45 protein-coding genes and 3 pseudogenes (2 of these 48 cut by a window edge) are annotated in these 57,671 nt (G+C 60.4%); 17 read left to right on the top strand and 31 right to left on the bottom strand.

Annotated elements, in window-relative coordinates:
- From ACYZUA_RS00445 to ACYZUA_RS00415, 7 genes are all read left to right on the top strand, one after another.
- Positions 1-229: the end of a pilus assembly protein PilP gene (locus ACYZUA_RS00445; protein WP_461961661.1), read on the top strand. Its footprint begins 299 nt before the window's first position; the window shows 229 of its 528 coding nt (coding positions 300-528); the start codon falls outside the window, past its left edge; it ends in the stop codon at positions 227-229.
- Positions 230-242: 13 nt separating this feature from the next.
- Positions 243-2,333 (top strand): type IV pilus secretin PilQ, encoded by a 2,091-nt coding sequence (gene pilQ / locus ACYZUA_RS00440; protein WP_461961660.1) that lies wholly within the window; start codon positions 243-245, stop codon positions 2,331-2,333.
- A gap of 4 nt (positions 2,334-2,337) precedes the next feature.
- Complete coding sequence (gene aroK, locus ACYZUA_RS00435) at positions 2,338-2,856, top strand: shikimate kinase AroK (RefSeq protein WP_010464421.1); 519 nt, start codon at positions 2,338-2,340, stop codon at positions 2,854-2,856.
- Between the two features lie 150 nt (positions 2,857-3,006).
- Positions 3,007-4,107: a 3-dehydroquinate synthase gene (aroB, locus tag ACYZUA_RS00430; RefSeq protein ID WP_461961659.1), complete on the top strand. Its 1,101-nt coding sequence runs from the start codon at positions 3,007-3,009 to the stop codon at positions 4,105-4,107.
- A 10-nt stretch (positions 4,108-4,117) separates the two neighbouring features.
- The gene (locus ACYZUA_RS00425) at positions 4,118-5,716 is read left to right on the top strand and encodes an AAA family ATPase (protein ID WP_461961658.1); all 1,599 of its coding nucleotides are present in this window, start codon (positions 4,118-4,120) and stop codon (positions 5,714-5,716) included.
- Positions 5,717-6,066: 350 nt separating this feature from the next.
- Entirely contained in the window at positions 6,067-10,512 is a 4,446-nt protein-coding gene (gltB, locus tag ACYZUA_RS00420; protein ID WP_461961657.1) for a glutamate synthase large subunit, read from the top strand.
- Between the two features lie 33 nt (positions 10,513-10,545).
- Positions 10,546-11,964: an FAD-dependent oxidoreductase gene (locus ACYZUA_RS00415; protein ID WP_008149580.1), complete on the top strand. Its 1,419-nt coding sequence runs from the start codon at positions 10,546-10,548 to the stop codon at positions 11,962-11,964.
- A gap of 82 nt (positions 11,965-12,046) precedes the next feature.
- Here the strand turns inward: ACYZUA_RS00415 and ACYZUA_RS00410 are convergent, their stop codons facing one another.
- Together ACYZUA_RS00410 and ACYZUA_RS00405 are read right to left on the bottom strand one after the other, a co-directional pair.
- Positions 12,047-15,136 (bottom strand): multidrug efflux RND transporter permease subunit, encoded by a 3,090-nt coding sequence (locus ACYZUA_RS00410; RefSeq protein WP_461961656.1) that lies wholly within the window; start codon positions 15,134-15,136, stop codon positions 12,047-12,049.
- A 15-nt stretch (positions 15,137-15,151) separates the two neighbouring features.
- Positions 15,152-16,306, bottom strand: a complete 1,155-nt coding sequence (locus ACYZUA_RS00405) for an efflux RND transporter periplasmic adaptor subunit (RefSeq protein ID WP_309674470.1) — start codon at positions 16,304-16,306, stop codon at positions 15,152-15,154.
- 258 nt (positions 16,307-16,564) lie between these two features.
- Between ACYZUA_RS00405 and hemE the strand changes: the two genes are divergently transcribed.
- Complete coding sequence (gene hemE, locus ACYZUA_RS00400; protein WP_056741195.1) at positions 16,565-17,632, top strand: uroporphyrinogen decarboxylase; 1,068 nt, start codon at positions 16,565-16,567, stop codon at positions 17,630-17,632.
- Positions 17,633-17,782: 150 nt separating this feature from the next.
- Here hemE and ACYZUA_RS00395 read toward each other — a convergent pair whose 3' ends face one another.
- Entirely contained in the window at positions 17,783-19,057 is a 1,275-nt protein-coding gene (locus tag ACYZUA_RS00395; RefSeq protein WP_461961655.1) for an MFS transporter, read from the bottom strand.
- A 118-nt stretch (positions 19,058-19,175) separates the two neighbouring features.
- On the opposite strand from ACYZUA_RS00395, the gene ACYZUA_RS00390 reads away from it, so the two are divergent.
- Both ACYZUA_RS00390 and ACYZUA_RS00385 read left to right on the top strand, forming a co-directional pair.
- The gene (locus ACYZUA_RS00390) at positions 19,176-20,078 is read left to right on the top strand and encodes a LysR family transcriptional regulator (RefSeq protein ID WP_461961654.1); all 903 of its coding nucleotides are present in this window, start codon (positions 19,176-19,178) and stop codon (positions 20,076-20,078) included.
- A gap of 509 nt (positions 20,079-20,587) precedes the next feature.
- Entirely contained in the window at positions 20,588-20,851 is a 264-nt protein-coding gene (locus tag ACYZUA_RS00385) for a DUF6124 family protein (RefSeq protein ID WP_461961653.1), read from the top strand.
- Between the two features lie 299 nt (positions 20,852-21,150).
- On the opposite strand, the gene ACYZUA_RS00380 is transcribed toward ACYZUA_RS00385, so the two are convergent.
- The 20 genes from ACYZUA_RS00380 to ACYZUA_RS00285 all read right to left on the bottom strand — a co-directional run bounded on the left by ACYZUA_RS00380 (position 21,151) and on the right by ACYZUA_RS00285 (position 39,376).
- Positions 21,151-22,377, bottom strand: a complete 1,227-nt coding sequence (locus ACYZUA_RS00380; protein WP_461961652.1) for a beta-ketoacyl-ACP synthase — start codon at positions 22,375-22,377, stop codon at positions 21,151-21,153.
- Positions 22,377-23,105 (bottom strand): 3-oxoacyl-ACP reductase FabG, encoded by a 729-nt coding sequence (gene fabG / locus ACYZUA_RS00375; RefSeq protein ID WP_461961651.1) that lies wholly within the window; start codon positions 23,103-23,105, stop codon positions 22,377-22,379. Before fabG ends, ACYZUA_RS00380 begins: the two co-directional genes overlap by 1 nt.
- The gene (locus ACYZUA_RS00370; protein ID WP_461961650.1) at positions 23,102-23,563 is read right to left on the bottom strand and encodes a hotdog family protein; all 462 of its coding nucleotides are present in this window, start codon (positions 23,561-23,563) and stop codon (positions 23,102-23,104) included. Before ACYZUA_RS00370 ends, fabG begins: the two co-directional genes overlap by 4 nt.
- Complete coding sequence (locus ACYZUA_RS00365) at positions 23,560-24,756, bottom strand: beta-ketoacyl-[acyl-carrier-protein] synthase family protein (RefSeq protein ID WP_461961649.1); 1,197 nt, start codon at positions 24,754-24,756, stop codon at positions 23,560-23,562. The genes ACYZUA_RS00370 and ACYZUA_RS00365 overlap by 4 nt, the downstream gene beginning before the upstream one ends.
- A complete protein-coding gene (locus tag ACYZUA_RS00360) occupies positions 24,753-25,358 on the bottom strand; it encodes a hypothetical protein (RefSeq protein ID WP_461961648.1) in 606 nt (201 codons plus the stop codon). Before ACYZUA_RS00360 ends, ACYZUA_RS00365 begins: the two co-directional genes overlap by 4 nt.
- Entirely contained in the window at positions 25,358-26,083 is a 726-nt protein-coding gene (locus ACYZUA_RS00355; RefSeq protein WP_461961647.1) for a class I SAM-dependent methyltransferase, read from the bottom strand. The genes ACYZUA_RS00360 and ACYZUA_RS00355 overlap by 1 nt, the downstream gene beginning before the upstream one ends.
- On the bottom strand, positions 26,080-27,327 hold the full coding sequence (locus ACYZUA_RS00350; protein WP_461961646.1) for an NAD(P)/FAD-dependent oxidoreductase: 1,248 nt from the start codon (positions 27,325-27,327) through the stop codon (positions 26,080-26,082). The genes ACYZUA_RS00355 and ACYZUA_RS00350 overlap by 4 nt, the downstream gene beginning before the upstream one ends.
- Positions 27,314-28,474 carry a cation:proton antiporter gene (locus ACYZUA_RS00345; protein WP_461961645.1) on the bottom strand — a complete coding sequence of 387 codons (1,161 nt, stop codon included), beginning with the start codon at positions 28,472-28,474 and terminating at the stop codon, positions 27,314-27,316. The genes ACYZUA_RS00350 and ACYZUA_RS00345 overlap by 14 nt, the downstream gene beginning before the upstream one ends.
- Positions 28,471-30,810, bottom strand: coding sequence for an MMPL family transporter (locus tag ACYZUA_RS00340; RefSeq protein WP_461961644.1), 2,340 nt, complete (start codon positions 30,808-30,810; stop codon positions 28,471-28,473). The genes ACYZUA_RS00345 and ACYZUA_RS00340 overlap by 4 nt, the downstream gene beginning before the upstream one ends.
- Complete coding sequence (locus tag ACYZUA_RS00335; RefSeq protein ID WP_461961643.1) at positions 30,794-31,396, bottom strand: outer membrane lipoprotein carrier protein LolA; 603 nt, start codon at positions 31,394-31,396, stop codon at positions 30,794-30,796. The genes ACYZUA_RS00340 and ACYZUA_RS00335 overlap by 17 nt, the downstream gene beginning before the upstream one ends.
- The gene (locus tag ACYZUA_RS00330; RefSeq protein ID WP_056741216.1) at positions 31,393-31,818 is read right to left on the bottom strand and encodes an acyl-CoA thioesterase; all 426 of its coding nucleotides are present in this window, start codon (positions 31,816-31,818) and stop codon (positions 31,393-31,395) included. Before ACYZUA_RS00330 ends, ACYZUA_RS00335 begins: the two co-directional genes overlap by 4 nt.
- Positions 31,811-33,355: an HAL/PAL/TAL family ammonia-lyase gene (locus ACYZUA_RS00325; RefSeq protein WP_461961642.1), complete on the bottom strand. Its 1,545-nt coding sequence runs from the start codon at positions 33,353-33,355 to the stop codon at positions 31,811-31,813. The genes ACYZUA_RS00330 and ACYZUA_RS00325 overlap by 8 nt, the downstream gene beginning before the upstream one ends.
- Positions 33,336-34,277, bottom strand: coding sequence for an LpxL/LpxP family acyltransferase (locus ACYZUA_RS00320; RefSeq protein ID WP_461961641.1), 942 nt, complete (start codon positions 34,275-34,277; stop codon positions 33,336-33,338). The genes ACYZUA_RS00325 and ACYZUA_RS00320 overlap by 20 nt, the downstream gene beginning before the upstream one ends.
- Complete coding sequence (locus tag ACYZUA_RS00315; RefSeq protein ID WP_461961640.1) at positions 34,274-35,008, bottom strand: glycosyltransferase family 2 protein; 735 nt, start codon at positions 35,006-35,008, stop codon at positions 34,274-34,276. Before ACYZUA_RS00315 ends, ACYZUA_RS00320 begins: the two co-directional genes overlap by 4 nt.
- Before the next feature lie 131 nt (positions 35,009-35,139).
- Positions 35,140-36,822 carry an AMP-binding protein gene (locus ACYZUA_RS00310; protein ID WP_461961639.1) on the bottom strand — a complete coding sequence of 561 codons (1,683 nt, stop codon included), beginning with the start codon at positions 36,820-36,822 and terminating at the stop codon, positions 35,140-35,142.
- Complete coding sequence (locus ACYZUA_RS00305; RefSeq protein ID WP_461961638.1) at positions 36,819-37,364, bottom strand: COG4648 family protein; 546 nt, start codon at positions 37,362-37,364, stop codon at positions 36,819-36,821. Before ACYZUA_RS00305 ends, ACYZUA_RS00310 begins: the two co-directional genes overlap by 4 nt.
- Positions 37,361-37,615 carry an acyl carrier protein gene (locus tag ACYZUA_RS00300; protein WP_007992314.1) on the bottom strand — a complete coding sequence of 85 codons (255 nt, stop codon included), beginning with the start codon at positions 37,613-37,615 and terminating at the stop codon, positions 37,361-37,363. Before ACYZUA_RS00300 ends, ACYZUA_RS00305 begins: the two co-directional genes overlap by 4 nt.
- A 9-nt stretch (positions 37,616-37,624) precedes the next feature.
- The gene (locus ACYZUA_RS00295; RefSeq protein ID WP_008149626.1) at positions 37,625-37,885 is read right to left on the bottom strand and encodes a phosphopantetheine-binding protein; all 261 of its coding nucleotides are present in this window, start codon (positions 37,883-37,885) and stop codon (positions 37,625-37,627) included.
- On the bottom strand, positions 37,866-38,675 hold the full coding sequence (locus tag ACYZUA_RS00290; protein WP_461961637.1) for a lysophospholipid acyltransferase family protein: 810 nt from the start codon (positions 38,673-38,675) through the stop codon (positions 37,866-37,868). Before ACYZUA_RS00290 ends, ACYZUA_RS00295 begins: the two co-directional genes overlap by 20 nt.
- On the bottom strand, positions 38,651-39,376 hold the full coding sequence (locus ACYZUA_RS00285) for a beta-ketoacyl synthase chain length factor (protein ID WP_461961636.1): 726 nt from the start codon (positions 39,374-39,376) through the stop codon (positions 38,651-38,653). The genes ACYZUA_RS00290 and ACYZUA_RS00285 overlap by 25 nt, the downstream gene beginning before the upstream one ends.
- A 332-nt stretch (positions 39,377-39,708) precedes the next feature.
- Between ACYZUA_RS00285 and ACYZUA_RS00280 the strand changes: the two genes are divergently transcribed.
- Positions 39,709-40,479, top strand: a complete 771-nt coding sequence (locus tag ACYZUA_RS00280; RefSeq protein ID WP_223431087.1) for a ParA family protein — start codon at positions 39,709-39,711, stop codon at positions 40,477-40,479.
- A 131-nt stretch (positions 40,480-40,610) separates the two neighbouring features.
- Here the strand turns inward: ACYZUA_RS00280 and trxC are convergent, their stop codons facing one another.
- Positions 40,611-41,045: a thioredoxin TrxC gene (trxC, locus tag ACYZUA_RS00275; RefSeq protein ID WP_056741233.1), complete on the bottom strand. Its 435-nt coding sequence runs from the start codon at positions 41,043-41,045 to the stop codon at positions 40,611-40,613.
- A 195-nt stretch (positions 41,046-41,240) separates the two neighbouring features.
- On the opposite strand from trxC, the gene ACYZUA_RS00270 reads away from it, so the two are divergent.
- Positions 41,241-41,537: a type II toxin-antitoxin system HigB family toxin gene (locus tag ACYZUA_RS00270; protein ID WP_461961635.1), complete on the top strand. Its 297-nt coding sequence runs from the start codon at positions 41,241-41,243 to the stop codon at positions 41,535-41,537.
- Positions 41,534-41,935 carry a helix-turn-helix domain-containing protein gene (locus tag ACYZUA_RS00265; RefSeq protein ID WP_461961634.1) on the top strand — a complete coding sequence of 134 codons (402 nt, stop codon included), beginning with the start codon at positions 41,534-41,536 and terminating at the stop codon, positions 41,933-41,935. The genes ACYZUA_RS00270 and ACYZUA_RS00265 overlap by 4 nt, the downstream gene beginning before the upstream one ends.
- Before the next feature lie 6 nt (positions 41,936-41,941).
- On the opposite strand, the gene selO is transcribed toward ACYZUA_RS00265, so the two are convergent.
- The 5 genes and pseudogenes from selO to ACYZUA_RS00240 all read right to left on the bottom strand — a co-directional run.
- Complete coding sequence (gene selO / locus ACYZUA_RS00260; RefSeq protein WP_461961633.1) at positions 41,942-43,405, bottom strand: protein adenylyltransferase SelO; 1,464 nt, start codon at positions 43,403-43,405, stop codon at positions 41,942-41,944.
- A gap of 48 nt (positions 43,406-43,453) precedes the next feature.
- Complete coding sequence (gene mscK / locus ACYZUA_RS00255) at positions 43,454-46,804, bottom strand: mechanosensitive channel MscK (RefSeq protein WP_461961632.1); 3,351 nt, start codon at positions 46,802-46,804, stop codon at positions 43,454-43,456.
- A gap of 34 nt (positions 46,805-46,838) precedes the next feature.
- Positions 46,839-48,581 (bottom strand): potassium/proton antiporter, encoded by a 1,743-nt coding sequence (locus tag ACYZUA_RS00250; protein WP_461961631.1) that lies wholly within the window; start codon positions 48,579-48,581, stop codon positions 46,839-46,841.
- Positions 48,582-49,376: 795 nt separating this feature from the next.
- Positions 49,377-49,976: pseudogene (locus ACYZUA_RS00245) on the bottom strand (methyl-accepting chemotaxis protein); the annotation flags it as partial.
- A 303-nt stretch (positions 49,977-50,279) separates the two neighbouring features.
- Positions 50,280-50,936: pseudogene (locus tag ACYZUA_RS00240) on the bottom strand (MCP four helix bundle domain-containing protein); the annotation flags it as partial.
- A gap of 341 nt (positions 50,937-51,277) precedes the next feature.
- Here ACYZUA_RS00240 and ACYZUA_RS00235 point away from each other — a divergent pair.
- From ACYZUA_RS00235 to ACYZUA_RS00220, 4 genes and pseudogenes are all read left to right on the top strand, one after another.
- A complete protein-coding gene (locus ACYZUA_RS00235) occupies positions 51,278-51,508 on the top strand; it encodes a hypothetical protein (RefSeq protein ID WP_282379813.1) in 231 nt (76 codons plus the stop codon).
- Positions 51,505-51,807, top strand: coding sequence for a cell division protein ZapA (locus tag ACYZUA_RS00230; protein ID WP_129439108.1), 303 nt, complete (start codon positions 51,505-51,507; stop codon positions 51,805-51,807). The genes ACYZUA_RS00235 and ACYZUA_RS00230 overlap by 4 nt, the downstream gene beginning before the upstream one ends.
- Positions 51,808-51,907: 100 nt before the next feature.
- A pseudogene (locus ACYZUA_RS00225) lies at positions 51,908-52,930 on the top strand (cache domain-containing protein); the annotation flags it as partial.
- A 69-nt stretch (positions 52,931-52,999) separates the two neighbouring features.
- A complete protein-coding gene (locus ACYZUA_RS00220; protein ID WP_461964158.1) occupies positions 53,000-53,845 on the top strand; it encodes a methyl-accepting chemotaxis protein in 846 nt (281 codons plus the stop codon).
- Positions 53,846-53,970: 125 nt separating this feature from the next.
- On the opposite strand, the gene ACYZUA_RS00215 is transcribed toward ACYZUA_RS00220, so the two are convergent.
- Positions 53,971-55,773 carry an acyl-CoA dehydrogenase gene (locus ACYZUA_RS00215; RefSeq protein WP_461961630.1) on the bottom strand — a complete coding sequence of 601 codons (1,803 nt, stop codon included), beginning with the start codon at positions 55,771-55,773 and terminating at the stop codon, positions 53,971-53,973.
- A gap of 260 nt (positions 55,774-56,033) precedes the next feature.
- Positions 56,034-57,671, bottom strand: the 3' portion of a protein-coding gene (gene putA, locus ACYZUA_RS00210; protein WP_461961629.1) for a trifunctional transcriptional regulator/proline dehydrogenase/L-glutamate gamma-semialdehyde dehydrogenase. It continues 2,316 nt past the right edge of the window; 1,638 of the gene's 3,954 nt are visible here — the last part of the coding sequence; the start codon falls outside the window, past its right edge; it ends in the stop codon at positions 56,034-56,036.

Raw genomic sequence — 57,671 nt, 5'->3', positions numbered from 1 at the left:
CGAGCAGTTTGAAATGGTCGGAACGATCGCCAATGCGACCGGCTCCTTTGCGCTGCTGCGCGGGGCGGGCGGGGTGCATCGGTTGAAAGTCGGCGATTACCTGGGGCGCAACGATGGGCGGATCGTCGCCATCACTGGCTCGCAGGTCGATGTGGTCGAAATCGTTCCCGACGGCGAAGGCGCCTGGCTGGAGCGGCCGCGGACCATCCCTTTGAAAGAGCACTCATAGTGGAACTCGAATAATGAACAGGATTTTCTCAACCTTCGGAATTTCGCTATGGATAGCGTTGCTGTCGCCGATGGTACTAGCGGCCAACCTCAACGCGCTGGATGTCGCCGCGCTGCCGGGGGACCGGGTCGAGTTGAAGTTGTCGTTCGATGGGCCGCCACCGCCGCCCCACGGTTACACCACTGAATCGCCTGCACGAATTGCGCTGGATCTGCCTGGCGTCGTCAGTCAGCTAAAAAGCAAAAATCGTGACCTGGGCGGTGGAAATGCCCGCAGCGCCACGGTGGTGCAAGCCAAGGACCGTGCGCGGCTGATCATCAATCTGACCCAGTTGACGCCGTATAACGCACGGGTCGAAGGCAATACGCTGTTCGTGGTGGTCGGCCAGGGCGCCAACAAAACGGCCTCCAGCCCGGCGTCCAAAACGCCGCGCGCAGCGACTGCAACGCCAGCCCCGACGAAAGCCTATGCGCCGGTAGGCAAGGCCATTCGGGGCGTGGATTTCCAGCGCGGTACTCAGGGCGAAGGCAACGTGGTCATCGATCTGTCTGATCCCTCCATCGCTCCGGACATTCAGGAGCGCGACGGCAAGATCATCCTCGGTTTCGCCAAGACCCAATTACCTGAGCGGTTGCGTGTCCGTCTGGACGTCAAGGATTTCGCCACGCCGGTGCAGTTCGTCAACGCCAGCGCCACGGGTGATCGGGCCACGATCAGCATTGAGCCCGGCGGCACCTTCGATTATTCGACTTACCAGACCGACAACAAGCTGACCGTCAGCATTCGGCCGATGACCGTCGATGACTTGCAGAAACGCAACACCGAGCGTTTTGCCTACACCGGTGAAAAGCTCTCGCTGAATTTCCAGGACATCGATGTGCGTTCGGTGCTGCAACTGATCGCCGACTTCACCAATCTCAATCTGGTGGCCAGCGACACAGTGCAAGGCGGCATCACGCTACGTTTGCAGAACGTACCGTGGGATCAGGCGCTGGATCTGGTGTTGAAAACCAAGGGCCTGGACAAACGCAAGATCGGTAACGTTTTGCTGGTCGCGCCGGCCGATGAAATCTCTGCCCGCGAGCGTCAGGAGCTGGAATCGCAGAAGCAAATCGCCGACCTGGCGCCCCTGCGTCGCGAGCTGTTGCAGGTCAATTACGCCAAAGCTGCCGATATCGCCAAGCTGTTCCAGTCGGTGACCAGTGCCGAAGCAAAAGCCGACGAGCGGGGCTCGATCACGGTGGATGAGCGGACCAACAACATCATCGCCTACCAGACCCAGGACCGTCTCGACGAGCTGCGCCGCATCGTCACGCAACTTGATATCCCGGTGCGTCAGGTGATGATCGAGGCGCGCATCGTCGAAGCCAACGTCGACTATGACAAAAGCCTCGGCGTGCGCTGGGGCGGTTCGTTGCAGAACAAGGGCAACTGGAACACCTCGGGCGTCAGCAATAATGGGGCTAATGCTTCATCGACCATCGGTACGCCTGGCAGCACCAGCACCAACTCGCCTTTTGTCGACCTGGGCACCGCCGCCAACACCTCGGGGCTCGGCATCGCCTTCATCACCGACAATGTGCTGCTGGATCTTGAGCTGACGGCCATGGAGAAGACCGGTAACGGCGAAATCGTCTCGCAACCCAAGGTGGTCACCTCGGACAAGGAGACCGCGAAAATCCTCAAGGGCACGGAAATTCCCTATCAGGAAGCCAGCTCCAGCGGCGCTACCTCGGTGTCGTTCAAGGAGGCTTCGCTGTCTCTGGAAGTGACGCCCCAGATTACTCCGGACAACCGGATCATCATGGAGGTCAAGGTCACCAAGGACGAACCGGATTACCTGAACAAGGTGCAGGATGTTCCGCCGATCAAGAAAAACGAGGTCAATGCCAAGGTCCTGGTCAACGACGGCGAGACCATCGTGATTGGTGGGGTTTTCTCAAATACTCAAAGCAAGGTTGTAGATAAGGTGCCATTTCTCGGTGATGTGCCGTATCTTGGCCGCCTTTTCCGGCGTGACGTGGTTTCGGAGAAAAAATCCGAGCTGCTGGTATTTCTCACTCCGCGTATCATGAATAACCAGGCGATTGCTGTGAGTCATTGATTCTGTGCGAAATTTGATTCTTGTTGGACCGATGGGGGCTGGAAAAAGCACCATCGGCCGGTTGCTGGCCAAAGAGCTGCGCCTGCCGTTCAAAGATTCCGATAAGGAAATTGAATTGCGCACGGGTGCCAATATCCCGTGGATTTTCGATAAGGAAGGCGAACCGGGCTTTCGTGACCGCGAGCAGGCGATGATTGCCGAGCTGTGCGGGTGCGACGGCGTGGTGCTGGCAACCGGTGGCGGCGCGGTGATGCGCGAGGCCAATCGCCGGGCGCTGCACGCCGGCGGGCGGGTGGTCTATCTGCATGCGTCTGTCGAGCAGCAGGTCGGCCGCACTTCCCGCGATCGCAATCGACCCCTGTTGCGTACTGCCGATCCGGCCAAGACCCTTCGGGATCTGCTGGCGATCCGCGATCCGCTGTATCGGGAAATCGCCGATCTGGTGGTGGAAACCGATGAGCGGCCGCCGCGAATGGTGGTGCTCGATATTCTCGAACGCTTGCAGCAGCTACCTCCCCGTTAAAGCGCAGCGCGAAATGCGCTATCCTCGGCGTCCTGTCATGGCCGCTCAAGGTTGTGGCGGATGGCTACCGAACGGCGTCACACCAGCAGACGCCGGGACATTCGTTAACTCAAGGCAGGACGCCTGATTCCATCTTCACTGTGGGGACACATGCAGACACTCAAGGTCGATCTAGGCGAGCGCAGCTACCCGATTCATATTGGCGAAGGTTTGTTGGATCAGCCTGAGCTGCTGGCCCCGCATATTCGCGGACGGCAAGTGGCGATCATCTCCAACGAGACCGTTGCGCCGCTCTATCTTGAGCGTCTGACCCGTAGCCTCGCGCAGTTTTCGGTAGTTTCCGTGGTGCTGCCGGACGGCGAAGCGTTCAAGACCTGGGAAACCCTGCAACTGATTTTCGACGGTCTGCTGACCGCACGGCACGACCGTCGTACCACGGTCATCGCCCTCGGTGGCGGTGTGATTGGTGACATGGCCGGTTTTGCGGCCGCCTGCTACCAGCGGGGTGTCGATTTCATCCAGATCCCGACCACGCTGTTGTCGCAAGTCGACTCTTCGGTGGGCGGCAAGACCGGGATCAACCATCCGCTGGGCAAGAACATGGTCGGCGCTTTCTATCAACCGAATGTGGTGCTGATTGATACCGCTACCCTCAATACCCTGCCGGCCCGCGAACTGTCCGCCGGGCTTGCCGAGGTCATCAAATACGGGCTGATCTGCGACGAGCCGTTCCTGACCTGGCTCGAAGAAAACGTCGATCGCCTGCGCGCCCTGGATCAGATCGCCCTGACCTACGCCATCGAGCGCTCTTGCGCGGCCAAGGCTGCGGTAGTGGGTGCCGACGAACGGGAAACCGGTGTTCGCGCCACGCTCAACCTGGGTCACACCTTCGGCCATGCCATCGAAACCCACATGGGCTATGGTGTCTGGCTACATGGTGAGGCGGTCGCTGCTGGCACCGTAATGGCCTTGGAAATGTCCGCGCGCCTGGGCTGGATCAGCGAGCAAGAGCGCGATCGCGGCATTCGTCTGTTCCAGCTTGCCGGCCTGCCGGTTATCCCGCCTGAAGAGATGACTGAAGCCGATTTTCTCGAACACATGGCAATTGACAAGAAAGTGATCGACGGTCGTTTGCGCCTGGTGCTGCTGCGCCACATGGGCGAAGCGGTGGTGACCGACGATTATCCGAAAGAGGTTTTACAGGCCACGCTGGGAGCGGATTACCGCGCTCTGGCTCAGCTTAAAGGTTAATAAGATCCCGATGACTAGTTTGCACGCCGACGAGGCTTTCCTCGGCCATTACCAGTTGAGTCATGACCCTTTTTCTCCACGGGTGCCTGGCTTCAAATTCTTCCCGGCCCAGCGCAAACCGGTGCTGGGGCAACTGCATCACTTGGCACGCTACAGTCAGTTGCTGCTGGTCGTCACCGGCCCGCAAGGCAGTGGCAAGACACTGTTGCGTCAGGCCCTGGTGGCCAGCACCAACAAACAGTCGGTGCAAAGCGTTGTGGTTTCCGCCCGTGGCGCCGGTGATGCGGCCGGCGTGCTGCGTCAGGTGGCTCAGGCGCTGAACGTTGCCCAGGCCGAAATCGGCGCGATTCTGGCTCAAGTGGTGCAGCTTGCACTGACGGGGCAGGAAGTCTATTTGCTGGTGGATGACGCCGAGCAACTCGACGAGTCCGCGCTGGAAGCCTTGCTGGCCCTGGCTGCCGGTGCACCGGAAGGTCGCCCGCATGTGTTCCTGTTCGGTGAATCGTCGCTGATAGCTCAACTGGACGCGCTGAGCCTCGAGGAAGAGCGTTTCCACGTCATCGAGTTGCAGCCTTACACCGAAGAAGAAACCCGCGAGTATCTGGAGCAGCGGCTCGAAGGCGCCGGCCGGGGTATCGAACTTTTCACCGCAGATCAGATCTCTGATATTCACGAAAGCTCCGACGGTTGGCCTGGCACCATCAACCAGGTTGCCCGCGATGCAATGATCGAAGCCATGATTGCCAGCCGCTCAGCGGTGAAGCGTCCAAGTATGGGGTTCAACATGCCGAAGAAACACGTATTGGCGATTTCCGCCGTGGTCGTGGTCGCGGTAGCCGCCGCCTGGTTGATGCCGGGTCGCAGCAAAGCACCGACCACTGGCGCACCTGCCAACGAACAGGCGCAACTGCCGCTCGGCCAGGGTACGCCACAACCTGACAGCGGCGGCGCGCCTGCCGTCGAATTCGCCGGTAACTCGCAACCGATGCCATTGCCGCTGGTCGGTAACTCGCAACCGGTCATGCGCGGTCCGCTGGCTGAGGCCGCCGGTGGTATCACCGAAGGCGATGACGGCGTGCCGGTGGAAGGCTCGAGTGCTACGCCGCCGACCGTGACCACCACCGCGCCGCCTGCGGGCATCCAGCCTGGCCCGGCGCCGGCGCCGGCACCTGCCGCCAAGCCTGTGCCTGCGCCGACTCAGGTTGCGACTGCCAAGCCAGTCCCGGTAGCGCCTGCCGTGAAGCCAGCTCCAGCGCCAGCCAAACCAGCCGCCACCGCTGCCAAGCCTGCCGAGAAACCAGTCACCGTGGCCAAAGCTGCCGGCGGCACCTGGTACGCAGGGCAAGCGCCGGGTAACTACGTGGTACAGATCCTCGGCACCAGCTCTGAAACGGCTGCGCAATCCTTCGTCAAGGAGCAGGGCGGCGAGTACCGTTATTTCAAGAAAGTCCTCAACGGCAAGCCGCTTTACGTCATCACTTACGGTAACTTCGCCAACCGCGATGCAGCCGTTACCGCCATCAAGGCCTTGCCAGCGAAGGTTCAGGCTGGTAAACCTTGGCCTCGCACTGTCGCCAGCGTCCAACAGGAACTGGCAACAACTCGCTGAAGATTCGGCGGCCTTACCCAGGCCGCCTCTCCAAGCACCTCAAAATTTCTGCAAGCGCATGCCGTCTCTCAAGACCGCGTGCCTTGTGGTGTCTGCGTTACAGTAGTCTTTGAGTCGTTGCGGTCAAAATTAAAAAAGTTTTGACTAGCACAGCAGATCGCTTTAAACCTTTCACAAATGCGACATAGATTTGCGACAGTTCGTCGTCAAATTTGTGAGCCTCTGTGTCGCTGTGTACAATGACCACCCTTTTGCCCCCGCTAAGCCGGCGTACGTTCGGCGCGGATGGTAAGTGGTTGAATTGAAAAGAAATTTGCCTCGAAAAGAGGCAGCCTGGTGAGAAAGTGTCTATGAAAGCAGGTCTGTACCAACCAGATGAATTCAAGGATAACTGCGGTTTCGGCCTGATAGCCCATATGCAGGGCGAGCCCAGTCATACCCTTTTGCAAACGGCCATCGAGGCCCTGACCTGCATGACCCACCGCGGTGGGATCAACGCCGACGGCAAGACCGGTGACGGTTGCGGTCTGCTGATTCAAAAGCCGGATGTGTTCCTGCGTGCCATCGCCCAGGAAACCTTCGGCGTCGAACTGCCCAAGCAATATGCGGTGGGCATGGTCTTCTTCAACCAGGACCCGGTCAAAGCCGAAGCCGCTCGCGAGAACATGAACCGCGAGATCCTCGCTGCCGGCCTGACCCTCGTCGGCTGGCGCAAAGTGCCAATCGACACCAGCGTCCTTGGTCGACTGGCCCTTGAGCGCCTGCCGCAGATCGAGCAAGTGTTCATCGCCGGTGATGGCCTGAGCGATCAGGACATGGCCGTCAAGCTGTTCACCTCCCGTCGTCGCTCGTCCGTGGCCAACGCGGCCGACGCCGATCACTACGTCTGCAGCTTTTCGCACAAGACCATCATTTATAAAGGCCTGATGATGCCGGCGGATCTCACCGCCTTCTATCCAGACCTCAGCGACCAGCGCCTGCAAACCTCGATTTGCGTGTTCCACCAGCGCTTTTCCACCAACACCCTGCCGAAATGGCCGCTGGCTCAGCCGTTCCGCTTCCTCGCCCACAACGGCGAGATCAACACCATCACCGGTAACCGCAACTGGGCCGTGGCCCGTCGCACCAAGTTCACCAATGACCTGATGGACCTGGAAGAACTCGGCCCGCTGGTCAACCGTGTCGGTTCCGACTCCTCGAGCATGGACAACATGCTTGAGTTGATGGTCACCGGTGGTATCGACCTGTTCCGTGGCGTGCGGATGATCATTCCGCCTGCGTGGCAGAACGTCGAAACCATGGACCCGGATCTGCGTGCGTTCTACGAATACAACTCGATGCACATGGAACCGTGGGACGGCCCGGCCGGCGTGGTAATGACCGACGGTCGCTACGCGGTGTGCCTGCTCGACCGTAACGGTCTGCGTCCGGCGCGTTGGGTCACCACCAAAAATGGTTTCATCACCCTGGCCTCGGAAATCGGTGTCTGGAACTACCAGCCTGAAGACGTGATCGCCAAGGGGCGCGTTGGCCCGGGTCAGATCTTCGCCGTGGACACCGAAACCGGCCAGATCCTCGACACCGATGCGATCGACAACCGCTTGAAGTCGCGTCATCCGTACAAGCAATGGCTGCGCAAGAATGCCTTGCGCATTCAGGCGACCATGGAAGATAACGACCACGGTTCGGCGTTCTACGACGTAGACCAACTCAAGCAGTACATGAAGATGTACCAGGTCACTTTCGAAGAACGTGATCAGGTGCTGCGTCCGCTCGGCGAGCAAGGCTACGAAGCCGTCGGCTCGATGGGCGACGATACGCCGATGGCCGTGCTGTCCCAGCGCGTGCGCACGCCGTACGACTATTTCCGCCAGCAGTTCGCGCAGGTTACCAACCCGCCGATTGACCCGCTGCGCGAAGCCATCGTCATGTCGCTGGAGATCTGCCTCGGTGCCGAGCGCAACATCTTCCAGGAGTCGCCGGAACACGCCTCGCGCGTGATCCTCAGCTCGCCGGTCATTTCCCCGGCCAAGTGGCGCTCGCTGATGAACCTCGATCGTCCGGGCTTCGAGCGCGCGATCATCGACCTCAACTACGACGAAAGCGTCGGCCTCGAAGCGGCGATCCGCAACGTTGCCGATCAGGCTGAAGAAGCTGTGCGCTCCGGTCGTACCCAGGTCGTGCTGAGTGACCGTCACATTGCCCCGGGCAAATTGCCGATCCACGCTTCCCTGGCCACCGGCGCGGTGCACCACCGTCTGACCGAAAAAGGCCTGCGTTGCGACTCCAACATCCTCGTGGAAACCGCGACGGCTCGCGATCCGCACCACTTTGCCGTGTTGATCGGTTTCGGCGCCTCGGCGGTCTATCCGTTCCTGGCCTACGAAGTGCTGGGCGACCTGATCCGCACCGGTGAAGTGCTGGGCGACCTCTACGAGGTGTTCAAGAACTACCGCAAAGGCATCACCAAAGGCCTGCTGAAGATCCTGTCGAAGATGGGTATTTCGACCATCACGTCGTACCGCGGTGCCCAGTTGTTCGAAGCCATCGGCCTGTCTGAAGAAGTCTGCGACCTGAGCTTCCGTGGCGTTCCAAGCCGCATCAAAGGTGCGCGTTTCGTCGACATCGAAGCCGAGCAGAAAGCCCTGGCCGCCGAAGCCTGGAGCCCGCGCAAGCCAATCCAGCAGGGCGGTTTGCTGAAGTTCGTCCACGGTGGCGAATATCACGCGTACAACCCGGATGTGGTCAGCACCCTGCAAGCCGCTGTGCAGCAGGGCGACTACAGCAAGTTCAAGGAATACACGGCGCTGGTGGACAACCGTCCGGTGTCGATGATCCGGGACATGTTCAAGGTCAAGACCCTGGACACGCCGCTGGACATCAGCGAGATCGAACCGCTGGAATCGGTGCTCAAGCGCTTCGACTCCGCGGGCATCTCCCTCGGCGCCTTGTCGCCGGAAGCTCACGAAGCCCTGGCCGAAGCCATGAACCGCCTCGGTGCGCGTTCCAACTCCGGCGAAGGCGGCGAAGACCCGGCGCGCTACGGCACCATCAAGAGCTCGAAAATCAAGCAAGTGGCGACTGGCCGTTTCGGTGTGACCCCGGAATACCTGGTCAACGCTGAAGTGCTGCAGATCAAAGTCGCTCAGGGCGCCAAGCCCGGCGAAGGTGGTCAACTGCCAGGCGGCAAGGTCAACGGTCTGATCGCCAAGCTGCGTTACGCAGTGCCGGGCGTGACCCTGATCTCGCCGCCGCCGCACCACGACATCTATTCGATCGAAGACTTGTCGCAGCTGATTTTCGACCTGAAACAAGTCAACCCGAAAGCGCTGGTCTCGGTGAAGCTGGTGGCAGAAGCCGGCGTCGGCACCATCGCCGCCGGTGTGGCCAAGGCCTACGCTGACTTGATCACCATCTCCGGCTACGACGGCGGCACCGGTGCATCGCCGCTGACCTCGATCAAATACGCGGGCGCTCCGTGGGAGCTCGGCCTGGCCGAAACCCACCAGACCCTGCGCGGCAATGACCTGCGCGGCAAAGTGCGGGTACAAACCGACGGCGGCCTGAAAACCGGCCTCGACGTGATCAAGGCGGCCATCCTCGGCGCTGAAAGCTTCGGCTTCGGCACCGCGCCAATGATCGCCCTGGGCTGCAAATACCTGCGTATTTGCCATCTGAACAACTGCGCAACCGGCGTCGCGACTCAGAACGAGAAGCTGCGCAAGGATCACTACATCGGTACCGTCGACATGGTGGTGAATTTCTTCACCTACGTCGCCGAAGAAACCCGTGAGTGGCTGGCCAAGCTGGGCGTGCGCTCCCTCGAAGAGCTGATCGGTCGTACCGATCTGCTGGACATCCTCGAAGGCCAGACCGCCAAGCAGCAACACCTGGACCTGACGCCATTGCTGGGCAGCGATCATATCCCGGCAGACAAACCTCAGTTCTGCCAGGTCGACCGCAACCCACCGTTCGACAAAGGCCTGCTGGCCGAGAAAATGGTCGACCTGGCCACGTCGGCCATCAACGACATGAGCGGCGCCGATTTCGCGCTGGATATCTGCAACTGCGACCGTTCGATCGGCGCGCGGATCTCCGGTGAAATCGCTCGCAAACACGGCAACCAAGGCATGGCGAATGCGCCGATCACCTTCCGCTTCAAAGGGACGGCCGGTCAGAGCTTCGGTGTGTGGAACGCTGGCGGCCTGAACATGTACCTGGAAGGCGACGCCAACGACTACGTCGGCAAAGGCATGACCGGCGGCAAACTGGTCATCGTTCCGCCGAAGGGCAGCGTCTACAAGACTCAGGACAGTGCCATCATCGGCAACACCTGCCTGTACGGCGCCACGGGCGGCAAGTTGTTCGCCGCCGGTACCGCGGGCGAGCGTTTCGCCGTGCGTAACTCCGGTGCTCACACGGTTGTGGAAGGCACGGGCGATCACTGCTGCGAGTACATGACCGGTGGTTTCGTCTGCGTATTGGGCAAGACCGGTTACAACTTCGGCTCAGGCATGACCGGCGGTTTCGCCTACGTGCTCGACCAGGACAACACCTTCGTTGACCGGGTCAACCACGAACTGGTGGAAATCCAGCGGATCAGCGGTGAGGCGATGGAAGCCTATCGCAGCCACCTGCAACGCGTGCTGAACGAATACGTCGAGGAAACCGACAGTGAGTGGGGTCGTAACCTCGCTGAAAACCTCGATGACTATCTGCGTCGTTTCTGGCTGGTCAAGCCCAAGGCTGCCAACCTGAAATCGTTGCTTTCCAGCACCCGTGCCAACCCGCAGTGATATGCGCCTGAAGAGTTTGATGAGGTTTTAACAATGGCTGAACGTCTGAATAACGACTTCCAGTTCATCGATGTCGGGCGCAAAGATCCGAAGAAGAAACTGTTGCGTCAACGCAAGAAAGAGTTCGTGGAGATCTACGAACCCTTCAAACCCCAGCATTCGGCCGATCAGGCCCACCGCTGCCTGGGTTGCGGTAACCCGTATTGCGAATGGAAGTGCCCGGTGCACAACTTCATTCCCAACTGGCTGAAGCTGGTGGCCGAGGGCAACATCCTCCAGGCCGCCGAGCTGTCGCACCAGACCAACACCCTGCCGGAAGTGTGCGGCCGGGTGTGTCCGCAGGATCGTCTGTGCGAGGGTGCCTGCACCCTCAACGACGGCTTCGGCGCGGTGACCATCGGTTCGGTCGAGAAGTACATCACCGATACCGCGTTCGCCATGGGCTGGCGCCCGGACATGTCCAAGGTCATACCGACCGGCAAGCGTGTTGCGGTGATCGGCGCAGGCCCGGCAGGCCTGGGCTGTGCCGACGTGCTGGTACGTGGCGGCGTGACCCCGGTGGTGTTCGACAAGAACCCGGAAATCGGCGGTCTGCTGACCTTCGGCATCCCTGAGTTCAAGCTGGAAAAGACCGTGCTGAGCAATCGCCGCGAAGTTTTCACCGGCATGGGCATCGAGTTCCGTCTGAACACCGAAGTGGGCAAGGACGTGACCGTCGAGCAACTGCTCGAAGAGTACGATGCCGTGTTCATGGGCATGGGCACCTACACCTACATGAAGGGCGGCTTTGCCGGTGAGGATTTGCCGGGCGTGCATGACGCGTTGGACTTTCTGATCGCCAACGTCAACCGCAACCTGGGCTTTGAAAAGTCGCCGGAAGATTTCGTCGACATGAAAGGCAAGAAGGTGGTGGTACTGGGTGGCGGCGACACGGCGATGGACTGCAACCGTACGTCGATTCGCCAGGGCGCCAAGTCGGTGACCTGTGCTTATCGTCGTGACGAAGCGAACATGCCGGGCTCGCGCAAAGAGGTGAAGAATGCCAAGGAAGAAGGCGTGAAATTCCTCTACAACCGCCAGCCAATCGCGATCGTCGGTGAAGACCGCGTCGAAGGCGTGAAGGTAGTCGAGACCCGTCTCGGCGAACCGGACGCCCGCGGCCGTCGCAGCCCCGAGCCGATCCCGGGTTCCGAAGAGATCATCCCGGCTGATGCCGTGGTCATCGCGTTCGGTTTCCGTCCGAGCCCGGCGTCGTGGTTCGAACAGCACAGCATCCAGACCGACAGCCAAGGCCGCGTTGTGGCCCCGGAGCAAGGTCAGTACAAGCACCAGACCAGCAACCCGAAAATCTTCGCCGGTGGCGACATGGTTCGTGGTTCTGACCTGGTGGTGACGGCGATCTTCGAAGGCCGCAATGCGGCTGAAGGGATCCTGGATTACCTGGGCGTTTAACGCCCGGCACTGATCTGCGGTAGGGTCAATGTGTGGCAGCGGGTTTGTTCTTTGCGAACATACCCGCTGCTGCAATTGCCCATCAGCGCCGCCGGGTTTTCACCCGTTGCATTACCACTACAAAAAACACCGGTACAAACACCACCGCCAGCGTTGCGGTGATCATCCCGCCGATCACGCCTGTGCCGATCGCCTGCTGGCTCGCCGAACTGGCGCCCGTGGCAATCGCCAGCGGCACCACACCCAGAATGAATGCCAGCGATGTCATCACAATCGGCCGCAATCGCAAACGCGCGGCTTGCAGGGTGGCGTCGATCAAATCGTGACCTTCGTCATAAAGGCTTTTGGCAAATTCGATGATCAGGATCGCGTTCTTCGCCGACAGGCCAATGATGGTGATCAATCCGACCTTGAAGAAGACGTCGTTGGGCATCTCGCGCAGTGTCACCGCCAGCACCGCGCCGAGCACGCCGAGCGGCACCACCAGCAACACTGACGTCGGAATCGACCAACTCTCGTACAACGCCGCCAGACACAAAAACACCACCAGCAGCGACAAGCCGAGCAGGATCGGCGCCTGATTGCCGGACAAGCGTTCCTGCAACGACAGCCCAGTCCATTCCTGGCCCAGCCCGGCCGGTCCTTGCGCCACCAGACGTTCGATTTCCGCCATGGCTTCACCGGTGCTGTAGCCAGGAGCCGGCTCACCGGAAATGCTGATCGACGGGTAACCGTTGTAACGGTTCAATTGCGCCGGTCCTTGAATCCACTTGGCCTGGACGAAGGCTGACAGCGGCACCATTTTTCCCTCGTTGTTGCGCACGTGCATCTTCAGCAGATCATCGACCTGATTGCGCTGCTCGCCCTCAGCCTGGACCACCACCCGTTGCATACGCCCCTGGTTGGGGAAGTCATTGATATAGGCCGAACCGATGCCCGTGGACACCACGTTGCCAATATCGGCGAAAGACACGCCCAGCGCATTGGCGTGCCGGCGGTCGATATCGAGTTTTACCTGTGGCGCCTCGGCAAGGGCGCTTTCGCGGACGTTGATCAGGATCGGGCTGGCTTGTGCGGCTTCCAGCAAATCGCTGCGCGCCTTCATCAGCGTGGCATAGCCGAGGCCGCCACGGTCTTGCAAGCGGAATTCGAAACCGCTGGACGTGCCGAGACCGTCAATCGGCGGCGGCAAAACAACGAACACTTCTGCCCCTTTGATCTGGCTCACCACCGCGTTCGCGCGATCGGCGATGGCCGCCGCCGTGTCATTGCTGCCCCGCTGCGACCAATCCCTGAGCACGGTGTAACCCAGCCCGGCGTTCTGTCCGCTGCCGGAAAAACTGAAGCCGAGCACGAAGGTGCTGTTGTCCACACCCGGCTCGGTGGCGTTATGCGCTTCGATCTGCTTGATCACCTCGACCGTGCGATTCTGGCTCGCGCCGGGGGGCAATTGAATGTCGGTGATCGTGTAGCCCATGTCTTCGACCGGAAGAAACGAGGACGGCAGGCGACTGAACGTTACCACCAGCACAATCAGCAGCCCGCCATAGATGAACAGATAACGCCCGCTGCGTTTCAATGCATACGCGACCCCATCCTGATAGCGGTCGGTCAGTTGTTCGAAGCGACGGTTGAACCAACCGAAGAACCCGCGAGCAGCGTGGTCACCCGGTTCAACAGGCTTCAGCAACGTCGCACACAGCGCCGGGGTCAGGGTCAGGGCGAGGAATGCCGAGAACAGAATGGACGTGGCCATGGTCAGGGAGAACTGCTGATAAATCACCCCGACCGAGCCTTGCATGAACGCCATCGGGATAAACACGGCAACCAGTACCACGGTAATACCGACGATGGCGCCGCTGATTTGCTTCATTGCCTTGCGCGTTGCTTCCTTGGGCGAGAGCCGCTCCTGAAGCATGATTCGTTCAACGTTCTCCACCACCACGATGGCGTCGTCCACCAGGATGCCGATCGACAGCACCATGCCGAACATGGTCAGCACATTGATGGAGAATCCCAGCACCTGCATGATCGCAAAAGTGCCCATCAACGCCACCGGCACCACCAGCGTCGGAATCAACGTATAGCGGATGTTTTGCAGGAACAGGTACATCACCGCAAACACCAGCACCATCGCTTCGAGCAATGTGTAGACCACTTTGGTGATCGAGACTTTGACGAAGGGCGAGGTGTCATACGCGATCTGGTACTTCATGTCCGCCGGGAAATAACGGGTCAACTCATCCATCTTCGCGCGCACCAGCGTCGCCGTGCTCAACGCGTTGCCACCGGGCGTCAGTTGCACGCCCAGTTCGCTGGAAGGCTGGCCATTCAGGCGCGTGCCGAACTGGTATTCCTGGCTGCCGATTTCGACCCGGGCGACATCGCCCAAACGTACGACGGCGCCATTGGTCTCGGCGCGCAGCACGATGTCGGCGAACGCTTCGGGGCTCGACAATTGTCCTTCAACGAGGACCGTCGCGGTGATTTCCTGACTGCCGCTGACCGGTAATTCGCCGAGGCTACCGGCCGCTATCAGCGCGTTCTGAGCGAGTATCGCAGCGTTGACGTCCGCCGGCGTCAGGTTGAAAGCGATCAGTTTTTGCGGGTCGACCCAAATGCGCATGGCCCGCTCGGAGCCGAACATCTGGACCTTGCCGACGCCCTCCAGGCGCTTGATTTCGTTGACCACATTGCGCGCCAGATAATCGCTGAGGGCAACGTTGTCGACATCCGCGCTGGTGCCGATCAGCGAGATGAACAACAGGAAACCTGTTGAGACTTTCTCCACGCGCAACCCTTGTTCTATCACCGCTTGGGGAAGGCGCGACTCGATGACTTTCAAGCGATTGAGTACGTCGACCTGCGCAAGCTCGGGATTGGTGCCGGGTTTGAAGGTCGAGGTGATCGTGGCGGAACCCTGGCTGCTGCGCGATTCAAAATACAGAAGATGATCAGCGCCGCTGAGCTCTTCCTCGATCAGGCTGACGACGCTTTGATCCATTGCCTGCGCCGAAGCTCCAGGATAGGTGGCGACAACTTCGATTTTCGGCGGGGCAATGTTGGGGTACTGCGCCACTGGCAACTGCGGTATCGCCAGTGCGCCGGCGAGCAGGATGAACAGCGCAATCACCCAGGCGAACACTGGGCGATCGATAAAGAACTGCGGCATAAAAAAGCGTCCTGCTTACTGACCAGTCGCCTGGGCAAGGGGAAGAGGGGAGTTGTCGATCTCGACTTTTTCGCCGGGACGAGCATGTTGCAGACCTTCGACGACGATGCGATCACCCGATTTGAGGCCATCAGTGACCACCCATCGATGCTGATTTACCGCGCCCAGTTGCACCGTTTTCAGGCTCACGCGCTGTTCGTCATCGACCAGCAGTACTTGGGGCAATCCCGCGCTGTTGCGCACGATGGCGCGCTGCGGGACGCTGATGCCGCGTTGATCGATGGCCTGCTCCAGCCGGACCCGCACGAAGCTGCCGGGCAGCAAGTCGAGATCCGGATTGGGAAACTCGCTGCGCAGGATGATCTGGCCAGTGCCGGGGTCGACGGTGATGTCGCTGAAAAGCAGCTTGCCGGGCAACGAATAGAGGCTGCCGTCGTCCTGAATCAGCGTGGCTTTGGCCTGATCCTGACCAAGCTGTTGCAACTGGCCGGAGCGCAAAGAGCGGCGTAGTTCGTTGAGCTCACGGGTCGATTGAGTCAGGTCGACGTGAATCGGGTCCAGTTGCTGAATTAGCGCCAGCGGTGTTGATTCGTTCTGTCCGACCAGAGCGCCTTCGGTCACCAATGCGCGACCGATGCGCCCGGAGATGGGAGCGGTAACAGTGGAATAACTCAAATTCAGACGCGCGCGTTGCACCATCGCCTGGTTGGCCGCGACGTCAGCCTCGGCCTGCTGAGCCGCCGCGCGCGTGTTGTCATATTCCTGGGCGCTGATCGCATTGCCCGAGATCAATCGGCGGTAGCGCTGTTCTTGCAGGCGCGCGCGCGTCGCATCGGCCTGCGCTCTTTTCAGTCCGGCCACGGCACTGTCCAGATCGGCTTGAAGGGGCGCAGGGTCGATGTAAAACAGAACGTCACCCTGTTTCACTTCACTGCCTTGCTCGAACACGCTTTTGTGCACCACCCCAGCCACTCGGGCGCGTACCTGGGCAATGCGTGGTGCCGCAACCCGGCCACTCAATTCGCTGGTGACGGAAAGGGGCCTGGCTTCCAGGGTTTCGATGCTGACCTTTACAGGGGCGGATTCCGGCGTGTCGGATGCCTGTGAACAGCCACTGACAATAATGGCCAGTACCAATGAACCTGACGCGAAATGCAGTTTTCTATACATCGACACCCCTCCATAAGAGGCGCGGATGCTAGGAAGGGACGGTTAATTTGTTGTTAAGCGGGTCTTGGAAGAGTGCGAGTAGATGTGACGTCGCCCTCACGAACACGCCCGTTTGCGCCTCCGGCAAAGGTTCAGGAGGCGTGGCGCCGCGTTTGACTGGCGCGACAAATTGACCCGATAGACAAAAGGCTGACCTGCAACCGTGCCTTTTGCGCCGCGCTCTGAGAAAATGCCCGCACTTTTTTTCCGGATGCCGACATGACTGCCCTGAAGAACGACCGTTTCCTTCGCGCCCTGCTCAAGCAACCCGTAGACGTCACGCCTGTCTGGATGATGCGTCAGGCCGGTCGCTACCTGCCGGAATACCGCGCCAGCCGTGCCAAGGCCGGCGACTTCATGAGCCTGTGCATGAACCCGGAGTTCGCTTGCGAAGTCACGATGCAGCCGCTCGACCGCTACCCACAACTGGACGCGGCGATCCTGTTCTCCGACATCCTGACCATCCCCGATGCCATGGGCCAAGGCTTGTACTTCGAAACCGGTGAAGGTCCGCGCTTCAAGAAAGTCGTCAGCACCCTGGCTGATATCGAAGCGCTGCCGATTCCTGATCCGCACAAAGACCTCGGCTACGTCATGGACGCGGTCAGCACCATCCGCCGCGAACTGAACGGCCGCGTGCCGCTGATCGGCTTCGCCGGCAGCCCATGGACCCTGGCCACTTACATGGTCGAAGGCGGCTCGTCGAAAGACTACCGCAAGACCAAAACCATGCTCTACGACAACCCGCAAGCCTTGCACCTGCTGCTGGACAAGCTCGCGCAGACGGTCACCAGCTACCTCAACGGCCAGATCATGGCCGGGGCGCAAGCGGTGCAGATCTTCGATAGTTGGGGCGGCAGCCTCTCGGCGGCGGCGTACCAGGAGTTCTCCCTGGCCTACATGCGCAAAATCGTCAGCGGCCTGATCCGTGAACACGAAGGCCGCAAAGTGCCGGTCATCCTGTTCACCAAGAACGGCGGCCTGTGGCTTGAAAGCATTGCCGACGCTGGCGCTGATGCGCTCGGCCTGGACTGGACCTGCGACATTGGCAGCGCCCGTGATCGCGTCGGCAGCAAAGTCGCCCTGCAAGGCAACATGGACCCAACCGTGCTCTACGCCAAGCCAGAAGCCATTCGCACCGAAGTCGGCCGCATCCTCGCCAGCTACGGCAAGGGCAGCGGCCACGTGTTCAACCTCGGCCATGGCATCACCCCTGAAGTCGACCCGGAACACGCTGGCGCCTTCCTGCGCGCGGTGCATGAACTGTCGGCGCAGTATCACGAGTGATCGTCGCGGGTTAACAGACACCCGGCTTTTCTGTGGGAGCGAGCCTGCTCGCGATGAGGCCATAACATTCAACATCCAAGTTGGCTGTTATGCCGCCATCGCGAGCAGGCTCGCTCCCACAGTTGTTTATGGATGACTGGATATTTGTGTTTAAGCCTTTACACCACCCAGCGGCGGCAACTTCGCCAGTTTCAACGCCACCAGCAGCGCAATCACCAGCAACCCGCCAATGAACAACCCGATCCCGTTCCACCCGCCCATGTGCCAGAACACCCCGCCCGCCGTCCCGGCGATGCTCGATCCGGCGTAATAGCTGAACAGATAAAGCGACGACGCCTGCCCCTTGGCCTTGATCGCACGACGGCCAATCCAGCTACTCGCCACCGAATGGGCGCCGAAGAAGCCGAAGGTGAAGATCAGCATGCCGATGATCACCACCGGCAGCGGCGTGAGCATGGTCAGGGCGAGGCCGGCGATCATCAGCACGATGGTGGCCCAGAGCACTTTGCGACGGCCGAGTTGGTCGGCCAGGGCGCCGATTTTCGCTGAACTGTAGATACCCGACAGGTACACCACCGACAGCAGCCCGACGAAGGCCTGATCCATGTGGTACGGCTCGGCCAGCAGGCGATAGCCGATGTAGTTGAAGAGGGTGACGAACGCGCCCATCAGCACGAAGGCTTCAAGGAACAGCAGCGGCAGGCCGGCGTCGCGAAAGTGCATGGTGAAGCCGTCAATCAAGCTTCGCGGGTGCAATGAGCGGGCGCGGAAGTTGCGCGATTCGGGAAGGATTTTCCAGAACACCGCCGCCGCGATCATGGCCAGGCCGCCGATCACCAGCATCGCCGTGTGCCAGCTGACGAAGTCGATCAACACGCCGGTGATCAAGCGTCCGCACATCCCGCCAATCGCGTTGCCGGCAATGTACAAACCCATGGCCAGGCCGATGTGTTGCGGGTGGATCTCTTCGCTCAGGTAAGTCATGGCGACTGCTGCCAGACCGCTTAATGACAACCCTATCAGCGCCCGCATTACCAACACGCCGTGCCAGCTCGGCATCATTGAACTGGCGATAGTGCAGAGCGCGGCGGCGAACAGCGCGGCGACCATCACCGGTTTGCGGCCGATGCGATCAGAGATCGGGCCGGTGATCAGCAGGCCGATGGCGAGCATGCCGGTGGCGACCGACAGGATCAGACTGCTCTGCGCTGCATTGATGGAGTACTCATGGGACAGCAACGGCATCATGGGCTGCACGCAATACAGCAGAGCGAAGGTCGCGAAGCCGCCGGAGAACAGCGCCAGCACCGTGCGCATGAACATCGGCGTGCCCTTTTCGATATAGATCTCTTTCAGTTCAGAGACAGCATCGTCCAGCGCTGCGGGCGGGACTTCATGGGCAAGTGGAGCGACAGCAGTTTTCACTTCGGACCTCGGAGAGCGCAGCCGGTCAGGCAATGAAAAAAGCATATAGCTGCCTAATGATTCAATCCAATATATTGTTCGACCTGTTTGATAGGTTTAACGACCTAATGGAGTTTTCATGGAATTGCGTCACCTGCGCTACTTCATCGCTGTCGCCGAAGAGCTGCACTTCGGCCGCGCCGCCCAGGTGCTGGGCATCTCGCAACCGCCGCTGAGTCAGCAGATTCAGGCGCTGGAGCAAGAGGTGGGTGCGCGGTTATTCGAGCGCACCAATCGTCGGGTCGAGCTCAGTGAAGCCGGCCGGCTATTTCTGGAAGAGGCGCGGCTGGTGCTCGCTCAAGTCGATAAGGCGGCGGATGTTGCACGGCGGGCGCAGTTGGGTGAGTTGGGTGAACTGAAGATTGGCTTCACCTCGTCGGCGCCGTTCAACTCGACCATCCCCCAGGCGATTTTTTCGTTTCGCCAGCGATTTCCGGCGGTGCACCTCCACCTGCGGGAGATGAGCAGCACCCAGGTCGCCGATGCGTTGGTGGATGAGTCGATTGAAGTCGGGATCATGCGGCCGCTTGGTTTGCCGGACTCGCTCAGCGTGGTGGAGTTGATGCGTGAGCCGCTGGTGGCGGTGCTCAGTTCGAAACATCCGTTGGTGACCGATAGTGAAGAAGGTTTGTTTCTGTCAGCGCTGGCCCTTGAGCCCTTCGTATTTTTCCCACGCAGTTATGGCAGTGGCCTGTACGCACAATTGCTCAGCCTGGCGCGGGATGCCGGTTTCAGTCCGCACTTCGCCCAGGAGGCGGGCGAGGCGATGACGATTATCGGCTTAGTGGCGGCGGGGTTGGGTGTGTCCGTGCTGCCGGCGTCTTATCAGCGGATGCGCATCGAAGGGGTGGTGTATCGGCCGTTGCTTGATCCAGAGGCGGTGTCGGCGGTGTGGCTGGTGCAGCGCAAGGATCAGAAGTCGCCGATGGCCAAGGCGTTTGTGGAGTTGTTGACGCGTAAGGTTGAACCATTGAGGGCGTGACTGCTTTGCAGTCAATCGCGAGCAGGCTCGCTCCCACAGGGTTTTGCGGTGTGAATACGATTTCTGCTCTACCACCTATCCACTGTGGGAGCGAGCCTGCTCGCGAAAGCGTCCGCAATCTCACCAAAAATGGTGCAGTTGCCTATGCCAAAGCGGACGCTTCGCTGAAGGGCGTAGGACATTTCCGAACTGCCTTGAACAGGCTACAGCGCCTTGCGGCATTGCCTACAACTACTCCAGAATCCGCCGGCTTGTGCGCTTTGGGGGCCATCGGTAACTTCGTTCGCATCACTGATTTCCAGTGATCGGGTTTAGTAGCCCGTGGTTTTGCGAAGCGTATTTGCGTTCCATACAGTCAGGTATTTCGATACCTGCGCTTGATGGCAGCAGTGCGCAGGGCGCCTTCGGGCGCGCCGGCTTCGCGCTTCCCCGGTCTACTAACCTGCGCACAGCTGCCACCCTTTTGATTAGTAGCAACTCGGTGGCTCCTCTTTCAAGGAAGCCGAAATATGACTAAAACAACAAATCCACCGGACACAGATCCGGACGCTCCACGCCAACCAAGCAAAATCTTCCTCATCGCCCCCGATATCGACAACCACACCCTGCTGGAATACGCCTGTGAATCCCTGGCATCAGCGAACGTCATGGCGAGCGATTTCGCGAGGTATCTGGAAGGATCGCAAAGCAACACACTGCTGGGGATTCAACAGTCGATCATGTTGGGAGAGTTGGCGGTGAACCGGGTATTGGATAACCTCGATCCACCCTGAGCGACCAACCGATCATTCCCACGCTCCGCGTGGGAATGCCTCAACGGACGCTCTGCGTTCGGCTCTGGATGGGACGCAGAGCGTCCCGGGCTGCATTCCCACGCAGAGCGTGGGAACGATCAAAACGCAGCATCACCGTACTTCTTGGGTACCAATACTATCCGCGTACCCGAAAGGGGCTTGTGAGACTCTGAGGATCCTGGGTAACCAGCCATCGCAGAGCCAGACAGGTACAGGGCGATGACAAGCCGACCTGTTTGTGAAGGGGCGCCGAAAGGCGCCCTTTGTCGTTTCAGGCGTTACGACCAGCGCCGAAAGATCAGCGAAGTATTAACCCCACCAAACGCAAAGTTGTTGTTCATCACGTACTGGTTGCTCATCTGCCGGAACTCGCCGCGCAGGTAATCGAGTTTGCCGCAGTGCGGGTCGACGTCGTCGAGGTTGAGGGTGTGGACGTACACGTCGCGGTTCATCATTTCGATGCTGAACCAGGATTCCAGCGCACCGCAGGCTCCAAGGGTGTGCCCGAGGAAACTCTTCTGCGAGCTGATCGGCATGTGCTCGCCGAACAACGCGCTCGTTGCCAGTGTTTCGGCAATGTCGCCCTGTTCAGTCGCGGTGCCGTGACCATTCACGTAGCCGATGTCTGAAGGTTGCAGCCCGGCGTCTTCCAGGGCCAGTTCCATGGCCCGGCGCATGGTGACCTGCTCTGGGCGGGTGGCGTGCTGGCCGTCGGCGTTGCTGCCGAAGCCGACGAGTTCAGCGTGGATGTGCGCACCGCGAGCCAAGGCGTGTTCGAGTTCTTCGAGCACCAGCATGCCGCTGCCTTCACCGATCACCAGGCCATCGCGGCCGCTGTCGTACGGGCGTGGGGAAGTCTGCGGCGCATCGTTTTTCAGGCTGGTGGCGTAGAGCGCGTCGAAGACCATGGCTTCGGTCGGGCACAGTTCTTCGGCACCGCCGGCGAGCATCAATGGCAGGCGACCGAATTTGACCGACTCGTAGGCATAACCGATGCCCTGACTGCCGCTGGTGCAAGCGCTGGAGGTCGGGATCAGGCGACCGGTGAGGCCGAAGAAGATGCTGATATTCGCCGCTGTGGTGTGCGGCATCATGCGCACATAGGAGTTGGCATTCAGGCCCTCGGCCACCGAGTTGAGCAGCATGTTGCCGAACGCCTTGATCTCGTCGGTGCTGCCGGTGGATGAGCCGCAGGAAACGCCCATGCGCCCGTCCTTGATCGACGGGTCACCCAACAGACCGGCATCGGCCAATGCCTGTTCCGCCGCGCCGACCGCCAGGCGCGAGACGCGGCCCATGCTGCGCAATTGCTTGCGGGTCCAGTGGCTCGGCACCTTGAAGTCGTCGATCGGCCCCGCCAGGCGCGTGTTGAGTTCGGTGAAGCGATCCCACTCATCCATCCGGCGGATACCGCTGCGGTTGGCCGCGAAGTTAGCGACGATGGTGTCCCAATCGCTGCCCAGTGAGGTGATGCCGGCCATGCCGGTGACGACGACGCGCTTCATCAGCACAGGCCTCCGTTAACGGCCAGAACCTGCCGGGTGATGTACGACGCTTCCGCCGACATCAGGAAATTCACCGCGCTGGCCACCTCTTCCGGGGTGCCCATGCGTTGTGCGGGGATCATTTTCATCATTTCTTCCACCGGCACGTTTTCATCGAGCATCGCGGTGTCGATCAAGCCGGGTGCGACACAGTTAACGGTAATTTTGCGCTTGCCCAACTCGATCGCCAACGCCTTCGCCGCGCCGATCAAACCGGCCTTGGAGGCGCTGTAGTTGACCTGCCCACGGTTGCCGATCAACCCGGAAACCGAGGTGATGCAAACAATCCGCCCGGCCGCGCGACGACGAATCATCGGCATCATCACCGGGTGCAGCACGTTGTAGAAACCGTCGAGGTTGGTGCGCATCACCACATCCCAATCATCTTCGCTCAGGGCTGGAAAAGCACCGTCGCGCGTCAGGCCGGCGTTCAGCACCACACCGTAATAGGCGCCGTGGGTTTCCACGTCGGCTTCGAGAACGGCTTTGCAGCTGGCGCGCTCGGACACGTCGAATTGCAGAATGCGCACGTTGCGCCCCAAGGCTTCGATTTCGGCCTTCACGGCTTCAGCGTCCGTAAGGCCGCTGCGGCAATGCAGCACGATGTCATGCCCGGCCTGGGCCAGACGCAAAGCGATAGCGCGGCCGATGCCACGGCTGGAACCGGTGATCAGTACGGATTCAGTCATGGCTGGGTTCCTTGGGTTTCATGAAGATATTGAGCAGCCTGAGGCGGACGGAACACGTTCAGACGAGCGGTGGCGTGAATGCCGCGGGCGGTGATGTGGCATTCGAACACGCCCATGCCGTTGTCGTCTTCCAGCGAGCGGATGCCGTGGATGGTCAGCTCCGTGCCGGCGGGGAAGTGCTCGACGTTGCATTCGAATTTGCGGGTGCCGAGCAGAAACCCCAGCTCCACCGCATCGCCACGTTGACGTGCATGGCAACCGGCGTAGGCGGCGACGCTCTGGGCCATCAGTTCGATGCCGACCCAGGCTGGCAGGCTGCCGTCCGGGCGGTTGAACAGGCCATCGGGTCTGACCGTGAGACGGGTGTAAATCTGCTCGTCATCGAACGACAGGACCTGCTCGATGAAGATCATGTCGCCAGCGTGCGGCAGCAGTTCGGCGATCGGCCAGTCAATCATGGGGCGTCTCCGATAATCAGGCTGACGTTGTTACCACCGAAGGCAAAGGAATTGCTCATCAGATAGCGAGGTGCAATGGACGTCAGGCGATCGGCCGGGGTCACCCATTTCAGGGCTGGCAAATCGGGGTCCGGTTGGCTGTCCCAGGCGTGGGGCGGCAGGGCGTGCTCGCGGTTGCCTGCACTCAGGCTCAACCAGCAGAACGCCGCCTCCAGCGCGCCGGCAGCCCCGAGGGTGTGGCCGGTCATGGGTTTGGTCGACGAACACGGCACACCCGCCGGGAACAACGTCGCCACCGCCAGGCTTTCCATGGCGTCGTTGTGTTGGGTGGCGGTGCCGTGCAGGTTCAGGTAATCGATCTGTTGCGGTTGCAGTTGTGCTCGGCTCAAGGCTTTGCGCATCGCTTGCAGGGCGCCACGGCCGGTCGGTTCCGGCGCAGAAATGTGATGTGCATCGGAACTGGCACCACTGCCGAGCAGGGCAATCGGCTGGCTGTTGCCGACATTTTTGCTCATCAAAAACAGCACCGCCGCTTCGCCAATGTTGATGCCGTTACGGTTCACCGAAAACGGGTTGCAGCGTTGTTCAGACACCGCTTCCAGCGCCGAGAACCCATTGAGGGTCAGCTTGCACAAACTGTCGACGCCGCCGCACAGCACCGCATCGCAAATGCCCAGGTCCAGCAGTCGCTGAGCACTCATCAGCGCCCGGGCGCTGGAGGTGCAGGCCGTGGAAATCACATAGGCCGGGCCGCTCAATTGCAGCCAGTCGGCGAGGAAGTTCGCCGGAGCGCCGAGTTCCTGTTGCTGGTAGTCGTAATCGGCCGGGAACTGATGCTCGCGGATGTAATGGGCCAGGCCGCTGCTGGCTTCGTCGATACCCGAGGTGCTGGTGCCCAGAACGATACCGATGCGGTCGCGGCCGTAGGTCTGGATCGCCTGGTCGATGTCTTCGCGAATTTGCAGCGCGGCTTCCAGCAGCAATTGATTATTACGGGTGTCTTGCGGCGCAAGCTCAGCCGGGATCGGCGCCAGTTCGCCGCGAACCGCGGCCACGGGCAACGACCGTTCCGCCACCCAGCCGGTCTCATTGCGCATGCCCGAACAGTCGCCGGCAAACAGGTTGCGGGTGACTTCGGACTTGTCGCGGCCCAGGGCGCAGATCACCCCGAGGGCATTCAGGTAGGCCGTCATGGCGCGTCCCCGCTGAGTGGCGTGACTTGATATTTCGGGCCTTTGGGCAGGTTCAATTCAAAGCTCATGGGTTGTGAGTAGCGGACTTCCCAGTGCGCTGGCAAGGATCGTTGCGAGCCATGCTGCCACGCGGCGGGATAGTTGCCCGACAGTTCATCTTTGGGGGTCAGCGCAAACAACAGCGCGGCGAACAGCTCTCGTGCTTCCGGATTGGGTGGCAGCAGACCGTCAGCCTGCCACTCGCCATCGACCAGTTTCTGGCGTGCCTGTGGAATGCCCAGCAAGTCCATCATCGACCAGCGAATGCCAAGGCCTTCACGCTGGATCACCAGCACCCAGTCCTGACGTTGGTCGGCCACCAGGCGCTGGATGTGCAATTGCAGCGGCAACGACAGGTTCGGGGTTTGCTCGGGCAGCGGCGCCCGGCTGGCACAGGCGCTCAGCAACAGGACCGCGCCGAGGAGCAAAAATCTCAGGATGCCCGCTATCCCTGTGGGAGCGAGCCTGCTCGCGAATGCGTCGGCAGATCCAACACTATTGTTGACTGACACACCGCTTTCGCGAGCAGGCTCGCTCCCACAGGTTTGAATTGCGCTAGACATCAAGCAGTACCTTCAAGGGGTTTGCGCGCAACCACATTGACCAGGGTTTCTTCCCGTTGGCCGAAGGGCTTTGGCTGGCGCAGACCCAAGCGTTCAAACAGGCCGAAATCCTTGGCGCGGCTCCACCACAAGTATGGATAAGACACGTTTTGCGGACCGAGTTCGAAACCCTGCTGGCGAATCATGTCCAGGTATCCGGCGGCGCTCTTTTGCACGTGCATCGGATGGCGGAACAACCAGCGGATCACCCAGGTATCAATGTAAGCCTCGGTGGATTCGGCGAACAGCAGATAGCCACCGGGCTTGAGCACCCGGTAGAACTCGGCCAGTGCCTGCTCCTGCTGCACCAGATGATGGAAGGTCTGGTGACAGAACAGCAGATCGACGCTGGCGTCGGGGACGTTGATGCTCGCGCAGTCACTGCCGGTCAACTCCACCTCCATGCCCTGACGGACGGCTTCTTCGCCGGCCAGGTTCAGGCTGTGAGGGTCGGCGTCCAGAGCAATCAGGCGCTGCGGGGCAAAGGTCTGGCGCAGGTATTGGAACGACTTGCCCTGACCGCAACCCGCATCCAGCAGCACCGGATTGCTCGGCGGAGTTTCGCTGAACAGACTACGCAAATCGCTGATTGCCACTCGCAGCACATGGTGCTGCCAGGTGTGGCTGCGCAGGAACCAGAAACCGAAACGGGTTTCTTCAACGTAGGTGTCGCTCAAGTAGCTCATGTGGCGTCCTTTGCACAGAGCTCCGAGAGCATCCGCAGTCGGCGCTTGGGTTCGGCGACGAACGGATTGCGCTCGTCCCAGGCATACCCGGCCAGAATCGAACTGATCATGCGGCGAATATCGGGCGAGCCGCCCTCATGGTAGATCACGTCCTGGAACGTCCCGGCGTACCAGCCTTCGACGTAGCAACGGAACGTGTCGACGCCGCGCTTGAGCGGGATGGCGAACTCAGTCTGCCAGTCGACATTTTCGCCCTGCAGTTGGCGATGCAGAACCCCGGCGGCCATGCTCGCCGAGCGCATGGCGATGGTCACGCCGGAGGAAAACACCGGGTCGAGGAATTCCGCCGCGTTGCCGAGCAGGGCAAAGCCAGGCCCGTGGAGGGTTTTGACGTTGGCCGAGTAGCCACCGATGGTTCGAGCAGGCGTATCCCACACGGCGTTGTTCAATACACCGGCCAGGCTTGGGGTTTCAGCGATAAACCCTCGCAGGCACTCGTCCAGATTTTCCATGCGACCGTCGAAGTGTTCGGCTGCCGCGACCACGCCCACCGAGCAACGGCCGTTGCTGAACGGGATGGTCCAGAACCAGATATCGCGGTGGATCGGATGGGTGGTGATGAGGATTTTTTCGCGCTCGAAGGTCGGGTTGTCGATGTGGTCTTCGACGTGGGTGAACACGGCCTGGCGCACCGGGAAATCCGACGGCGCTTCAAGGTCGAGCAAGCGCGGCAACACACGGCCGTAGCCGCTGGCATCAAGCACGAAATCGGCTTCGACGCGGTACTGACTGCCGTCTTCGCGAAGCACATCGAGCTGCGGTTTCGGCAGGTTGAAATCGACGCTGACGATGGCTTCGCCGTAACGAACGTCGACGCCTTGCAGCGCGGCCTGATCGGCTAGCAGCTTGTCGAAATCGGCACGCAGGACCTGGAAGGTGGTCGGCTTGCCGTTGCTGAACGTCTCGCCGAAATCAAAGGCGCTGTATTGCTCGCCCCAAGCGAATGCCGCACCGTTTTTCAACTGGAATCCGGCGGCGTTCACCGCCTCGAGCATGCCGGCTTCTTCGACGAAATCCAGGCAGTGGGACAGCAGGCTTTCACCGATGGAAAACCGTGGGAAATGCTGGCGTTCGATCATCAACACGTCATGACCTTTGCGCTTGAGCAGCGCGGCGGCGATGGCGCCCGACGGACCTGCACCGATAACCACGACCTGGCGATGTTCCATTTCAACTGTTGGCACGGGGGCTCCTTGCCGGGACGGCGATGTTCAGAGGGGTTCGGTGCATGCCGGCGAATGCCGGCAGCAGTGTCGCGATCAGGCCCATCACCATCAGCGCGAAGTACAGCGCCGGGCTGATGAGTTGTTGTTGCAGCAGCAGGTTGAGAAAGACGATCTCGCTCAAGCCACGAATATTCAGCAAGACGCTTTCCCGCCAGCGACTGGCGCCTTCAAACGAGGCGCCGGCCCAGCCGAGGCCCAGCCAGTTGCCCAGCAGTTTACTGGCAATCGGGAATAGCAGGAGTGCGGCCAGTTGCACCCAGCCGAGGCTGGCCATGGCCGCGTGGACGTTGATTTGCACGATGCCGAACGTGAGGATCAGCGGGATCGCAATATACGTCTGCAAGTGACTCATCCAGATCACTGGCAACGGCAACACCAGCGGCACTTTGAGCGCGGCCATCCACAGCAGGTAACCGATGCCGAAAATCAGCGCATTGAGCTTGAAGTGTTCCGCCACGACCAGCAGTGCGAAGAAGCAACCGCTGTGCAGCAACGGTTGGCGCAATCGGAGCAGACGCAGCAGCAACGGCAGGCAGGCCCCGGCCAGCGGCAGCAAGAGACTGCTCAGGTGCAGGCTGCCCTGGGCGATGGCAAACAGGGTCCAGCAGGTGAGGTCGATGAGGATGGCGGTCTGCACCAGTCGCCGGGTAGCGGCAGGCGGGTATTTGATGTGCCGCAGGTACAGATACAACACCGGAATCGCGGTGATGGCGAACAGCAGGCCGACCGCCAGCGAACTGATCCAGGGTTGCGGCGGTAACAGCCAGACCGCTGTCGCGAGGCCGCAGGCAAACGGAATGCAGAAACTCGGCAGGGCGATTTTCAGGCTCTGACGGTCGAGTCGCAGGTCGATCACGTCACTGAGAATGTGCCCCAGCAACAAGGCAAAGCCCAGGCTGTAGACGTTTTTCAGCCAGGCCGGCGCGACCAGCGCGGCGCCGCTCAGTTGCCACTGGGGTTCGATCCAGAAGTACATCAGCAGCGGCAGGCCGAAGGTGGCCAGCAGCAACTGGCTGACGATCGGGATCACGCCGAAGTGACGACCGACACGAGTGGCCACGGCGAACAGCGCCAGGGCCATGAGCCAGAAAACGGCGATCATCATGTGGCTGACTCCGTGACCGGGGCGGCATGAACCTGGCGTCCTGCCCATGGCGCAAGAATGAAGCTGAACGCCAGGCCGAGGCTCACCGACAGACCGAAATTGCTCACCGCCGGCGTGCTGGACACCGCCAGCAAACCGAACGACAGCCACGTGGTGATCGCCGCCAGCAAGGTGCCCAGCAGGCTCACGGCAGCGCCACCGACCTGTTCACGCATGAGGATCGCGTAATCGACGCTGATGGCCGTCACCAGCAGCAGGCCGAACAGGCTGAACAGCGTCAGCGGTTGCCCCAGCCAGCCGAGACTGGCCAGGCTGCACAGCGCGGCCAGCAGCGGCAGGGCGACGATCCGCAACGCGCCGCCGAAGCCGAACGGCAGAATCAGCACCAGCACGATCAACACACAGGAAGCGAGTTTCAACTCTGCGGCGCTGATCTGAGTGTCGGCGAACACCTTGTTCAACTCACCGAGGCGGTCCACCAGTTCCACGCCCGGCAAATCCAGCGCCTGGACGCGCAGCAGGGCAGGATTGTTCAGCCCTTGCAGGCTGACCATCGCCGCTACGCCGTCATCGGTCGGTCCCAGCCACAGCGCGCGATAGGGTTCCGCCAACGGACCGGCCAGCGCCGCGTCGATGTCTTCGGTGGGCAGTGCCTGCAACTTCGTGAGCTCTGCTTGCAGCGCCTCGGCCGGCACGCCGACATCGATCAGCGGTTGCCAGAACTGCGGCAACTTGTTCAGCGCTTCACGCACTTTCCGCTGTTCGCTGGGTTGGCTGACCAGTTGATTGAGCGACAGATAACCCTGGAGTTTTTCCAGGTTGACCAACTGATCCAGTCGCTCGCTCAGCGCGGTTTGGCGTTCCAGCAGTTGCTGCTGATTGGCCGCGCGCACCAGGAAGAACTGGCTGGTGGGTTGATAGCCGGTGATGCGTGCAATGGTTTGTGCTTCGTCAGTCAGTTGCTGCGGTGCACCGACCCACTGGCGAATGTCGTTTTTGGCGTCGAGCTGCAACAGGCCGCCCACACAAAAGGCAATCAGCAGCGCCAGCAGCACCGGCGTACTCGCGAGTTTGAGCAACGCTTCACGGCGCCCCAGTAAAAACTCGGCCACCCGCAGTGGCCACTGCGCTGGGCGCAGATCTATACCCTTGAGCAGTGCCGGCAGCAGGCACACCGCGGACAAATAAGCGCCGAGCAGGCCGGCGGCAGAGAACACGGCAATCTGGGTCAGCGCCGGGAACGGTGTCCAGGCCAGGGCCAGGTAACCAATGCAACTGGTGATCAGGCTCAGCGTCAGGCCTGGCAACGTCAGGCGCAGCGCCGGCCAACTGTGCCAGGGTTTCAGGCTCCAGCTCTTGGACAGGTAATGCAGCGGGTAATCGACCGCCACGCCGATCAGGCTGGAACCGAGCACCAGCGTCATCACATGCATATGGCCGAACAGCGCCACGCAGGCCACCGCACCGAAGAGCATGCCGACCAGCACCGGAACGAAGGCCAGCAACACCCGCCAGCGCCGGAAGGCCAGCAGCAACAGCAACAGAATGCCCACCGTGGCACCGCCACCGACCCAGGTCATTTCCCGGGTGGCTTGCTTTTGCCCACTGGCCGCATAGAGCAAGCCGCTGGCGGCAAGCAATTGAACGTTGGCCTGGGCGGCTTGTTCACGGCTGTGCTGAAGCAGGTCGGCCACTTGCAGCGGCAGGTTCATGTCGAAGGCGTTGCCCGTGGTGCGCGAGCGCAGCAACACCCAACTCTTGCCGTCGGCATCGGCGACCAGCGCACCGCTGCCGATGTCCAGTTGCACCGAACCGTGTTGCGGCTGGCTGTTCTGGATGCGCCCGGTCAGGCCCAGCCAGTCATCCTGGCTCGGCACCAGACTGAAACCGGTGAAAGGGTCGAACAGCGCTTGTACTCGCTGCTGGATAAAGGCGTCGGGATGCTCGATCAGTTGCTGCCGGTCAGCTGCTGACAACATCGCGAGTCGGCCATTGAGCAATTGCGTGCGCAGCGCCGGCAAGTCAGCTTGCAGGTTCCACTGGACCTTTTCGAACAAGCCGCTGGCCTGCCACTGCTCACCCAGTTTCTGCGCCATCGCGACGGCTTGCTGGCGATCGGTGTGGCCGACCAGTACCAGCATTTCGCGGTTCAGCGGTTCTTGCATGCGTTGTTCGGCGCGCAGTTCCAGCGCGTCCGGCGCCGTGCCCGGCACTAGTTCCATCAGGTTGGCCGACAGCGGGGCGCCGTCACGCCATTGCCAACCGGCGAGCGCGAGCACCGCCAGCAGCAGGATCAGAAACAGCCGTGGAAGACTCCGTTCACTCGGCAAAGTCATGTTGCTCCGCATCGCTCAAAGGTTGGGCGCTGGTGCTGTCCTGCATGCGCAAAAGCGTGCTGTCGCCTTGGGTTTCGAGCAGCTCGATGCTGTGCACCAGTTCGCCACCGGCAATGTTGATCTGAGTGAACACCTGCTTGAGCAGCATGGAGCGCGGGGTCAGCGTCAGTTTCCAGTTCTGTGCATCGCCGCTTAGTGAAAGCTCGAAGTCTCGTTGCAGCCCGCTGCTGTCACCTTGCAGTACGGCAAGAAACAAACGGTTCTGCTCGGCGCCGGCACTCTTGCTCGGGAGCATTTGCCAGCCGTTGGCGTCACGCCGGGCAATGCCTTTGTCGCTGATGCGGTAATCCTGTTGCAGCGGGGTTTTCAGCAGCCAGAGCAAGCCGTGGTTTTTAGCGAGGACAAAAGTGCCCTTGCTGGTTAGCGGCTGAGGCAGGGCGCGCAGGTGTTTTTCCTGGATGAAGTTGCCGTGGATCACATCAGGTTTTGCCAGTTGATCACTGAGCTGTTGCAGATCGAATGCCTGAGCGATCGATGACAACCCAAGCAGCGCCAACGCGCCGAGGCATTTGAAAAACGGAGTCATGCAAGCATCCTTTCAACAGCGTCGGTGAAGACCTTGGGTGAGGCCAACTGCATTTCGCGGCTGCTCATGTCGACGGCGACCTGCACGGAACTGGCGCGGGTCAAGCGTTCGCCGGTTTGCAGATCGCTGATCAGGTAGCTGATCTTCAGACGGTTCTCCCATTCCACCAGATTGGCGCGCACGTTGAGCTTTTGGCCGAACACCGCGCCGCGCACATAACGCAGTTGCAGATCGATCACTGGCCACGCGTAGCCCGACTCGACCATGGCCGTGTAGTTGTGGCCGATCTTGTCCAGCAGCGCGCAGCGGGCGACTTCCAGGTATTTGATGTAATGGCCGTGCCAGACGACGTTCATGGTGTCGACATCAAAGAACGGCACGAGGATTTCCGTATCGGTGTGAAGCACTCCCTTGCTACGCATGCAGCCTCCAGTATTGCTCGGCAATTCGCTTCAGGCACAGGCGCAACTCGCCTTCCAGGGCACGGTCTTCGATGACCGGCGGGAAGTCCTTGGCCAGTTCTTCGTGCATCTCGGCCAAGGCTGGCGGCAACGGGCGCGCATCCTCGGCCTTGCTGCGCAGCCAGACGCCTTGGTTGGCGGCCAGCAGGGTGGCAGCGGCGACCTGTTCGGTCAGTTCCAGCACACGGATCGCATCGCGGGCGGCGATGGTGCCCATGCTCACTTTGTCCTGGTTGTGGCACTCGGTGGAGCGCGAGAAGACGCTGGCCGGCATGGTGTTTTTCAGCGCTTCGGCGGTCCAGGCACTGGTGCCGATCTGCACGGCTTTGAAGCCGTGGTTGAGCATCGCGCGATCCGCGGTGGCGCCGGACAGGTTGCTCGGCAAACCGTGGTTATAACGCTCGTCCACCAGCAAGGCGAGTTGACGATCGAGCAGGTCGGCGACGTTGGCCACCAGGTTTTTCAGGCTGTCCATGGCAAACGCAATGTGGCCGCCATAGAAGTGCCCGCCGTGCAGCACGCGTTCGGCTTCGGCGTCGATGATCGGGTTGTCGTTGGCGCTGTTGAGCTCGATCTCGATGAACGAGCGCAGCCAGTTCAGGCTGTCGGCCAATACGCCGAGGACGTGGGGTGCGCAACGCAGGGAATAACGGTCTTGCAGGCGATGCAGCGGCGCGGTCGGCGCGTCGATCGCCAGATCCTTGCGCAGCCACGCGGCAACTTGCATCTGCCCCGGATGCGGTTTGGTGGCGAACAGGCGCTCGTCGAAGTGCTCGGGGTTGCCTTGCAGGGCGACCACGTTCAGCGCGGTGATGCGCGTGGCCAGTTGCAGCAGGTAATCGGCGCGGGCGTAGGCCAGGCATGCGAGGCCAGTCATGACGGCGGTGCCGTTCATCAGCGCCAGCGCTTCTTTCGGGCGCAGAACCAGCGGCTCCCAACCGAGTTCCCGGTGTACATCGGCGGCTTGCCAGCGTTCGCCACGGAACATCACTTCGCGCTCGCCGGACAAGGTCGCGGCGACATAGGACAACGGCGTCAGATCACCGCTGGCGCCCACTGAACCTTCTTCCGGAATCAGCGGCAGAATGTCGTGCTCGAGGAAGGCTTGCAGGCGTTCCAGCAGTTCCACGCGCACCCCGGACACGCCGTGGCACAGCGACTGCAAACGTGCCGCCAGCACCGCGCGAGTGGCCTGAGCGTCGAGCAATTTGCCCAGGCCGCAGCCGTGGAACGTGTACAGATGACGGGGCAATGCCTCGACGTGATGCAGCGGCACCGCGACCACGCAAGAATCGCCGTAGCCGGTGGTCACGCCGTAGATCACGCCTTCCTTGTCCAGCAGGGAGTCCAGGAATCGCGCACCCTTGGCGATACGCTCGCGGTACGCAGGGTCGCTTTGCAACTGCGTCGGCACCTGACGGTTGGCCAGGGCCAGCACGTCTTCGATGCGCAAAGGGAGTTCGCCGAAGGTTACCGGCTCAAGCGTTGGCGTCGTCATCGGTCTTCCAGAAAGGGTAAAAGTTGAACCATTGTTGGGGCGCTTCAAGGCAATAGTGACCCAAGCGTTCGGCATAGCGGGAGGCCCACTGATGAATGACCTGCTCGCGGTCGCTGCGCTTCCACACCACGGCCTCGGCGAACGGTTCGAGGGTCAGTCGATAGTCGCCCGCCGGCTTCTTCAGGCACAGCATCAGGTTGATCGGGCATTTCAGCAGACCGGCCAGCAACCATGGGCCCTGAGGGAACGCGGCTTGATGGCCGAGAAAGTCCACCGTCACGCTGCGCCCGCCGTGCAGCGGCACGCGATCGCCGGCAATCGCCAGCCACTCGCCGCGCTCCAGGCGTTCATGGAGTTGCAGCATGATCAGCGGGTCCAGCTCGCTGACCTGAATCAGTCGCAAATTGGTCGCGCCGGCTTCACCGAGCAAACGATTGAATTGCTCGGCGTGTTTGGTGTGCACCAGCACGTTCATCGTGACTTTTTCGCCGATCTCGGCCAACGCGCGGCAGACCTCGAGGTTGCCCAGGTGCGCGCCCACCAGCATCTGCCCGCGGGTGCCGCGCAGTTGATTGCGCAGCAAGGCCGGGTCGATGATTTCGATCTGTTCGATGCTCAACTTGCCGTTCCATACGTCGAGCTTGTCGAGCATGGAGTCGGCGAAGGCCATGAACTGGCCGAACACTCGCCAATGGGTCGGGCGCAATTCATTGCGACCACTCCAGTCGGCGAGCCGCTGCTGGTATTGCCAGGCGCTGTGACGGGCGCTGCGCCCGAACAGGAAAAAGTACAGCACGATGCCGTACAGCAACGGGCTCAACAACCGACGGCCCAAGACTTTTGCGCAGAACGCGGTGAACTTCATCAGCCAGAAACTGCCGCGCTCCTGGCGGTCAGCCCAGTGTTCCTTGTCTGCGCTCATGCTCGCCACCGACGCCAGAGAATCACTGGCGCGCGCAGCAACATGCCGAAGAATAGCCGGGTGTGCATGCTCGTAATCAGCACGTTGTCGTGGAACAGGCGGAAATGCGAGACGCCATCCAGCGGGTAACGGACGTTGGTTTGCAGCCATTGCATGGGCAGATTGCGCCAGGCCAGCCGGACGAGAATGTCCGAGTCGAAGTCCATGCGCTTGCCGATCCTGGCCGAATCGATCAGCGCCAGCGTCGGTGGCAGCGGATAGACGCGGAAGCCGCACATGGAATCGCGAATCTGTAACGACAGGGTGTTGATCCAGACCATGACGTGAGTCAGGTAGCGGGCGTACAAACGACCTTTCGGCACGCTGGCGTCGTATCGCGGATAGCCGCAGATCACCGCCTCGGGATGGGCGCGCGACAGTTCGATGAAAATCTGGACGTCTTGCAGATCATGCTGACCGTCGGCGTCCACCTGCAAGGCATGGCTGAAGCCCAGGCGCGAGGCTTCGCGAAAACCGGTCATGACCGCGCCACCCTTGCCCTGGTTGGCACTGAGTCGGATCAGGAACACCTTGTCGCGCAGGGCCAGTTGATCCAGCACCTTTGCGCAGGCCGGGCTGCTGGCATCGTCGACCAAAATGCACGGCAGGCCGCTGGCGAGTACTGCATCGACCACCGTGGTGATGGCGGTTTCGTGGTTGTAAACCGGGACGATTGCGCAGGGGTTATGCATGATGGGTTTCGCCTGAAACACCGAGGCGCCCGCATCGCGAGCAGGCTCGCTCCCACAGGGGATTCGTGTAGGTCGCAGATCCAGTGTGGGAGCGAGCCTGCTCGCGATTGAGTGCGCAGCACTCACCAAGGTCATGCATCGCTTGAGGCCTCCAGCAAGATCCGCCCACTGGAGCAGGTCGCGGTCTCGTTGCGATAGGTGAAATACAACTTGTTGCGCGTCGGATCGAAGCGCAGGTGCAGCTGGACTTCATCGCCAGGGCGCACCAGTTGCTGGAATTTCAGCACTTCCATGCCGGCGAATTTTGCCGGCAGGTCCATCAATTGCTGACCCAGCGTTAACGCCCATTCCACTTGCACCACACCGGGCAATACCGGCGTCTGAGGAAAGTGACCGCTGAAGTAGGCGAGGTCGGGTGGTATCGCCAGTTGCAGGTTCCATTCGCCATCGACTTCGACCTGATTCAGCACTTCCGGCGCCTTTGGGCGCGGCGCCAGCAGCAGGGCTTCAACGGTGGCCTGGGGCAGTTTGCCCTGAGCGTTCAGCGGCAGTTGCCGCAGCAGGCGCCAGCGTCGTGGCAACGCCAGGGCTTCGCAATGCTGACTCAAATGCTGACGCAGTTCTTGCGTGAGGGTGCGCCGACCCTGATTGCGCAAGGCATGCAAGCCTGACTCGGTCAGCACCAGCAGCGCGCCCAACGAAGCGCGGTTTTCCTGAACCACGCCAAGACGCGCTTCGGCGACCCAGTCGTGGGCCATTAAGGCCTGTTCCAGCATGGGTAGAGAGATACGTTTTTCTTCCAGTTTGACGATCCGGTCCAGCCGTCCGAGCAGTTCGAATCGGCCGTCGGCAGCGATTCGCGCGGCGTCCGCGGTGTGTTCGATGTGCCCGGGAGGCAAGTACGGCGAAGCAATGAGCAGCGCACCGTCGCTGTCCTGGCTCAACTCGATGTCCGCAAAGGGCTGCCAGAGCGCGTGGCCCTGACGCCAGGCGATGCCGCCGGTTTCCGAACTGCCGAGGATTTCTGTCGGCCATTGCTGCAGGCGTTGCTGAAGGCTTTGTGCGGCCTCGGCCGGTAATGCACCACCGGAAGAAAATACTCGGCGAACCGCACTTAATGCGGGCCAGTCGAGGTTGTCGCCCATGCGCTTGAGCAGCGCCGGGCTGGCGACCCAGGCGAACACCGGGTGTTCGCGGCTGGCGCGCTGCAGGTCTTCAGGGAAAGCCAGCTGCTTGCGCGCAAACGAGCGCCCGGCGCACAGCGGCCACAGTACTCGAAACAACAATCCGTAAATATGCTGAGTGGCGACGCTGCCGATGATGCAAGCCGCGCCAAGATCGGCGCCCCAGAGCTGCTCCAGCGCTTCGACTTCATTGGCCAGTTGGCGCAGGGTTTTGTCGATGCGCTTGGGCTCGCCACTGGAGCCGGACGTGCACAGGCTCAAGGAACAGCGATCCAGATCCAGTGCGGCCGCCATCAACGGCGGATGCCGGTAATCGCTCAGGTGTGCGTCATCGGCCTGATCGGTCAGCCACAGATCGACTTCGGTCGACCAGCGCTGGCGAGTCTGGGGTTGCAGGTCTGCGGGCAGCAGCACGCTGACCCCGGCACGCCAGGCACCGAGCAGGGCAATCGCCAGGTCGGCGGCGTCCTCAAGGTGCACGACAATGCGCCGCACACCCTGGGCTTGCAGGCCCGCGGCGAGGCTCAACGCCTGTTCGCACAGCTGTGCGTGATTCAGTGTCGGTCCGGCCGTCACGGCACGTTCCGGTTGCGCCTTGAGCAACAGGTGCTCAAGTTTTATCCAATTCATGGGTGGCCTCGTACCCGTTGTCGTATCAGCCATTCAATGGCAAACAGCAGGCCCATCAATCCGTAGGAAATCAGGCCGGTGTACAACATCCACCAACTCAGCGGCGCCCAGAGGGTCAGGGCGGCGGCGAGCAAACCGTTAAAGAAGAAAAACACGCACCAGACGATCGTTACCTGGCGGGTATAAACAATCGCCTTGGCCGGCAGTTGCGGTTCACGCAATCGCGCCAGGCGTTCGATGATCGGCGGGCCAACGATCAAGCTCAGGCCAAACAGCCCGAGCATGAACGCACTGATCAGCACCGGGTACCAGCGCAGCAACAGCGGGCTGTCGAACAGCGCCAGCAACAGGCAAAAAGCAATTGCTGTGACCGCCATCCACAAACTGCCGGGCTTGCGCGTACCGAGCAGTGCCCGGGCCAGCCACAGGCTGCCCAGCAGCAGACCGAACTGCCACGGCGCGAAATGTTCCATGCCGAAATACACCGCGAAGGGGTACAGCAGGCCCGCCAGCAGCAGGCCGAGGCCGATCAGTCGGCTCATGCGGCCGGCTGAACCAGACGGTAGACCGCCTCGACCACATCGCTGACGGTACGCACCGATTTGAACTCTTCGGCGGCGATTTTCTTGCCGGTCTGGCGTTTGATGTGATCGATCAGGTCGACCGCATCAATGCTGTCGATTTCCAGATCCTGATACAGGTTGGATTCGAGGCTTACGCGCTCGGGGTCCAGCTCGAAGAGTTCGACCAGAGCATCGCGCAGGGTGTTGAAGATGTCGTCACGAGTTTGCATGGTCCGGTCTCAAGCTGCCTGTTTTGCAGTGACGAACGCCGCAAGGCTCGCCACGTTGCTGAAGTGATTGCGGGTGTCTTTGGCGTCGGCGTCGATTTTGATGCCGTACTTTTTCTGAATGGCCAGGCCGAGTTCCAGTGCATCTACCGAATCCAGGCCCAGGCCTTCGCCGAACAGCGTCTGGTCGTCGCCGATGTCTTGTGCGCTGATGTCTTCAAGGCCCAGGGCGTCGATGATCAGTTCTTTGATTTCACGGTGTAGATCGCTCATCTTCGGCGAGCTCCTTAATATAGTAATGATGCAGATAGTCATTGAGCTTGCGCGAGGCCTGAGGAGCAGGGCCCAGCGAGGCGAAGGCTTGTGGATCTATATCGGCCCCGACACGGAAACTGAAGTGCACTCGGCGTTTGGGGATCCGATACCAGGGCTCGGCCTTTGTCAACGTGGTCGGGCTGACCTTGATGATCACCGGGGTGAGGATTTTCGCACCCCGTAGAGCGATTGCAGCAGCACCCCGATGGAAGGCTGGCGCCTGGCCGGGCTGAGTGCGGGTGCCTTCAGGAAAGATGATCAGGGTCTGGCCGCTTTTCAGCGCGTCGGCAGCGGCATCGAGCATGTCCATGCTGCCGTCGTTACTGATGTATTCGATGCAGCGCAGCGGGCCGCGGGTAAAGGGGTTCTCCCAGAGGCTTTTCTTGACCACGCAGTTGGCGTGGCGCACCAGTCCGATCAGGAACACCACATCAATCAGTGACGGGTGATTGGCGATGATCATTTGCCCCGGTCGACCGAGCTTTTCGGCGCCCTGGATGTCGTAAGTCAGCACGCCGGTGCGGGCCATGAACCGCACAAAAAACCAGAACAGGCGGGCGACGGTGTGCCGCGCTCGCTGCCGGTGTGTCCGGGCGTCGCCGGGCAGGCAATTCAGCAGTGGAAAAACCACAAGCCGCAGGCACAGCCCGCCCAACCCGAACAGGGTGAAGCTTGCGGCGGTAGCCAGCAGGCGCCAGTAGTAGGCGTCGCGGTTTTTTTCGGTTACAGGTTGCGTTGCCAGGTCCATACACGATTTTTCCAGGCATGTTGGCAGGTGGTCTGCTGGCCGAGCAGGGTACGCAATAGGTTCAGGGCATGGGGCCAGTGGGCTTTGGACAACTCATCCGCGGCGCTGTTCAGGGACAGCTGCCAGTCGTTTCCGGGGGTGATCAGCAGGCCGACCGCATAAGGGAACGGCACGTCGTCGATCCAGGTCGAGTAGGCTTCGGGCGGTTGCTCTTCGGTGACGATCAGCAGTACCGCGGGAGCCCCCTCGGAAAGCAACGCCGCAGCCTCTAGCATGCCGTGTTCAAGACCATCGCCGGCTGCCGCGAGGGCGGTCATTTCGCTGGTTTCGCCGCGCATGATCGACCACAGGCCGATGATCGCGTTGTGCACCGACAGGCTGAATTGAGTCGGCGACAGCGGCTGATCGGCAGCCAGATCGCTGAGGATATCGAAAGTACGCGGGGTTTCACCGTGGCGAGAAATAAAGACCAACGGTAGGTCCTGGCGGCCATTGGCCAAGGGCCAACCGACACTGAACGCCATCCGCGCCAGACGACTGAGTCGCCGGCGCTGCATGGCCGGCAGAAACGAGACGTCGGGTGCGGCATCGCTGCTCGCAAGCACGACCGACTGTCGGCTCCAGGCCTGCCAATCGTCCACGCTTTCGAGCCCAGGGGCCCACGCGCGCCATTGGGCGATGTTGAAATTGATCACAGACATTCATCCCGCCCTTGCGGGCTTCTTTGACGCGGTGAGTCGCAAAAAACGCGAACTACCTTACGTGGCGCTTAGCACCGAGTGGCGCGCATTATCCCGTTGCGGCGGGCGTCTAGCAAATGATGGTTACATTTTGCTCAATGAAATGTACCGGTTGGTTCGTGCATGGCTGTCATTTGGCCATTATCCGCATCGTGGTGGATATGTCTGTCGGTACTGGTTGTTTTTTTATTGAGAGATTGCCGCTGACTGTGTAGTCCCGATGCCGGCGAGGTAGCTAAGCAACGCCGTGGACTACTACACTCGGTCATTCTTTGATACACGGAGGTTTTGACATGCGGCGCGTGGTGTTCAATCAGAAAGGTGGCGTAGGCAAATCCAGCATTGCCTGCAATCTGGCGGCGGTCAGTGCCAGCGAGGGTTATCGCACGCTGTTGGTGGATCTCGATGCCCAGGCCAACTCCACACAGTACCTGACGGGCCTCACCGGTAATGACATTCCGATGGGGATCGCCGATTTTTTTAAACAGACCCTGTCTTCCGGACCGTTCTCGAAGAAAAACCAGGTCGATATCTACGAAACCCCCTTCGACAACCTCCATGTCATCACTGCCACTGCCGAGCTGGCTGACTTGCAGCCCAAGCTTGAGGCCAAACACAAGATCAACAAGCTGCGCAAATTGCTCGAGGAACTGGACGGCGATTACGACCGGATCTACCTCGATACCCCGCCAGCGCTGAATTTTTACGCGGTATCTGCGTTGATTGCCGCTGATCGTGTGCTGATTCCATTCGATTGCGACAGCTTCTCGCGCCAGGCGCTGTACGGCCTGTTGGCGGAAATCGAAGAATTGAAGGACGACCACAACGAAGGACTGGAAGTCGAAGGGATTGTCGTCAACCAGTTCCAGGCTCGCGCCAGTCTGCCCCAGCAAATCCTAGACGAACTGATCGCCGAAGGCCTGCCGGTGTTACCGGTGTACCTGGGCAGCTCGGTGCGCATGCGCGAATCCCACCAGGCCAACACGCCGCTGATCCACCTCGACCCGCGTCATAAGCTGACGCAGCAATTCGTCGATCTGCACAACCTGCTGGAAAATGCCTGATTGCGTCAATGACGCCCAATCACTGTGGGAGCGAGCCTGCTCGCGATAGCGTCGTGTCAGTTGATATAAACGTTGACTGACACACCGCTATCGCGAGCAGGCTCGCTCCCACAATTGGATATGCATTGCTTTCAGATACCCTGACTGCGCAACCAGCTCATCAACTGCGGTAACGGGAAGGCGCCGCTCTGACGCGCCACTTCCCGGCCGTTCTTGAACAGAATCAGACTCGGGATCGAACGGATCCCCAACTGCGCCGACAACTGCTGGTTTGCCTCGCTGTCCAGCTTGGCCAGTCGACACTTGCCTGCCAATTGCACTGCCGCCTGCTCGAACACTGGCGCAAACGACTTACACGGCCCACACCACTCCGCCCAAACGTCCACCAGCAACGGCAGATCGCCTTTGATCTGGCTGGCGTAATCGCTTTGCTTCAGTTCGAAGGGTTTGTTCAGCAGGACTTCGGCTTTGCAGCGACCGCATTTTGGATGGTCGTTGAGGCGCTCGGCGGGGATGCGGTTGAGGCCGTTGCAGTGGGGGCAGGGGATGAGGAGTGGGTCGGTCATGCGGATGATCCTGTAAAGAAGCCTATGACTTCTATGTGGAGACGTCTGCTCACATTTTCAATCGTGCAGCGTCCGGCGATAAAACTAGGCTGAGTCGTACTGAGCGAGACCGTTGGTCTGCTCAGGATTATCGCAACTTGCGATATTTTTTGTCTGTGATTAACTCCCCATAGCAGAATGCGATAAGGATGTTGCATGCATGTCATCACCGAAAAACGAATACGTGAAGCCAAGACCAAATGGCCAAAGACAGCTTCCGCATTGGATCATTGGTATCAAGTGGCCAAAGGAAGCAAACCGTCGGATTTCGCGGCGATGCGGGCCCTATTTCCTGCTATCGACAAGGTGGGTGAATTTCACGTTTTTGATATCGGTGGCAACAAGTTGCGGCTGATCGCTTTTGTCAGGTATCGATCGCAAAAGCTTTATATCAAGCATGTGCTGGATCACCGCGAATATGACCGCGGAAAATGGAAGGAGGAAAAAGCATGAGTGTTCTGATCAAAAGAGCTGCCGAGCATTGGGAGTTTGTCTCGCCTGTGCTGCGCAAACCAGAAAATGAAGATGACTATGACATGTTGGCGCAGGCGCTAGACGAGTTGCTCGAGATGACGGGCGATGATGAGTCGCATCCGCTGATGAGTCTGGTGGATATCATTGGTGACTGGATTGAAGACTGGGATCACAAGCATCACCCAATGCCGAAGCCCAGCGGTGTAGACGTTCTCGGCTATATGATGCGCGAACACGGTCTGAACCAGGGCGATCTGCCCGGCGTCGGCACCCAATCGGTGGTATCCGAGATCTTGAGCGGCAAGCGTCAGCTCAACCTGCGGCAGATCCGCTGGTTGGCCGAGCGCTTCGGAGTGTCGGTGGAGACCTTTATCTGACCGGGCTCACGAAGAGCAACTGATCTCCAGATGCTTGCCCCACTCCGGCGGCCGCTCGGCATAGCTCTCCATCCCCGGCTGCTCCTCGAACGGATTACTCAGCACCGCGTGCAACCGACGAACCTCTGAATAGTCGCCGCTCTCCGCCGCATCAATGGCTTTCTGCGCCAGGTAGTTGCGCAGGATGTACAGCGGATTGACCGCATGCATCCGTTTGCGGCGTTGTTCCTGATCAACCTCGCCTTCACGCTTTACCCGGGCGATGTAGAGCTCGCCCCAGGCATCGAAGCCTTTGATGTCGACGAAGTTATCGCGCAAGCGGGCGACGGCCAGTTCAGGTGATTCTTCCCCCAAACGGCGGAAAAACAGGCTGTAGTCGACGCCACTGTTCTGCATCAGTTGCAGCAGGTGCTCCAGCAGTTTCTGGTCATCATCTTCGGCCTTGGTGAAACCGAGGCGGCGGCGCATCAGGTCCAGGTAATGGGCCTGGTACAGCGGGAAGTACAGGCCGAGGGTTTCACGCAGGGCTTCGACACTGATGAACGGCGTCAGGGCCTGGGCGAGGGCGCTAAGGTTCCACTGGCCGATCGGCACCTGGTTGCTGTAGGAGTAACGGCCCTGGTCATCGGAGTGGTTGCAGATGAAGTGGGCGTCGAAGTCGTCGAGGAAGGCGAACGGGCCGTAGTCGAAGGTAATGCCGAGGATCGACATGTTGTCGGTGTTCATCACGCCGTGGCAGAAGCCATAGGCCTGCCATTTGGCGATCAGTTCGGCGTTGCGCTCGACGATTTCGCGAAACATCGCCAGGTACGGTTCCGGCTGTTCCAGGCATTCCGGGAAATGCATGGCCAGCACGTGATCGCCGAGTTCTTTCTGCTTCTCGGGACGTTTGGTGTAGTAGAAATATTCGAAATGTCCGAAACGCACATGGCTTGGCGCCATGCGCAGGACCATGGCCGCGCGTTCCTGCTTCTCGCGCCACACCGGCGTGTCGGAGCCGATCACGCATAGGGCGCGGGTGGTCGGGATGTTCAGGGCATTCAGCGCTTCGGAGGCAAGAAATTCGCGGATCGAGGACCGCAGGACCGCCCGCCCGTCACCCATGCGCGAAAAAGGCGTCTGGCCGGCACCCTTGAGGTGCAGGTCCCAATGCTCGCCGGCCTCGTTGTAGACCTCGCCCAGCAACAGACCTCGGCCATCGCCCAGCTGTGGGTTGTAGGAGCCGAACTGATGACCTGAATAGACCATCGCCCTCGGGATCGCGTCAGCCCAGAGCTTATGGCCGCTGAACAGTTCGGCGAACTCAGGGGTTTCGGCCACGGCAGGGTCGAGATCGAGCAGTGCCATGGCGGCGGGGCTGGCCACCACCAGGCGCGGGTTGTCGATCGGCTCGGGCAGCACGTGGGTGGAAAACGTATCGCCCAGGCGGGCGAAACGATTATCGAAGGTCAGTTCGTCGAGGGCTTTCAAGGGCCATCTCCAGCAGAATGTCCGAGCATTCTGCTAGGGATAAGCCGCTTAGTCGAGCTTGGCCGAGGGTGGCTCTAGCGGGGATTTGCTATCAACCAGCGGCACGATGGTTTTGGCTTCAGGCTCGATGGGCACCATTTTGTATTCCTGGCCGTGAAGGTTCTTGAGGTAAACCTCCATCTGCCGGAACGAGATGTTGATGCGCTGCTTCTTGAACTCGCGATTGATGAAGCGGTTGACCTCATCGAGCACCGGGTTACGGTCGCCGAGGTCGCGCACATGCATGCGCAACTCGTGGTCGAGGGTGCTTTCGCCGAAGTTCAGGAAGTACACGTGGGGTTCCGGGTCTTTCAACACTCGCGGGTTATCGCGCGCGGCCTTGAGCAGCAATTCCTTGACCAGGTCCAGGTCCGAGCCGTAATCGACACCGAGCTTGAGGGTCACTCGGGTGATGGTGTCGGTCAGGGACCAGTTGATCAGTTGCCCGGTGATGAACGTCTTGTTCGGGACAATGATGTCCTTGCGGTCGAAGTCGGTGATGGTCGTGGCGCGGATGCGGATCTTGCTCACCGTACCGGACAGGTTACCAATGGTGATGGTGTCGCCGATCCGCACCGGACGTTCGAACAGGATCATGATCCCGGAGATGAAGTTGGCGAAGATTTCCTGCATCCCGAAGCCAAGCCCCACCGACAGCGCCGCCACCAGCCATTGCAACTTGTCCCAACTCACTCCGAGTGTCGACAGGGTCGAGACGAAACCGATGCCCGCGATCACGTAAGACAGCAAGGTGGTGGTGGCGTACGCACTGCCCTGAGCCAGGTTCAGCTTCGACAGCACCAATACTTCCAGCAACCCCGGCAAGTTGCGCGCGAGGGCGAAGGTGATGCCGATGATGATCAGCGCGCCGAGCATGTCGCCAATGCTGATCGGCACCATGCTCATGTTGGCGCCGGTGCCGCTGGTGTATTCATAAAGGGTGATGTTGTCCAGGTAGGAGAACACCGAGATCAGGTCCGACCAGACCCAGTACAACGCCGCGATGAAACCGCCAAGCAGCGCCAGGCGGATCAGGCGCAGGGACTGTTCGTTGACCTTCTCGATGTCCAGCGTTGGCTCTTCGATCACTGCTTCGCCATCGCCAGCTTCTTTCGCGGCCTGGCGTTTGGCCAGGGCGCGCTGGTAGGCCAGGCGGCGTGCCGCAACGCTGAGGCCGCGCACGAAGGTGGCCTCGATCACCAGCCAGAACATCAGCAGGTAAAGGGTGTTGATCAATCGGTCACTGAGCTTCAGCGCGGTGTAGTAGTAGCCGAAGCACACCGCCACGAACAACGCGACAGGCAGGACGGTGAACATGACCCCTACGGCCTTGCGGAACAGCGAAGCGTTCTGGTGAGTCGGGCTGCTGATCAGCAGGCGGCTGAGCAGCCAGGCCATCAGCGCGTAGCAGGTCAGCACCACCGGCATGCCGAGTACGTCTTCGGCCAGAGTCGCGGGTTGCAGCTCGGCGACTGCCACCACCGCGACCAAGGCCATGACCACCAGCCCGAGTCGACGGACCCAGCCCTGAAGGAATTCGACCTGAGGTTTTTCCCAGCGGAAATGCAGTTCGGCCACGCCACCCGGCGCGAGGATTCGGTAGGCGGTGTAGAACACTAGCCAGGCCTGGGCCATTTGCAGCAGCGCTGCGCCCATGTTCGCATTCTGTCCGCGGGCGTCGATTTGCAAGGCCAGGCCACACAACGCCAGGCCCAGGGAGACCGGCATCGCCAGCAAAATGTTGATCAGGATTGCCTGCGGCGTGTGCCACTGGCTGTCGCGTTTGAAGTGGCCGATGTCCTGGTGAACTTTGCTCAGTCGGGCATACAGGCTTTTGCGCCGCCACAGCAGAGCACCGATCAACAGCGCGAGGGGCAGGAACAGCAGCGGCCGTTGGGTCAGGCCGTCACTTAATTCGCTCAGGCTGGACGCCCACGGCAGCGTGGTGACCTGACGTTCCAGGCGCTCCGGTACGGCGCGCATCCACTCAAGGTCCAGTGGTTTGTTGCTGGGAATCCAGAACATCTGCTCATCGAGGGTCGCCCGCAGGCTTTGCGCGGTGCTGAGCAGTTGCTTCTGATTGAGTTGCAACGTGATGGATTCGTTAAGCACCGCGCTGAGTTCGCGGTTCAGCCGCTCCAGCAGGTCAGCGCGGGTCGTGGCCAGTTCCAGCAGGCTCTTGCGCAATTGCGGGGTGACTTGCTCGGGAGGCTGAGTCGACAGCAGGTTGTCGACGTAGGTCGCCGGGTTGCTGAGCAGTTCCCGTTGCTGGCTGACTTCGAATTGATAGAGGCGAATGTCGGCGATCTGGTCGGCCAGGTCACGGTCGAGCTTGAGGAGTGGCAGGGCCTGTTTCTGTTTGTAGAGAATCTTGGAGAGCAGCAGGCTGCCCTTGAGCACGTTGATCTGCTCGTCCAGCGCCGAGTCGCTCTGGGTCACGTTGTCCAGTTGCTGCTTGGTCTGCAGGTTCTGCTGGGTGACTTCGTTGAGGCGGTCAGTACTCTTGAGCAGGTAGTCCGAGAGTTTCAGGTTGGCCGCGCTTTCGGTCGCCAACAGGCTGCTGCCACCGGACTTCTGCGCTTCGATGGACTGCTGCGTCACCGTCTCCTGGGACTGGGCCAGGCGCTTCTGGTTGATCAGGGTTTGCAGCTCCTGGATTTCCTGATCCAGACGATCGGATTTTTCCGAAAGCAAGTCATGCTGGCTATTGCCCAGGTCCTGCAGTTGATTGTTGCCGGCCAGTTCCTGGCGACGCAACGGGATCAGGGCATTCAGTGCCGCGAGTTCGGCGTTGAGCAGGTCGCGTTGCTCGGGGGTCAAGGTCTTGCCGGCGTCCTTGCCGGCCTTGAGGATGTTGTTGATTTGCTGGATGCGTGTCTGGCTGGTGGAGATTTCGGCCTGTGCGCGCTCGGGGCGGGTCTGGGCGGTAATCACCAGGCTGTTAGCCTCGGCCAAGGCCTTCTGCAGATCGCTTTGCTGGGTGGAGCGCTCGGTGAGCATTTGCTCCAGTTGCTGAATAGGCTCTTTGGCATAGCGCTGCGGTACTGGCAGCACTTTGGAGGCTTTGAGCTTGGTCAGTTCTCGCTGGTTCTCGATGTTCTGCTTTGGGGCGTTGGCCAGTTGCTGCTTGAGATCGGCCAGTTTCTGCTCGTAATCACGCTGGTTGTTGAGCTGTGTCAGCGTGTTTTGCAGAATGCTCTGCAGGGCTTTCTGATCGGCTTCCGGCAATTTGCGGTCGGCGATCTTGTTCAGGTTCGCCTGCACGGCTTCGCTGGACGGCGGTTCGGCCGCTTGCAATGTACCGACAGAAAGACTCAAGCCCAGCAGGGCCGTGATGATAAACGTGCGCAGGGTTGACATAGAGACCGATCGAAAGCGAGACGAAGTGTGGAGTTTAGAGGAACAAGCCCGGGCCGGGGCGACTTCCTTCGGGGAATCTGACGCCCACTTTACCGATCTTGTTCCCTTCCATGACTGCAACGGTCCAAATGGTGTTGTTCCACTCCACCTGGTCACCGACTACTGGGGCACCACCCACTTTCTGGGCAATGAAGTGGCCGAGCGACATGTCCGGATCGATGCCTTCCACTTTCAACCCGTACAGCGCCGCAACCGCGGCCAGCTGGGCGTCTCCTTCGAGTACGAAGTCGCCGAAGAAGCGCAAATCGAGGCCCCGCTGCGGTGCCTGACTGAAGAGTTTTCCGAGGGCTGGAAGGTTATGTTCATGGCCGATTACGCACAGCAAATCGTCGACTTCGAGCACCGTACTACCCGACGGATGGAGCAGTTGCTGACGACGAAACAGGGCTGCAATCCGGGTGCCTTCGGGCATTTTCAGCTCGCGAAGGGGCGAGCCGATGCACCATTTCTCGGCACCGAGGCGATAAACGAACAGCTCCCACTCACTGGTTACGTGCACTTCCAGGGCTGAGCGGGAGATGGGTGCCGGCTCCGGCGGAACGGTCACTTTCAAAAGCTTCGCCACCCACGGCAGGCTCGTACCCTGCACCAGCAGCGACACCAGCACGATAAAGAAGGCGAGGTTGAAATACAGTTGGGCGTTGGGCAGGCCGGCCATCAGCGGGAACACCGCCAGGATGATCGGGACCGCGCCGCGTAACCCGACCCAGGAAATGAACGCCTTCTCGCGCCCATGGAACGCTTTGAACGGCAGCAGACCGACCATTACCGACAGCGGCCGGGCAAACAGAATCATCCACAGCGCCAGGCCCAGAGCGGGCAGGGCAATCGGCAACAAGTCGTGGGGCGTCACCAGCAGCCCCAGCACCAGGAACATGCCGATTTGCGCCAGCCAGGCCATGCCGTCGAGCATGTGCAAAATGCCGTGACGGCTGCGCACCGGGCGGTTGCCGATGACCAGGCCGCACAGGTAAACCGCTAAAAAGCCGCTGCCGTGCAAGGCATTGGTCAGGGCAAACACGACCAATCCGCCGGCAATGACCAGGATCGGATACAGGCCGGTGGCCAAGTGGATGCGGTTGACCAGTTGCAGCATGACCCAGCCGCCGCCCAGACCGATGACAGCACCGATACCGAACTCCCGCATAAAGTGCCCGAGCAGGCTCCAGTGCAGACCGGTCTGGCCGCTGGCCAGCATGTCGATCAGGGTCACGGTGAGGAACACCGCCATCGGGTCGTTGCTGCCGGACTCGATCTCGAGAGTGGCGGTCACCCGTTCGTTCAGGCCTTTGCCACCGAGCAGGGAGAACACTGCCGCAGCGTCGGTTGAACCGACAATAGCGCCGATCAGCAGGCCTTGAATGAGGTTCAGGTTGAACAGCCACGCGGCGGCCATGCCGGTCAGCCCGGTGGTGATCAATACCCCGACCGTCGCCAGCGACAGCGCCGGCCATAATGCCACGCGGAAGCTGGAAACCCGGGTGCGCAAGCCGCCGTCGAGCAGGATGACGGCCAGGGCGAGGTTGCCGACCAGATAAGCCGTTGGGTAGTTATCGAAAACAATGCCGGCGCCATCGACGCCGGCCGACATGCCCACCGCGAGGATGATCACCAGAATCGGGATACCGAGGCGCGATGAAAGTGAGCTCACCAGAATGCTCGCACCTACCAGCAACGCGCCGATCAAGAACAGGCTGTTGATGGTCGTCGCATTCAAAGGCAGTACTCCAGAAAGCTGAAAGGCGGGCGCAAACTGACCATGCAGTCTGCGTGCCAGCGATTCTAACCTGTTGAAATGTGATGCTGTCAAAAAGCTTTTGACGGTGTGGTGTTCAGGTTTTTTGTTCGGCTTGCGATCGGCCCCCTCACCCTAACCCTCTCCCCGAGGGGCGAGGGGACTGACCGAGGTGTTTGTGCGAAATATTGCGACCTGAAAAACTCAAGTCGAACTCAGGATTTGAAGAATCCCTGATCTGCTCCCTTTCCCCCTCTCCCCGAGGGGCGAGGGGACTGACCGAAGTGTTTGTGCGAAATATTGCGACCTGAAAAACTCAAGTCGAACTCAGGATTTGAAGAATCCCTGATCGGCTCCCTTTCCCCTCTCCCCGAGGGGCGAGGGGACTGACCGAGGTGTTTGTGCGAAATATTGCGACTTGAAAAACTCAAGTCGAACTCAGGATTTGAAGAATCCCTGATCTGCTCCCTTTCCCCCTCTCCCCGAGGGGCGAGGGGACTGACCGAAGTGTTTGTGCGAAATATTGCGACCTGAAAAACTCAAGTCGAACTCAGGATTTGAAGAATCCCTGATCGGCTCCCTTTCCCCTTTCCCCTTTCCCCTCTCCCCGAGGGGCGAGGGGCGAGGGGACTGACCGAGGTGTTTGTGCGAAATATTGCGACTTGAAAAACTCAAGTCGAACTCAGGATTTGAAGAATCCCTGATCGGCTCCCTTTCCCCCTCTCCCCCGTGGGGAGAGGGCTGGGGTGAGGGGTGGCTCTTGAGACCATTGCAAATCTACAGGCTAAACCGCCCAACCATATTGTTCAGGTCCAGCGCCAACCGCGACAACTCATTGCTCGCAGCACTGGTCTGATTCGCCCCGGTCGCCGACTGCACCGACAGATCACGAATGTTCACCAGGTTGCGATCCACTTCGCGGGCAACCTGTGCCTGCTCCTCGGCAGCGCTGGCGATGACCAGGTTGCGTTCGTTGATTTCGACGATGGCGCTATTAATAGTGTCCAGCGACATGCCAGCACCACGAGCAATGTTCAACGTCGACTCGGCGCGCTCGGTGCTGTTGCGCATCGAATCCACCGCGTGCTCGGTACCGCTCTGGATGCTACCGATCATGCGTTCGATTTCGCTGGTCGACTGCTGGGTGCGATGCGCCAGGGCACGGACCTCGTCCGCCACAACGGCAAAACCACGACCGGCCTCACCGGCACGGGCCGCTTCGATGGCTGCGTTCAATGCCAGCAGGTTGGTCTGGTCAGCCAGACCGCGAATCACGTCCAGCACTTTGCCGATGTCACGGGATTCATTAGCCAGGTCTCCGATCAGGGTCGCGGTGCTTTGCACGTCGGCGCTCATACGTTCGATGGCGCTGACGGTTTCCTGCACCAGGTCACGACCATCACCGGCGGAGGTGGTGGCGTTTTTCGAGGCTTCAGACGTGCTGACCGCATTGCGCGCGACTTCTTCCACAGCGCTGGTCATTTCGTTGACCGCGGTGGCGGCCTGTTCGATTTCGTTGTTCTGCTGGGTCAGGCCGCGGGCGCTTTCGTCGGTGACACTGTTGAGCTCTTCAGCGGCGGACGCCAGTTGCGTGGCGGAGCCGGAAATCCGTTGCAGAGTGTCGCGCAGTTTGTCCTGCATCTTCGACATGGCCAGCAGCAGGCGGCCGGCTTCATCCTCACCGTCGACTGTGATCGGGCGAGTCAGGTTGCCTTCGGCAATTTCTTCGGCGGCGCTCAGGGCATTGGCGATTGGCTTGGTGATGCTGTTGGTCAGCAACCAGGCGAACAACAACGTCAGGCCGGTCGCGATCACCAGCAGCGTTACCACCAGATCGAACGCCGAGGAGTACTGGTCGGCAGCTCGCTGATTGGTGTCGAGGGTCTGCTGAGTGTTGATCTCCATCAGGCGGTTCAACACGGCATTGACCGCTTCGGAGTTGGTCAGCAAATCGGTGTTGAGCAGGGTGCGCAGCTCATCCACCTGATTGTTGCGCGACAGGGTCTTCATGCGGTCTTCGATCTGACGGTACTGGCCGAGCAACTGCACGTACTGGTCGTAGGCCGAACGTTCCTGCGGGCTGCTGATCAGTTTTTCGTATGTCGCCTGAGCGGCACGAATCTGCTGATTGCGGGTTTCCAGCAGGTCCATGGTCTTTTGTTGAACGTCCGGCTCGCGGTTCACCAGCAAACGGTAGGACAACACCCGCAGGCGCAGGGTGAGTTGCGTGAACTCGTCGAGGCTTTTGATGCTCGGCACGCTGGTTGAGGTGATGTCCTCGGCGGCGCCGCGAATCTTGCTCATCTGGTTCAAGGCAAATACCCCCAAAACCAGCATCAAACCGCCAATCAGGGCAAAACCGAGGAACGCCCGTGGCGCGATATTCATATTACGAAGGGACATGGTGTTTACCGAAATGAGCGCATCCGTGCGGCGCTGAGACTGACGTATGGATGACTTATCGGTCATACGACTAAAGTCTTGAGCCCCTGCGCGTTTTTGTCGCGCAAAGGCTCCGGCGACGAAGTGCAGGAACCAGATCCGCCAAACACAGTCTTTAAAGTTCGCGAGGAAGGTCGCCCGCCAGCAAAATCAAGGCCTTGCGCCCGAATAACCCTGGCGTCAGTGATGACTTTTCTTTATCGTACGCGCCCTTTGAAAATGCCCGGAAAATCAAAATGTTGGAAGCATCCCTAAGCCAATTGGAACAGCTGGTCAGCGACCTGGTGCAACAGAACCAGACCCTGCTCGGCACCCACCAAACCCTGAGCGCAGAACTGGCCCAGGCCAAGGATGAAAACGAAAGCCTGCAGCTGAGCCTGATGGAACAGGAAGAGAAACAAGGTGCCACCGCTGCACGCATTCAGGCCCTGGTTGAGCGCGTCAGCGCCGGCCCGGTCAGCGCATGAATCACGGCGCCGCAGGGGTAAAAGTCGTCTCGATCCTGGGGGAGGACTATTCGATCAAGGCGCCGGCCGGGGAAGAGCAAACCCTGCTGGACGCCGCGTTAATGCTGAAGGCTGCCCTGGCCGACACCAAAAAGAAGTACCCGACTCTGATCGGTGACCGCTTGCTGGTGCTGGCCGCGATGAATCTGTGCTCCCAGCAGATCGAAATGCAGAAACAGCACAAGCAGGAACTCGACCGTTACCAAGAGCAAGTCAGCGCCACGGTTGAAGTGATCTCCAAGACGATCAATCAGGCCTGATCGGCTTTGCGCACAACCAAAGAATAAATTGTCGTTTGAGTTGTATACAATCGGCACGGCTGTTGCAGCGTTTCAGCCTCTTATTCTTTGGGGGTGCTCCATGCAGTTCTGGCGACGCAGTATTCAATGGCAGTTGATCCTGAGCATGGGCACCGCCCTGCTGGTCAGTATTCTGATCGTGGTTGGCGTTTATACCCTCGTGGTCAACCGTCTCGCCGAGCGCTATCTGGTCGAGCAAGCGCTACCGTCGAGCATCGAAGCGATGCGCAACGACATCGAGCGAATACTCGTTCAACCCCTCACTGCCGCCAAGGACATCGCCAGCAATAGCATGGTGCGCGACTGGCTCGCCGGGGGTGAAAACAGCGCCCAGACCAACGCCTTCGTCACCTATCTGGAAGGCATCCGCGCCGAGCACAAAGCCTTTACCGCCATTATTGTCGGCGCCGCGTCCAACCATTACTTCACTGAAAAAGGCCTGGACCGGACCCTCAGTCGCTCCAATCCAAAGGACGCCTGGTTCTATGCTTTCCTCGACAGCAATCAGCCGCGCACCCTCAACATCGACAATGACACCGCCACCGGCGAATTGGCCCTGTTCATCGACTTCAAGGTCGAGCAGGCGGGTAAAGTTGTGGGCGTTGCCGGGCTCGGCCTGAGCATGAAAGAGTTGTCGGAGCTGATCCACAACTTCAACTTCGGTGAGCGCGGCAAGGTCTATCTCGTGCGTTCCGACGGTTTGATCCAGGTTCACCCCGAAGCGCAGTTCAGCGGCAAACGTACGTTGGCCGAACAAATTGGCACCCCAGCGGCGCAAGCCGTCATGGGCCAACAAGCTGCCACCCAAAGCAGCTTCGATCGCGATGGCGAAGATTTCCTGGCATTGAGCCTGCCGTTGCGGGATTTGGGCTGGACCTTGGTGGCCGAAGTGCCACAGTCGCAGATCTACGCCGAAGCCCGCCGCGCCATGTGGATGAGCAGCGGCATCGGCCTGGCGGTGGCGCTGGTTTGCCTGATGCTGGTGGTGTGGTTGGCCCGTGGATTGGTGCGACCGATTCGTCAGGTAACAGCGGCACTGGTAGCCATCGGTAGCGGTGGTGGAGATTTGACCCACAGGTTAGATTCCAGCCGCGCCGATGAACTGGGTGACCTGGCTCGCGGCTTCAATCGGTTCCTTGAAAGTCAGCGCGACATGATCGGTGAAGTGCTGACCACCAGCGAGCGATTACGCACGGCAGTCGGCCAGGTGGCGCGGGTGGTGGACAACACCGCAGAACGCTCCGGCCGGCAGCAGGAAATGACCGACATGGTTGCCACCGCCGTCCACGAAATGGGCCTGACCGTGCAGGAAATCGCCCAGAACGCCGGTAGCGCAGCCGTGGCTTCGCAAACTGCCCGCGATGAAGCGATGCAGGCGCGGGAAGTGGTGGGCGGGTCGATCCGGCATATTGAAAGTATGTCCGATGAAATCGGCCTCGCTGCCAGTGCGGTGGGCGAGTTGGCCCATCAGGTGGCGTCCATCGATCAGGTGTTGGCAGTGATTCGCGGGATTTCCGAGCAGACCAATTTGCTCGCGCTCAACGCGGCCATCGAAGCGGCGCGGGCCGGGGACATGGGGCGTGGGTTTGCGGTCGTGGCGGATGAAGTGCGGACGTTAGCGCGGCGGACGCAGTCGTCGACTGATGAGATTCAGCAGATGATTGGCAGCCTCAAGCAAGGCGCGGAGAACGCGGTGTCGTCGATGCATTCCGGGCAAGCGGCGACCGGCACGGGCGTCGAGTCGAGCCAACGCACCGGGGCGTCATTGACGGCGATCACCGGGCAGGTCGAGCGCATCAGCGACATGAACCATCAGGTGGCGGCGGCGACCGAAGAGCAGTCGGCGGTGACGGAAGAGATCAACCGGAACGTGCAGGGGATTTCTGATTTGGCGCGGGCGACGGCAGGGGAAGTCAGGGCTTGCCGTGAGGATTGTCAGACGTTGCAGCGGTTGGCGGATGATTTGGCGCGGCAGATGGGTAGCTTCAAACTGAGCTGAATAGGGTGGTGACTGGACTGACGCCATCGCGAGCAGGCTCGCTCCCACAGGGGATCTGTGAACACTTGACCCTGTGGGAGCGAGCCTGCTCGCGATCGGTTTTCGGAAGCGCTACAAGGCTTGGATCAGAACCACTCATCCTGCATCCCAAGACACACATCATCCCGAGCCTCAAGAATCGCCAATTCATGGTGGCAACCCGGCACTTCCCACGTCAGAAAATACCGCGCGGCCTGCAACTTGCCTTTATAGAAGCTCACATCCGCTACATTCCCTTTGGCCAATCCTTCCTCAGCGCGAATCGCCTGTTCCAGCCAGCGCCAGCCAATCACCGTGTGCCCGAACACTTTCAGGTACAGGGCCGAGTTCGCCAGGCTGCTATTAACCTTGCCTTGGCCCAAATCCGTCAGCAAACCAATGGTTACTACTTGCAGGCGCGCCACCAATTTCTCCAACGGCTCACGCAGCGCGGTCAACGATTCATACGCTTGAGCGCGCTCGGCGGTATCGGCAATCAGACGGATCAGTTGCTTGAGTCCCGCGCCGCCGTTCTGCGCCAGTTTGCGGCCCAGCAAATCCAGCGATTGAATGCCGTGAGTCCCTTCGTGGATTGGGTTCAGACGGTTGTCGCGGTAATACTGCTCCACCGGATATTCGCGGGTGTAGCCATGGCCGCCGAGTATCTGGATCGCCAGTTCGTTGGCCTTCAGGCAAAACTCCGACGGCCAGGATTTAACGATCGGTGTCAGCAAATCCAGCAGTTCGTGGGCCTGTTTGCGCTCGACTTCAGTCTCAAGGGTCGTGGTGTCGTCAAACAACCGTGCCGCATACAACCCTAAGTCGAACGAACCTTCGACGTAGGCTTTCTGGGTCAGCAACATGCGTTTGACGTCGGCGTGCTGAATGATCGCCACCGGCGCAGTGTTCGGATCCTTGCTGTCCGGCACGCGACCTTGCGGACGCTCGCGGGCGTACTCCAGGGAATACAGATAACCGGCGTAACCGAGCATCACCGCGCCCATGCCGACGCCGATCCGCGCCTCGTTCATCATCTGGAACATGTAGCTCAAGCCATGATGCGGCTTGCCTACGAGGTAGCCGACACACTCGCCGTTATCGCCGAAGTTCAGCGCGGTGGAGGTGGTGCCGCGCCAGCCCATCTTGTGGAACAGCCCGGCCAGCAACACGTCGTTGCGCTTGCCGAGACTGCCGTCATCGTTGACCAGAAACTTGGGCACGATGAACAGCGAAATCCCCTTCACCCCGGCCGGTGCGTCCGGCAATTTCGCCAGCACCATGTGCACGATGTTTTCCGACAACGGGTGATCGCCGCCGGAGATGAAGATTTTGTTGCCCTTCAGGCGATAGGTGCCGTCAGGCGAAGGCTCTGCGCGGGTACGAATATCCGATAGCGACGAGCCGGCATGCGGTTCGGTCAGCGCCATGGTGCCGAAGAAGCGACCGTCGATCATCGGTTGCAGGAAGCGCTGTTTCTGCTCCTCGGTGCCGAAACTTTCGATCAGGTTCGCCGCGCCCATGGTCAGGAACGGATAAGAGGTCGACGCCGCGTTGGCCGACTGAAAATGCGCAAAGCAGGCCTGGGACAACAGCGTAGGAAGTTGCATCCCGCCCGCGTCGAAACTGCGCGCAGCGTTGAGGAAACCGGCTTCAAGGAAGGCATCCACCGCCGGTTTCACTTCCGGAATCAGAATCGCCTGACCGTCCTCATAGCGCGGCTCATTCTCGTCACCCTTGCGATTGTGCGGAGCGAAGAACTTCTCGGCGATGTTGCGGGCGGTGCCGATGGCGGCGTCGAAGGTCTCGCGGTTGTGCTCGGCGAAACGCTCACGCTGAGTCAGGCCCTCGGCATCAAGGACTTCATACAGCTCGAAAGCCAGATTGCGGGAACTGAGCAACGTCTCGGACATGGCGGCCTACCTTTTTTTGGAATGGACCGAGTCTAGGCGTGGGGAGGGCGGGGTGAACAGGATGATTGATGAGCGTGATGGTAGATCAGAGCAGCGACTTACCAAACACCCCAAAACAACTGTGGGAGCGAGCCTGCTCGCGATAGCGGTGTGTCATCCGACACATGTATTGGATGACACACCGCTATCGCGAGCAGGCTCGCTCCCACAGGGATTTTGCAAACCAGGCACCCATTGCGGGCGCCCGGTCTTGTTGCGGTTTAGCCGATAGTCATCAAACTGGCGTTACCACCCGCCGCAGCGGTATTCACGCTCAACGCACGCTCGATCACCAGGCGTTCCAGCGCAATGTTGGTCTCGCCTTGCGACAAACCATGAACCCCGACAATCGCACCGGCACGCTTGGCCACTTGCTGGCAGGCCGCACGCAGCTGGTCGGAATGGCCGTGATGCAGAACCGCGTCAAACAGCACTTCGTCCTTGCTCCAGTCGGAAACCAGCTTGATCTTCGCCTGAATTTCCTTCGGTAGACGTGCGAACAATGTCTTGGTCAATTCACCTTCCGGCCAAACCGCCGAACCGCCGACGGCCAATACCGCCGCCAGTTGCGTCAGCAGATCGCCTTCGACTTCCGCGAGGCACAGCACATGTTCGCGCGGCAGGATGGCGTAGCTGTTGCGTTCGCCGGTCGGGCCCGCCAGAACACGGGTGATCCCGCTTTGCGATTGCGCCGCGAACTGCACGCACAGGGTGCTCAGGTCGGCAAACTTGTTGCTGTCAGCCCAGGCTTGCAGGGCCTTCAGCGGTTTGCTCATGGCATCACGCAGACGAACGTCCGGGGCAACGATGGCATCACCGCGAGCGAAGGATTGTTCGATTGCATCGGTAGGACGTGTCGACAGCAGACGGTACAGGTACAGCGGACCACCGGCTTTCGGGCCAGTACCCGACAGGCCTTCACCACCGAACGGCTGCACGCCGACCACAGCACCGACAATGTTGCGGTTCACGTAGACGTTACCGGCATTGACGTTGTCGATCACCTTGGCGATGGTCTCGTCGATGCGGGTGTGCACGCCCAACGTCAGGCCATAGCCGGAAGCGTTGATCTGACCGATCAGTTGATCGATGTCTTTGCGCTTGTAGCGAACCACGTGCAGCACCGGGCCGAAGATCTCCCGTTGCAGCTCGTCGAAGCTTTCCAGTTCGATCAGCGTCGGCATCACGAAGGTGCCGCGTTTGACTTCTTCGGTGTTGGCGATGGCGACCTGGTACACGCTGCGACCTTTGTCGCGCATGCCCTGGATGTGCTTCTCGATACCTGCTTTGGCTTCGGCGTCGATCACCGGGCCGATGTCTACGGACAGGCGCTCAGGGTTGCCGAGACGGCATTCAGCCATGGCACCTTTAAGCATTTCGATGACACGGTCAGCGGAATCTTCCTGCAGGCACAGCACTCGCAGTGCCGAGCAACGTTGACCGGCGCTGTCGAAGGCCGACGATACGACGTCGATCACAACTTGTTCGGTCAGTGCCGAAGAGTCGACGATCATCGCGTTCTGGCCGCCAGTTTCAGCGATCAGCGGAATCGGGCGACCTTGAGCATCCAGGCGACCGGCGACATTGCGTTGCAGCAAACGAGCGACTTCGGTGGAGCCGGTGAACATCACGCCTTTGACCCGATCGTCACCGACCAGACGCGCGCCAACGGTTTCGCCACGGCCCGGCAGCAATTGCAGCACGCCTTCCGGAATCCCGGCTTCGAGCAGCAAACGCACGGCTTGAGCGGCTACCAGCGGGGTTTGTTCCGCAGGTTTGGCCAAAACAGGGTTACCCGCGGCCAAAGCAGCAGCGACCTGACCACTGAAGATTGCCAGCGGGAAGTTCCATGGGCTGAT

The sequence above is a fragment of the Pseudomonas sp. LS2P72 genome (assembly GCF_054897865.1).
The sequence above is the reverse complement of the archived record's forward strand: the minus strand, read 5'-3'. Positions and strand labels throughout refer to the sequence as shown.

Bases quoted from the DNA above. Each gene is read 5' to 3' on its own strand.
- ACYZUA_RS00385 (WP_461961653.1), top strand. From the start codon at position 20,588: ATGACTAAAACAACAAATCCACCGGACACAGATCCGGACGCTCCACGC.
- ACYZUA_RS00235 (WP_282379813.1), top strand. From the start codon at position 51,278: ATGTTGGAAGCATCCCTAAGCCAATTGGAACAGCTGGTCAGCGACCTG.
- ACYZUA_RS00335 (WP_461961643.1), bottom strand. From the start codon at position 31,396: ATGACTCCGTTTTTCAAATGCCTCGGCGCGTTGGCGCTGCTTGGGTTG.
- aroB (WP_461961659.1), top strand. From the start codon at position 3,007: ATGCAGACACTCAAGGTCGATCTAGGCGAGCGCAGCTACCCGATTCAT.
- ACYZUA_RS00380 (WP_461961652.1), bottom strand. From the start codon at position 22,377: ATGAAGCGCGTCGTCGTCACCGGCATGGCCGGCATCACCTCACTGGGC.
- ACYZUA_RS00315 (WP_461961640.1), bottom strand. From the start codon at position 35,008: ATGCATAACCCCTGCGCAATCGTCCCGGTTTACAACCACGAAACCGCC.
- ACYZUA_RS00270 (WP_461961635.1), top strand. From the start codon at position 41,241: ATGCATGTCATCACCGAAAAACGAATACGTGAAGCCAAGACCAAATGG.
- ACYZUA_RS00325 (WP_461961642.1), bottom strand. From the start codon at position 33,355: ATGACGACGCCAACGCTTGAGCCGGTAACCTTCGGCGAACTCCCTTTG.
- ACYZUA_RS00345 (WP_461961645.1), bottom strand. From the start codon at position 28,474: ATGATGATCGCCGTTTTCTGGCTCATGGCCCTGGCGCTGTTCGCCGTG.
- ACYZUA_RS00305 (WP_461961638.1), bottom strand. From the start codon at position 37,364: ATGAGCCGACTGATCGGCCTCGGCCTGCTGCTGGCGGGCCTGCTGTAC.
- mscK (WP_461961632.1), bottom strand. From the start codon at position 46,804: ATGTCAACCCTGCGCACGTTTATCATCACGGCCCTGCTGGGCTTGAGT.
- ACYZUA_RS00220 (WP_461964158.1), top strand. From the start codon at position 53,000: ATGATCGGTGAAGTGCTGACCACCAGCGAGCGATTACGCACGGCAGTC.
- ACYZUA_RS00330 (WP_056741216.1), bottom strand. From the start codon at position 31,818: ATGCGTAGCAAGGGAGTGCTTCACACCGATACGGAAATCCTCGTGCCG.
- ACYZUA_RS00405 (WP_309674470.1), bottom strand. From the start codon at position 16,306: ATGTATAGAAAACTGCATTTCGCGTCAGGTTCATTGGTACTGGCCATT.
- ACYZUA_RS00215 (WP_461961630.1), bottom strand. From the start codon at position 55,773: ATGTCCGAGACGTTGCTCAGTTCCCGCAATCTGGCTTTCGAGCTGTAT.
- ACYZUA_RS00390 (WP_461961654.1), top strand. From the start codon at position 19,176: ATGGAATTGCGTCACCTGCGCTACTTCATCGCTGTCGCCGAAGAGCTG.
- ACYZUA_RS00285 (WP_461961636.1), bottom strand. From the start codon at position 39,376: ATGTCTGTGATCAATTTCAACATCGCCCAATGGCGCGCGTGGGCCCCT.
- ACYZUA_RS00320 (WP_461961641.1), bottom strand. From the start codon at position 34,277: ATGAGCGCAGACAAGGAACACTGGGCTGACCGCCAGGAGCGCGGCAGT.
- trxC (WP_056741233.1), bottom strand. From the start codon at position 41,045: ATGACCGACCCACTCCTCATCCCCTGCCCCCACTGCAACGGCCTCAAC.
- ACYZUA_RS00295 (WP_008149626.1), bottom strand. From the start codon at position 37,885: ATGAGCGATCTACACCGTGAAATCAAAGAACTGATCATCGACGCCCTG.
- ACYZUA_RS00340 (WP_461961644.1), bottom strand. From the start codon at position 30,810: ATGACTTTGCCGAGTGAACGGAGTCTTCCACGGCTGTTTCTGATCCTG.
- ACYZUA_RS00355 (WP_461961647.1), bottom strand. From the start codon at position 26,083: ATGAGCTACTTGAGCGACACCTACGTTGAAGAAACCCGTTTCGGTTTC.
- ACYZUA_RS00265 (WP_461961634.1), top strand. From the start codon at position 41,534: ATGAGTGTTCTGATCAAAAGAGCTGCCGAGCATTGGGAGTTTGTCTCG.
- ACYZUA_RS00425 (WP_461961658.1), top strand. From the start codon at position 4,118: ATGACTAGTTTGCACGCCGACGAGGCTTTCCTCGGCCATTACCAGTTG.
- ACYZUA_RS00290 (WP_461961637.1), bottom strand. From the start codon at position 38,675: ATGGACCTGGCAACGCAACCTGTAACCGAAAAAAACCGCGACGCCTAC.
- fabG (WP_461961651.1), bottom strand. From the start codon at position 23,105: ATGACTGAATCCGTACTGATCACCGGTTCCAGCCGTGGCATCGGCCGC.
- ACYZUA_RS00300 (WP_007992314.1), bottom strand. From the start codon at position 37,615: ATGCAAACTCGTGACGACATCTTCAACACCCTGCGCGATGCTCTGGTC.
- ACYZUA_RS00410 (WP_461961656.1), bottom strand. From the start codon at position 15,136: ATGCCGCAGTTCTTTATCGATCGCCCAGTGTTCGCCTGGGTGATTGCG.
- ACYZUA_RS00370 (WP_461961650.1), bottom strand. From the start codon at position 23,563: ATGATTGACTGGCCGATCGCCGAACTGCTGCCGCACGCTGGCGACATG.
- gltB (WP_461961657.1), top strand. From the start codon at position 6,067: ATGAAAGCAGGTCTGTACCAACCAGATGAATTCAAGGATAACTGCGGT.
- ACYZUA_RS00280 (WP_223431087.1), top strand. From the start codon at position 39,709: ATGCGGCGCGTGGTGTTCAATCAGAAAGGTGGCGTAGGCAAATCCAGC.
- ACYZUA_RS00365 (WP_461961649.1), bottom strand. From the start codon at position 24,756: ATGACGGCCTACCTGAATGCCCTCGGGGTGATCTGCGCCCTGGGCCGC.
- pilQ (WP_461961660.1), top strand. From the start codon at position 243: ATGAACAGGATTTTCTCAACCTTCGGAATTTCGCTATGGATAGCGTTG.
- ACYZUA_RS00230 (WP_129439108.1), top strand. From the start codon at position 51,505: ATGAATCACGGCGCCGCAGGGGTAAAAGTCGTCTCGATCCTGGGGGAG.
- ACYZUA_RS00415 (WP_008149580.1), top strand. From the start codon at position 10,546: ATGGCTGAACGTCTGAATAACGACTTCCAGTTCATCGATGTCGGGCGC.
- hemE (WP_056741195.1), top strand. From the start codon at position 16,565: ATGACTGCCCTGAAGAACGACCGTTTCCTTCGCGCCCTGCTCAAGCAA.
- ACYZUA_RS00360 (WP_461961648.1), bottom strand. From the start codon at position 25,358: ATGTCTAGCGCAATTCAAACCTGTGGGAGCGAGCCTGCTCGCGAAAGC.
- ACYZUA_RS00310 (WP_461961639.1), bottom strand. From the start codon at position 36,822: ATGAATTGGATAAAACTTGAGCACCTGTTGCTCAAGGCGCAACCGGAA.